This is a genomic window from Pseudomonas sp. OV226 (assembly GCF_003148705.1).
Classification (GTDB): Bacteria; Pseudomonadota; Gammaproteobacteria; order Pseudomonadales; family Pseudomonadaceae; genus Aquipseudomonas.
Genome location: NZ_QGGS01000016.1, coordinates 1 through 54,997, shown reverse-complemented (window position 1 = coordinate 54,997; position 54,997 = coordinate 1). Strand labels below are relative to the sequence as shown.

The 54,997-nt window shown below is 61.1% G+C and carries 59 protein-coding genes (1 of these 59 cut by a window edge); 34 read left to right on the top strand and 25 right to left on the bottom strand.

What is annotated here, in order from left to right; translation table 11 throughout:
- The 11 genes in view from C7534_RS22065 to C7534_RS22015 are tightly spaced (at most 52 nt apart) and all read right to left on the bottom strand, a layout consistent with a single transcriptional unit that may run on beyond the window.
- A protein-coding gene (locus tag C7534_RS22065; protein WP_109787031.1) for a nitrite reductase crosses the window boundary here: on the bottom strand, positions 1-799 show its 5' portion. Its footprint begins 707 nt before the window's first position; the window shows 799 of its 1,506 coding nt (coding positions 1-799); the start codon lies at positions 797-799; its stop codon lies off the left edge, out of view.
- Entirely contained in the window at positions 796-1,635 is an 840-nt protein-coding gene (gene cobA / locus C7534_RS22060) for a uroporphyrinogen-III C-methyltransferase (RefSeq protein WP_109787030.1), read from the bottom strand. The genes C7534_RS22065 and cobA overlap by 4 nt, the downstream gene beginning before the upstream one ends.
- 52 nt (positions 1,636-1,687) lie before the next feature.
- Positions 1,688-2,866 (bottom strand): heme d1 biosynthesis radical SAM protein NirJ, encoded by a 1,179-nt coding sequence (gene nirJ, locus C7534_RS22055; protein ID WP_109787029.1) that lies wholly within the window; start codon positions 2,864-2,866, stop codon positions 1,688-1,690.
- A gap of 26 nt (positions 2,867-2,892) precedes the next feature.
- Entirely contained in the window at positions 2,893-3,396 is a 504-nt protein-coding gene (gene ahbB, locus C7534_RS22050) for a siroheme decarboxylase subunit beta (protein ID WP_109787028.1), read from the bottom strand.
- The gene (locus tag C7534_RS22045) at positions 3,371-3,814 is read right to left on the bottom strand and encodes an Lrp/AsnC family transcriptional regulator (protein WP_109787027.1); all 444 of its coding nucleotides are present in this window, start codon (positions 3,812-3,814) and stop codon (positions 3,371-3,373) included. Before C7534_RS22045 ends, ahbB (C7534_RS22050) begins: the two co-directional genes overlap by 26 nt.
- Complete coding sequence (ahbB, locus tag C7534_RS22040) at positions 3,807-4,322, bottom strand: siroheme decarboxylase subunit beta (protein WP_109787026.1); 516 nt, start codon at positions 4,320-4,322, stop codon at positions 3,807-3,809. The genes C7534_RS22045 and ahbB (C7534_RS22040) overlap by 8 nt, the downstream gene beginning before the upstream one ends.
- On the bottom strand, positions 4,307-4,777 hold the full coding sequence (locus C7534_RS22035) for an Lrp/AsnC family transcriptional regulator (RefSeq protein WP_109787025.1): 471 nt from the start codon (positions 4,775-4,777) through the stop codon (positions 4,307-4,309). Before C7534_RS22035 ends, ahbB (C7534_RS22040) begins: the two co-directional genes overlap by 16 nt.
- A gap of 1 nt (position 4,778) precedes the next feature.
- Positions 4,779-5,957: a cytochrome D1 domain-containing protein gene (locus C7534_RS22030; RefSeq protein ID WP_109787024.1), complete on the bottom strand. Its 1,179-nt coding sequence runs from the start codon at positions 5,955-5,957 to the stop codon at positions 4,779-4,781.
- Positions 5,954-6,280, bottom strand: coding sequence for a c-type cytochrome (locus C7534_RS22025; protein ID WP_046028104.1), 327 nt, complete (start codon positions 6,278-6,280; stop codon positions 5,954-5,956). Before C7534_RS22025 ends, C7534_RS22030 begins: the two co-directional genes overlap by 4 nt.
- A gap of 16 nt (positions 6,281-6,296) precedes the next feature.
- Positions 6,297-6,611, bottom strand: a complete 315-nt coding sequence (locus tag C7534_RS22020; protein WP_046028102.1) for a c-type cytochrome — start codon at positions 6,609-6,611, stop codon at positions 6,297-6,299.
- A gap of 24 nt (positions 6,612-6,635) precedes the next feature.
- Positions 6,636-8,327, bottom strand: a complete 1,692-nt coding sequence (locus C7534_RS22015) for a nitrite reductase (RefSeq protein WP_109787023.1) — start codon at positions 8,325-8,327, stop codon at positions 6,636-6,638.
- A 199-nt stretch (positions 8,328-8,526) separates the two neighbouring features.
- On the opposite strand from C7534_RS22015, the gene C7534_RS22010 reads away from it, so the two are divergent.
- From C7534_RS22010 to C7534_RS21985, 6 genes are all read left to right on the top strand, one after another.
- On the top strand, positions 8,527-9,330 hold the full coding sequence (locus C7534_RS22010) for a CbbQ/NirQ/NorQ/GpvN family protein (RefSeq protein ID WP_046028099.1): 804 nt from the start codon (positions 8,527-8,529) through the stop codon (positions 9,328-9,330).
- Positions 9,314-9,901 (top strand): cytochrome c oxidase subunit 3 family protein, encoded by a 588-nt coding sequence (locus C7534_RS22005; protein ID WP_046028098.1) that lies wholly within the window; start codon positions 9,314-9,316, stop codon positions 9,899-9,901. Before C7534_RS22010 ends, C7534_RS22005 begins: the two co-directional genes overlap by 17 nt.
- A gap of 10 nt (positions 9,902-9,911) precedes the next feature.
- A complete protein-coding gene (locus C7534_RS22000) occupies positions 9,912-10,169 on the top strand; it encodes a cytochrome C oxidase subunit IV family protein (protein WP_109787022.1) in 258 nt (85 codons plus the stop codon).
- A gap of 258 nt (positions 10,170-10,427) precedes the next feature.
- Positions 10,428-10,868: a c-type cytochrome gene (locus C7534_RS21995; RefSeq protein ID WP_046028094.1), complete on the top strand. Its 441-nt coding sequence runs from the start codon at positions 10,428-10,430 to the stop codon at positions 10,866-10,868.
- Between the two features lie 3 nt (positions 10,869-10,871).
- Entirely contained in the window at positions 10,872-12,299 is a 1,428-nt protein-coding gene (locus C7534_RS21990) for a cbb3-type cytochrome c oxidase subunit I (RefSeq protein WP_046028092.1), read from the top strand.
- Between the two features lie 78 nt (positions 12,300-12,377).
- Entirely contained in the window at positions 12,378-14,219 is a 1,842-nt protein-coding gene (locus tag C7534_RS21985; RefSeq protein WP_109787021.1) for a nitric oxide reductase activation protein NorD, read from the top strand.
- 23 nt (positions 14,220-14,242) lie between these two features.
- Here the strand turns inward: C7534_RS21985 and C7534_RS21980 are convergent, their stop codons facing one another.
- Positions 14,243-14,434, bottom strand: coding sequence for a hypothetical protein (locus C7534_RS21980; RefSeq protein WP_046028089.1), 192 nt, complete (start codon positions 14,432-14,434; stop codon positions 14,243-14,245).
- Positions 14,435-14,439: 5 nt separating this feature from the next.
- Positions 14,440-15,123 (bottom strand): Crp/Fnr family transcriptional regulator, encoded by a 684-nt coding sequence (locus C7534_RS21975; protein ID WP_046028087.1) that lies wholly within the window; start codon positions 15,121-15,123, stop codon positions 14,440-14,442.
- Positions 15,124-15,590: 467 nt separating this feature from the next.
- Here C7534_RS21975 and C7534_RS21970 point away from each other — a divergent pair, with 467 nt between their 5' ends.
- Together C7534_RS21970 and C7534_RS21965 are read left to right on the top strand one after the other, a co-directional pair.
- Entirely contained in the window at positions 15,591-16,781 is a 1,191-nt protein-coding gene (locus C7534_RS21970) for an NnrS family protein (protein WP_109787020.1), read from the top strand.
- Between the two features lie 28 nt (positions 16,782-16,809).
- Positions 16,810-17,244 carry a hypothetical protein gene (locus tag C7534_RS21965; protein ID WP_109787019.1) on the top strand — a complete coding sequence of 145 codons (435 nt, stop codon included), beginning with the start codon at positions 16,810-16,812 and terminating at the stop codon, positions 17,242-17,244.
- 77 nt (positions 17,245-17,321) lie between these two features.
- Here the strand turns inward: C7534_RS21965 and ytfE are convergent, their stop codons facing one another.
- Positions 17,322-17,996, bottom strand: coding sequence for an iron-sulfur cluster repair protein YtfE (gene ytfE / locus C7534_RS21960; RefSeq protein ID WP_046028084.1), 675 nt, complete (start codon positions 17,994-17,996; stop codon positions 17,322-17,324).
- Positions 17,997-18,151: 155 nt separating this feature from the next.
- Here ytfE and norR point away from each other — a divergent pair, with 155 nt between their 5' ends.
- From norR to ubiT, 7 genes are all read left to right on the top strand, one after another.
- Positions 18,152-19,681: a nitric oxide reductase transcriptional regulator NorR gene (gene norR / locus C7534_RS21955; RefSeq protein WP_046028272.1), complete on the top strand. Its 1,530-nt coding sequence runs from the start codon at positions 18,152-18,154 to the stop codon at positions 19,679-19,681.
- 99 nt (positions 19,682-19,780) lie between these two features.
- Positions 19,781-20,428 carry a pyridoxamine 5'-phosphate oxidase gene (pdxH, locus tag C7534_RS21950; protein ID WP_109787018.1) on the top strand — a complete coding sequence of 216 codons (648 nt, stop codon included), beginning with the start codon at positions 19,781-19,783 and terminating at the stop codon, positions 20,426-20,428.
- Positions 20,429-20,555: 127 nt separating this feature from the next.
- Positions 20,556-21,110: a molybdenum cofactor biosynthesis protein B gene (moaB, locus tag C7534_RS21945; protein WP_046028081.1), complete on the top strand. Its 555-nt coding sequence runs from the start codon at positions 20,556-20,558 to the stop codon at positions 21,108-21,110.
- Positions 21,107-22,342, top strand: a complete 1,236-nt coding sequence (locus C7534_RS21940; RefSeq protein ID WP_109787017.1) for a molybdopterin molybdotransferase MoeA — start codon at positions 21,107-21,109, stop codon at positions 22,340-22,342. The genes moaB and C7534_RS21940 overlap by 4 nt, the downstream gene beginning before the upstream one ends.
- Positions 22,343-22,466: 124 nt before the next feature.
- Positions 22,467-23,462 carry a ubiquinone anaerobic biosynthesis protein UbiU gene (gene ubiU, locus C7534_RS21935; protein ID WP_077430427.1) on the top strand — a complete coding sequence of 332 codons (996 nt, stop codon included), beginning with the start codon at positions 22,467-22,469 and terminating at the stop codon, positions 23,460-23,462.
- Between the two features lie 10 nt (positions 23,463-23,472).
- Positions 23,473-24,363 carry a U32 family peptidase gene (locus C7534_RS21930; protein WP_046028078.1) on the top strand — a complete coding sequence of 297 codons (891 nt, stop codon included), beginning with the start codon at positions 23,473-23,475 and terminating at the stop codon, positions 24,361-24,363.
- The gene (ubiT, locus tag C7534_RS21925; RefSeq protein WP_109787016.1) at positions 24,357-24,827 is read left to right on the top strand and encodes a ubiquinone anaerobic biosynthesis accessory factor UbiT; all 471 of its coding nucleotides are present in this window, start codon (positions 24,357-24,359) and stop codon (positions 24,825-24,827) included. The genes C7534_RS21930 and ubiT overlap by 7 nt, the downstream gene beginning before the upstream one ends.
- Positions 24,828-24,894: 67 nt before the next feature.
- Here the strand turns inward: ubiT and C7534_RS21920 are convergent, their stop codons facing one another.
- The 4 genes from C7534_RS21920 to C7534_RS21905 all read right to left on the bottom strand — a co-directional run bounded on the left by C7534_RS21920 (position 24,895) and on the right by C7534_RS21905 (position 28,586).
- A complete protein-coding gene (locus C7534_RS21920) occupies positions 24,895-25,293 on the bottom strand; it encodes a putative zinc-binding protein (protein WP_046028075.1) in 399 nt (132 codons plus the stop codon).
- Between the two features lie 82 nt (positions 25,294-25,375).
- Positions 25,376-26,053 carry a Crp/Fnr family transcriptional regulator gene (locus C7534_RS21915; protein WP_046028074.1) on the bottom strand — a complete coding sequence of 226 codons (678 nt, stop codon included), beginning with the start codon at positions 26,051-26,053 and terminating at the stop codon, positions 25,376-25,378.
- An 86-nt stretch (positions 26,054-26,139) separates the two neighbouring features.
- Complete coding sequence (gene narL, locus C7534_RS21910) at positions 26,140-26,787, bottom strand: two-component system response regulator NarL (RefSeq protein WP_109787015.1); 648 nt, start codon at positions 26,785-26,787, stop codon at positions 26,140-26,142.
- Positions 26,784-28,586: a HAMP domain-containing protein gene (locus C7534_RS21905; RefSeq protein ID WP_109787014.1), complete on the bottom strand. Its 1,803-nt coding sequence runs from the start codon at positions 28,584-28,586 to the stop codon at positions 26,784-26,786. Before C7534_RS21905 ends, narL begins: the two co-directional genes overlap by 4 nt.
- Positions 28,587-28,899: 313 nt before the next feature.
- Here C7534_RS21905 and C7534_RS21900 point away from each other — a divergent pair, with 313 nt between their 5' ends.
- The 11 genes from C7534_RS21900 to C7534_RS21850 all read left to right on the top strand — a co-directional run bounded on the left by C7534_RS21900 (position 28,900) and on the right by C7534_RS21850 (position 43,451).
- Entirely contained in the window at positions 28,900-30,204 is a 1,305-nt protein-coding gene (locus tag C7534_RS21900; RefSeq protein WP_046028070.1) for an MFS transporter, read from the top strand.
- Positions 30,182-31,579 carry a NarK family nitrate/nitrite MFS transporter gene (locus tag C7534_RS21895; protein WP_046028069.1) on the top strand — a complete coding sequence of 466 codons (1,398 nt, stop codon included), beginning with the start codon at positions 30,182-30,184 and terminating at the stop codon, positions 31,577-31,579. The genes C7534_RS21900 and C7534_RS21895 overlap by 23 nt, the downstream gene beginning before the upstream one ends.
- Positions 31,580-31,648: 69 nt before the next feature.
- A complete protein-coding gene (locus C7534_RS21890) occupies positions 31,649-35,416 on the top strand; it encodes a nitrate reductase subunit alpha (protein WP_109787013.1) in 3,768 nt (1,255 codons plus the stop codon).
- 9 nt (positions 35,417-35,425) lie between these two features.
- On the top strand, positions 35,426-36,964 hold the full coding sequence (gene narH, locus C7534_RS21885; RefSeq protein WP_046028064.1) for a nitrate reductase subunit beta: 1,539 nt from the start codon (positions 35,426-35,428) through the stop codon (positions 36,962-36,964).
- A 2-nt stretch (positions 36,965-36,966) separates the two neighbouring features.
- A complete protein-coding gene (gene narJ / locus C7534_RS21880) occupies positions 36,967-37,722 on the top strand; it encodes a nitrate reductase molybdenum cofactor assembly chaperone (protein ID WP_109787012.1) in 756 nt (251 codons plus the stop codon).
- The gene (gene narI, locus C7534_RS21875) at positions 37,715-38,395 is read left to right on the top strand and encodes a respiratory nitrate reductase subunit gamma (protein WP_046028062.1); all 681 of its coding nucleotides are present in this window, start codon (positions 37,715-37,717) and stop codon (positions 38,393-38,395) included. Before narJ ends, narI begins: the two co-directional genes overlap by 8 nt.
- Before the next feature lie 10 nt (positions 38,396-38,405).
- Positions 38,406-39,368: a peptidylprolyl isomerase gene (locus tag C7534_RS21870; protein WP_046028061.1), complete on the top strand. Its 963-nt coding sequence runs from the start codon at positions 38,406-38,408 to the stop codon at positions 39,366-39,368.
- Between the two features lie 22 nt (positions 39,369-39,390).
- Positions 39,391-40,383 carry a GTP 3',8-cyclase MoaA gene (gene moaA, locus C7534_RS21865; protein ID WP_109787011.1) on the top strand — a complete coding sequence of 331 codons (993 nt, stop codon included), beginning with the start codon at positions 39,391-39,393 and terminating at the stop codon, positions 40,381-40,383.
- Positions 40,384-40,546: 163 nt separating this feature from the next.
- A complete protein-coding gene (locus tag C7534_RS21860; protein WP_109787010.1) occupies positions 40,547-42,559 on the top strand; it encodes a ribonucleoside triphosphate reductase in 2,013 nt (670 codons plus the stop codon).
- A 32-nt stretch (positions 42,560-42,591) separates the two neighbouring features.
- Positions 42,592-42,759, top strand: a complete 168-nt coding sequence (nrdD, locus tag C7534_RS21855) for an anaerobic ribonucleoside-triphosphate reductase (RefSeq protein ID WP_046028058.1) — start codon at positions 42,592-42,594, stop codon at positions 42,757-42,759.
- On the top strand, positions 42,756-43,451 hold the full coding sequence (locus C7534_RS21850; RefSeq protein WP_109787009.1) for an anaerobic ribonucleoside-triphosphate reductase activating protein: 696 nt from the start codon (positions 42,756-42,758) through the stop codon (positions 43,449-43,451). The genes nrdD and C7534_RS21850 overlap by 4 nt, the downstream gene beginning before the upstream one ends.
- 113 nt (positions 43,452-43,564) lie before the next feature.
- Here C7534_RS21850 and C7534_RS21845 read toward each other — a convergent pair whose 3' ends face one another.
- From C7534_RS21845 to C7534_RS21830, 4 genes are read right to left on the bottom strand one after another with little or no spacing between them, the layout of a single operon-like run.
- A complete protein-coding gene (locus C7534_RS21845) occupies positions 43,565-44,944 on the bottom strand; it encodes a 4Fe-4S binding protein (protein WP_109787008.1) in 1,380 nt (459 codons plus the stop codon).
- On the bottom strand, positions 44,932-45,786 hold the full coding sequence (locus C7534_RS21840; protein WP_077430420.1) for an FTR1 family iron permease: 855 nt from the start codon (positions 45,784-45,786) through the stop codon (positions 44,932-44,934). The genes C7534_RS21845 and C7534_RS21840 overlap by 13 nt, the downstream gene beginning before the upstream one ends.
- A 22-nt stretch (positions 45,787-45,808) precedes the next feature.
- Positions 45,809-46,186, bottom strand: a complete 378-nt coding sequence (locus C7534_RS21835; RefSeq protein WP_046028052.1) for a cupredoxin domain-containing protein — start codon at positions 46,184-46,186, stop codon at positions 45,809-45,811.
- Positions 46,187-46,717 carry an iron transporter gene (locus tag C7534_RS21830; protein ID WP_046028051.1) on the bottom strand — a complete coding sequence of 177 codons (531 nt, stop codon included), beginning with the start codon at positions 46,715-46,717 and terminating at the stop codon, positions 46,187-46,189.
- Positions 46,718-46,938: 221 nt separating this feature from the next.
- Between C7534_RS21830 and C7534_RS21825 the strand changes: the two genes are divergently transcribed.
- From C7534_RS21825 to C7534_RS21790, 8 genes are all read left to right on the top strand, one after another.
- Complete coding sequence (locus C7534_RS21825) at positions 46,939-47,172, top strand: DUF3079 domain-containing protein (RefSeq protein WP_109787007.1); 234 nt, start codon at positions 46,939-46,941, stop codon at positions 47,170-47,172.
- 142 nt (positions 47,173-47,314) lie between these two features.
- On the top strand, positions 47,315-48,295 hold the full coding sequence (locus C7534_RS21820) for a quinone oxidoreductase family protein (RefSeq protein WP_109787006.1): 981 nt from the start codon (positions 47,315-47,317) through the stop codon (positions 48,293-48,295).
- Positions 48,296-48,308: 13 nt separating this feature from the next.
- Positions 48,309-49,157, top strand: coding sequence for a TauD/TfdA dioxygenase family protein (locus C7534_RS21815; RefSeq protein WP_077430419.1), 849 nt, complete (start codon positions 48,309-48,311; stop codon positions 49,155-49,157).
- Positions 49,158-49,238: 81 nt separating this feature from the next.
- Entirely contained in the window at positions 49,239-50,291 is a 1,053-nt protein-coding gene (locus C7534_RS21810; RefSeq protein WP_046028046.1) for a 3-keto-5-aminohexanoate cleavage protein, read from the top strand.
- A gap of 91 nt (positions 50,292-50,382) precedes the next feature.
- Positions 50,383-51,717 carry an MFS transporter gene (locus C7534_RS21805; RefSeq protein ID WP_077430418.1) on the top strand — a complete coding sequence of 445 codons (1,335 nt, stop codon included), beginning with the start codon at positions 50,383-50,385 and terminating at the stop codon, positions 51,715-51,717.
- Positions 51,714-52,379, top strand: coding sequence for a DsbA family oxidoreductase (locus tag C7534_RS21800; RefSeq protein ID WP_046028044.1), 666 nt, complete (start codon positions 51,714-51,716; stop codon positions 52,377-52,379). The genes C7534_RS21805 and C7534_RS21800 overlap by 4 nt, the downstream gene beginning before the upstream one ends.
- Complete coding sequence (locus tag C7534_RS21795; protein ID WP_046028042.1) at positions 52,376-52,702, top strand: Rieske (2Fe-2S) protein; 327 nt, start codon at positions 52,376-52,378, stop codon at positions 52,700-52,702. Before C7534_RS21800 ends, C7534_RS21795 begins: the two co-directional genes overlap by 4 nt.
- Entirely contained in the window at positions 52,699-53,709 is a 1,011-nt protein-coding gene (locus tag C7534_RS21790; RefSeq protein ID WP_046028040.1) for a YeiH family protein, read from the top strand. The genes C7534_RS21795 and C7534_RS21790 overlap by 4 nt, the downstream gene beginning before the upstream one ends.
- Before the next feature lie 153 nt (positions 53,710-53,862).
- On the opposite strand, the gene C7534_RS21785 is transcribed toward C7534_RS21790, so the two are convergent.
- The 3 genes from C7534_RS21785 to C7534_RS21775 form a co-directional block, all read right to left on the bottom strand.
- A complete protein-coding gene (locus tag C7534_RS21785) occupies positions 53,863-54,117 on the bottom strand; it encodes a colicin E3-like toxin immunity protein (protein WP_109787005.1) in 255 nt (84 codons plus the stop codon).
- A 251-nt stretch (positions 54,118-54,368) separates the two neighbouring features.
- Positions 54,369-54,617 carry a pyocin S6 family toxin immunity protein gene (locus tag C7534_RS21780; RefSeq protein WP_109787004.1) on the bottom strand — a complete coding sequence of 83 codons (249 nt, stop codon included), beginning with the start codon at positions 54,615-54,617 and terminating at the stop codon, positions 54,369-54,371.
- A 15-nt stretch (positions 54,618-54,632) separates the two neighbouring features.
- The coding region (locus C7534_RS21775; RefSeq protein ID WP_177412263.1) for a colicin E3/pyocin S6 family cytotoxin at positions 54,633-54,997 on the bottom strand (365 nt) is incomplete at its 5' end.

Sequence of the window (54,997 nt, the reverse complement as noted above, 5' to 3'; positions counted from 1 at the left end):
TATAGACCGCGCTGACCCGTGATGGACTGCCGTCCTGGCCGATGGCCGGCAGGGTTTTGATCAGCGACAGATCGCGGGCATCGAGCACCACCAGGTTGCCCGGCAGATAATTGCCGACCAGCACCCATCGACCGTCCTTGCTCACCGCCAGGTTACGGGTGTTGAGCCCGACGCGGACCTCGGCAATCAGTTTCAGGTTATGCAGGTCGTACAGGCTGACCCAGCCGTCACGCGACGCGACGTAGACAAAACGCCCATCCGGCGAAAATTTCGGCCCGCCGTGCACGGCAAAGTGTGAAGCAAACCGCGCCAGTACTTCAAAGCGATCGCCGTCGAGGATATTGATGTGGTGATCGCCGGCTTCCACCACCACAAACAGGTTCAGTGGGTCGGCGTGATGTTGGGGCCTGTCGGGCAGTGTGCTGATGTCAGCGAGTACCGTGTGGCTGCCGCGAATGTCGTCGTTGCTCCAGGTGGGCGCGGTGGCGGGCGGTTGCTGAAGGTAGTTCGCCAGCGCATCGATCTGCGCCGGGTTGAGCACGTTGGCAAACCCGGCCATTTGGCTGGCGGGGCGACCGTCGCGGATCACGTTGCGGATTTCGTCGGGTTTGATCCGGCTCAGACTCTCCGTTAGCAACGCCGGCCCCGTCGCGCCGAAACGGTTGGCGCCATGACAGCCCAGGCAATGCTGTTGGTAGTGGTCGGCGGCCTGTTCCAATGTCCCCCCGACGGGCGGCAGCGCGGCGCCTGCGTAAGCTGCGCCTGCCCACAACAACGGGACAAACACCGCGCGCCTCATACCGTCACCCTGGCATGGCGTTTCAGCGCTTGAGCGGGGTAAAAACGCGCCGGATAGTCCCGTCGTTGGGTGGCGAACAAGTCGACGACCTGGCCAATGACGGTCAAAGTCGGAACACCCGGCGGGCAGTCCAGTGCCAGCGTCGGCAAGTGTTTCAGCACGCCTCGCGCGACATGCTGGTCGGGCCGCGTGCCATTGCTGATCAGCGCGGCGGGTGTGTCGGCTGCCATCCCGGCATTAATCAAGCGCTCGGCGATAATCCCGAGGTTCGATAACCCCATGTAAAACACCAAGGTCTGGCTGGTATCGGCCAGGTCGTGCCAGGGCAATATCAACTCGCCGTCGTGTTGCAGGTGGCCGGTGATGAACCGACAGGAGTTGACCAGGTTGCGGTGGGTCAGCGGGATGCCGGCGTAAGCGCTGCACCCGGACGCGGCGGTAATGCCCGGGACTACCTGGCAATCAATGTTGCGTTGCAACAGATACTCCAGCTCCTCGGCACCGCGACCAAAAATGAACGGGTCACCTCCCTTCAGCCGCGCCACGCGCAGCCCTTGATCGGCGAGGTCGGCGAGCAGTTCGTTGATCTGGTCCTGGGGCAGGCTGTGGCAACCGCTGGCCTTGCCGACGTAATGCCGGGCGCAGTCGAGGGGGATCAGCGTCAGCAGTTCGGGGCTGATCAGGCGGTCATAGACGACGGCGTCGGCCTGCATCAACAGGCTCCAGGCACGCAGGGTCAGCAGGCGGGGATCGCCGGGACCCGCGCCGACCAGGGCCACTTCGCCCGGTCTGAAGGTGGACTCAAGTGCAGCCGGTAAAACAATCGAGGGGTGCATGGGACGTCCTTGGTTCTTCATCAGGTTGGCCGGGGCTGGCCAGGCGGATGCTTCAGTGCATGACGCAAGGGATTGTCGGTAAGGGCGGCACACCGATTTCTTCGTCGCGGAGGTGGCAACCGGGGTCCTGGCCCCAGAGATCGCCTTCGGCCCAGGCGCGAGTGCGGGTGTTGCCGTTGCAGATGTCCAGCCAGCGGCATTGGCCGCAGCGGCCACCGACGGCGCGCGGATGCTCGCGCAGTTGCTGCAATAAGGCGTCCGGGCGGTCCAGCCAGAGGGTGCGAAATGGCGTGTGCCGCACGTTGCCTACCGAGTGCTGCCACCAATAAGTGTCCGGGTGGACGTCGCCGGTGTTGTCGATATTGGCGATGCCGCTGCCCGAAGCGTTGCCGCCCCAGGCGCGGAGCATGCGTTCCAGGCGCGAGGCGTGCTCGGGCAGGTGAAGGCTCACCCACTGCAGCAGCAGAATCGCGTCGGCGTCGTTGTTGCCACTGACAAAGTCGCTGTCGCGGCCCTGCGCGATATCGTCCCAGGCCTGTTCGAAGATCAACGTCATCGCCTCACGGCTCATCTGTTGCCGGGCGTCGAGCGTGCGACTGCGTTTGCCGCGACCGCTGTAGTTGAGGTGCGACAGGTAAAACTTCTGCACGTCGTACTCACGCATCAGCGTCAGCAGCTGAGGCAGTTGCCCATGGTTTTCCTGGGTGAGCGTGGTGCGCAAGCCAACACGAATACCCTGTTCGCGACAGAGCCGGATCGCGTGCATGGAACGGGCAAAACTGCCCTTGAGTTGGCGGAAGGCGTCATGGGTAGCTTGCAGGCCATCGATGCTGATACCGACATAGTCGAACTGCGCCGCGTGGATCTGCCCGATGTTGTGCTCAGTAATCAGCGTGCCGTTGGTGGACAACGCCACAAAGAACCCCTTGGCGCGGGCGTAGGCGCTGAGCACAAACAGGTCGTCGCGCAACAGGGGCTCACCGCCAGACAGAATCAGCACCTTCACGCCGGCGTCATGCAGGTCGTCGATCACCGTGAGTGCGGCCGGGGTATCCAGTTCATCGCGAAAGACACTGTCAGCGGACGTGGCGTAACAGTGTTTGCAGGTCAGGTTGCAACGCCTGAGCAGGTTCCAGATCACCACGGGTGGCCGTTGGCTGCCCGATGCGCCGGTTTTGGGGGCGGGCGCCTGGCCGGCCAGTGCGCGAAGGTATTGGCTGATCCTTAACATGCAACTCTCCTTGAGTCGGCGCGTGTTCAGTGCGAAGCGGGTGGCAGGCGCAGACCGGTTTTTTTCAGGATTCGGCTGCTCACCAACATCTCGTCGGCGGCGCAGGCATCACCCAGCAAGTAGCGCAGGTGCTCGCGGTAGCTGTCGATTTCCTCACTGCTGCGACCGTGCACCATGGCAAACAGGTTGTAGCGCCACGCGGTGCGGCGCGGGCGTCGATAACAATGGCTGACGAAGGGTTGCGCACCGATCAGCGCGCCGAGGCGGGGCATGTCTGCATCACGCACATCCCACACCGTCATGCCGTTGTGGCGGTAGCCCAGGCGATAGTGATTGGGGACGGCGGCGATGCGGCGGATGGCACCCTCTGCCTGTAATCGCTTGAGCAAGTCCAGGGTGGACTCGATGCTGAGGTCGAGCTGTTCGGCGAGCCAGGCCCAAGGGTCATCCAGCAGCGGCAAGCCGGCCTGGGTCAGCTCGATCAAGCGGTGAGCCAGGGTGTCTTCAGACCGGGAAATACAGACCGACATGGTAGGTCTCCTCTTTGGGCAGGTTGAGCAGCGACAGGCCGGTCAGGGTTTCGATGTGATGCAGGGTGTCGCTCAGTCGTTGTTGCGTGGCGCAACCGAGCACGAACCACATGTTCCAGGGGTGTTCGCGTCGATAGTTGTGCGCCACTTCAGGCAGGGCCTGTAGTTGTTCCGCGACGTCTTCGAAACGATCTTCCGGCACCGTCAGCGCCGCGAGGGTGAACGCGCCGCCCAAGCGCTCGATGTCGAACATCGGGCCGAAGCGCGTGAGCACGCCGTCTTCCAGCAAAAGGTGGAGGCGATCGAGCAATTCGTCGCTGCTGCTCTCCAGTTCCTCGGCCAGTACTTTCCAGGGTTGGCGCACCAGCGGCAGGCCCAGTTGCAAGCGATTGATCAGTCGACGGTCGAGGTCATCCACGGGGGGGAGCTCCTGTTGGCAGCGGGGCAAAGCGCCCGCCGCATTGTTTGAAGGCGTGGGTGCTGAACAGCAATTCGTGGGGCAGGTCGTCCAGCAAATGCTCCTTCAGCAGCGCCTGAATCTGCGCCTCGACCTGATCCCGTTGACGCCCGTGAACCATGCAGAACAGGTTGTAGTGCCATTGCGGCAAGCGTCGTGGTCGCTGATAGCAGAGCGTGATGCCGGGCGCCCGGCCCAGGCGCTGGCCGACTTCGTCGATCAACGCGTCCGGAACATCCAGCACCAGCATGGCGTTGGCGGTAAAACCCAGTGCGCGGTGGTTGAGCACCAGGCCGATGCGCCGGAACAGCCCTTGTTCGTGCCACTGATGCATTTGCGCGAGCACCTGGTTTTCGTCGGCGTTTATCCGTTCGGCGAGGGACTGATAGGGGCGCGGTACTCGCGGCAGGCCGCCTTCCAGGTGTCGACGCAGGGCCAGTGCCTGTTTAGCGTTCAATCCGGGTTGCATGGGCTTTCTCCCAGGGCAAAACCGAGGTCAATGCGGTAGGCAGTCAACATCGGCAGGTCCAGTGGTGTGAGACCGGTATCGTTCTCCAACGCTTCGAGCACTCGCTCAATGTGCTGGCGATCGGGACCGGTCAACACAAACCACAGGTTGTAGTGATGCTCGCGCGCGTAGTTGTGATTGACCTCGGGGTATTGGCTGACGCGTTCGGCGACCTGATGCAGGCGCTCGGGAGGCACGGCGAGGGCGGCGAGGGTGCTGGCCCCGGCGCGGCTGTGTTCAAACACCGGGCCAACGCGCGACAAGGCGCCGGCCAATTGCAGGCGATGCAGACAGGCCATCACTTGCGGCTCGCTGCAACCCAGGATCCGGGCCATCTCTTGATAGGGTTCCGCGCACAGCGGCATGCCGTGCTGGAAGCGGTCGATCAACTGGCGGCTGAGCAGGTCGAGGTTCATTTCAATAGCCCATTTTTTGCGCGCGGCTGCTGAAGAAGATGCCGCTTGGCGCGGCAGCGGGAAGGGTGCTCAGTTGCTTCAGGCTGTACGGGTCCCAGACTTGAACCTGATCGCCATCGCGTAATGACAGCCATAGCTGATCACCGCGCGCGGTGAACTCCATGTGCAGCACCGCTGGCCCCGGTCGCAAATCGGCGACCACGGCGTGGGTTTCGGTGTCGATGACCTGAACCCGGTCATTGTCCGGGTAGGCGAAATTGACCCACAGTTGCCGACCGTCCGGGCGCGAGGTGACGAACACCGGTTGGCCGGCAACGGGAATGACGGCGGTTTGCTCCCAGGTGCGCGAATCCATCACCAGCACCTGGTGCCGGCCAACCGCAGGCACGAACGCCTGGTTGTCGGCGACGGCCCAGCCCTCCAGGTGCGGCATCTTGTAGACCGGCAGTTTCGCCTGGCCGCGTCCATAATCGCCGAGCACTCGCCGCACTCCGCGTTCGGGGTGCCAAAGGTCGAGTTGGGCCATGCCGTCTTCGCCGAACAACCCGGCCATGTAGTAGCGACCGTCCGGGGTAATCAGCGCGTCGTAGGGTTGCTGGCCGATGGCGGTGAAGCGGCTGATCTTCGGCGACGTTCCCTGGCTGAAGTCGGCCGTCCAGATCTCGCCGGTATCGAACAGGCTGAACACAAAGCGCTGGCCGGGTGCGTCGACCAGGCCGACCACCCGCGAGCGCTTGCTGCCATCGGCCAATGGGGTGGCAGGGATGTCAGCCACCAGTTGCAAGGTGACGGCATCGAAGACCTTGACCCCGCCGGGCACATAGTTGGACACGGCGATCAATTTGCCGCCCTGGCTGATGGCGCCACCGATACTGTTGCCGCCTTGTATCAGTCGATGGTCGATGCGCCGGGTCAGCAAGTCGATCTTGCTCAGGCCGCCGTCGCGACCGAACACATAGGCATAACGCTGGTCGCGGGAGAACACCACCGAGGCGTGGGACAGGTCACCCAGACCATCGAGTCGGGCCAGTGCCGAGCGGGTATCGCTTTCAATGATTTGCACACTGCCGCTGGCGCGCTCCACGACCACGCCCAGATCACCGGTGCCGCGCAACGGCGGTTGAGTACACGCGGACAACAACAGCCCGGTCGCCGCTGACAGCAGGATTGAACGGATCATGGTGCGGGGTATCCCTTGAGAAGAAGGTCGACCAGCCAACGAATATCGTCCGGGCCAAGCAGCGGGGCCCAGCCGGGCATCGCGGTGCCGGGTCGGCCTTGGGAGACGGTGGCAATCAGGCTGTCCCGGGACTTGCCGGCCAGTGCGGTGCGAGTCAGTTCGGGACCCAGCCCGCCGGTCATGTGCAGCCCATGGCAGGCGCCACAGTCCTGGGCCAGCAGGTGTTCGAGTTGTGCCTGACGCTTGGCGTCAGGGGTGGCAACTGCCGTTGCGCAAATGAGGAGGAGGGCCGTCAGAACTGCAGCGTGTCCATACACCATCATGACGCCCTCCGATTGGCTATTTCAGACTCAGGACCCAGGTCGCGAGTGTCTTGGCTTCTTCATCGGTCACCGGGTTGGCCGGCATCGGCATCGGGCCCCAGTTACCTTGCGTACCGTTTTTGATGTGACTGGCCAGGGTGTCCACCGCCCCGGCCACCCCCGCGTTCTTGGCCGCCACATCCTTGAGTGCCGGGCCGACAATCTTGGCGTCGATGGAGTGGCAGGCAGCGCAAGGTTTGCTTTTGAACAGTTCCAGCGCGTCTTGGGCCATGGCCGGTTGCACGCTCAGTGCAGCGGTCAGGGCAAACAGTGAAAGCAGCGTATTTTTCATGGTGTTTCCTTGCATTGATAACGCTCAATAAATGTCGTGTTGGGTGTTGTAGACGTTGAATTTTCCGGTGGGTGTGATCAGTCGTTTGTCCTTGATGACCGATTTGAGCTTCAGGGTTTTGTCGTCGATCACCACCAGCGCCGATTCGTCTGCCTGGCCGCTCCACACGGAGAACCAGACTTCATCGCCCGCCTTGTTGTATTCCGGCTGCACGACGCGCATCGCCCCTTGCTTGATTCCCGCGTACTCGGCAATGGGCAACACGGTGTAGCCGGCGTCGAGCTTGTCGATGTTGAACACCGCCACTGACTGACTGAGTTTCGCGTCGGGGTTGAGGGTGGTGTCGACATACAAATGACGGGAATTGGGGTGGGTTTTGATGAACAGAGAACCGCCGCCCTGGCCCTTGATCGAGGTGACCTGTTTCCAGGCGTATTGCGGGTGATTGACCGGGTCGGTGCCGATCAGCGAAATCCCCTCGTCGCCCAGGTGGCTGGTGGCCCAGACCGGTCCGTAGGTGGGGTGGTCAAAGTTGGCGCCGCGACCCGGGTGAGGGGTTTTGCCGACGTCCACCAGCGCGGTCAATTTGCGCTCTTTGGAGTCGATCACGGCGACTTTGTTGGAGTTGTTGGCGGCGGTCATGAAGTAACGGTGGGAGCTGTCCCAGCCACCGTCGTGCAGGAACGGAGCGGCATCGATATAAGTGATGGAGAGGTTTTTGATGTCCTGGTAATTGACCAGCATGACCTTGCCGGTTTCCTTGACGTTGACGATGAACTCCGGCCATTCGTGGGAAGCGATGATGGCCGCGACGCGGGGCTCGGGGTGATATTCCTGTTTGTCGACGGTCATGCCACGGGTCGAAACGATCTGTTTGGGCTCCAGGGTTTCGCCATCCATGAGGGTGAACTGTGGCGGCCAGTAGGAGCCGGCGATGGTGTATTTGTCTTCGTAGCCCTTGAACTTGGAGGTCTCCACCGAGCGCGCTTCGATCCCCACTTTGACTTCAGCAACCTTGGTGGGCTCCACCGGCCACAGGTCGATCATGTCGATCCGTGCGTCTCGGCCAATCACCAGCAAGTACCGGCCCGAGGCGGAAATACGCGAGATGTGCACCGCATAACCGGTCTCGATCAGCTTGACGATTTTCTTGCTGTCACCGTCGATCAGGGCGATCTTGCCGTCGTCGCGCAACGTCACCGAAAACAGGTTCGGCAGGTTGAGTTTGCTCAGCTGTTTCTTCGGCCGATCCTCGGGTTTGACCAGCACTTTCCAGGTTTTCAGCGTCTCGGCCATGCCCCATTCCGGCGGCGTTGGCGGTGTGTGCTGGATAAACCTGGCCATGGTCGTGATCTGATCCTTGGTCAACGCATTGGACGTCCCCCAGTTCGGCATCCCTGCGGGCGAGCCGTAGGTGATCAACGCTTCCAGATACGGTTGCCCGCGAGACTGGGTGATGTCCGGCGTCAGCGGTTTGCCGGTGGCACCTTTGCGCAACACACCGTGGCAACCGGCGCAGCGCTGGAAGTAAATTTCCTTGGACGCGTCGAAGTCGGCCTGGCTCATGTCGGGAGCGCCGGCCGTTTTGACCATGGACGGATTGGCCGCCGTGGCGGCGGGTGCCTCGGCACTGGTCGCGTGAGTCCCCGCGGCGGCCAGTGCCGAATACAGTGCGGCGACAGTCAGAGCAAACGTTTTTCTATTGCTGATCAGCATTCCATTTCTCCTCAGGCAAGACCTTTGCGATGCGCTGAAACCGCAGCGCAGGACGCAGGTTCTAAGTGCGCTGCAAGGCTATGCCCGAGCAGGCCAATGCTTGCTTGACGGCGATCAAGTTTGCCGGTCATCTCGCTTGCCAGGTTGTCGCAGGGACCCTTAGCGTGTTCCATGAATCCGCTGTTGAATCAGGTGCCCCATGGACCATATCCCGTCTCGCGAAAACAAGGTCGAACCCTTCTACCAACCGCTCAATAATGAGGAGGCGCTGTTCGAACAAGCCTGGCGACACGGCATGCCGGTGCTGATCAAAGGCCCCACGGGCTGTGGCAAGACCCGTTTCGTTCAGCACATGGCCCATCGATTGAACCTGCCGCTGCACACCGTGGCGTGCCATGACGACCTGAGTGCCGCCGACTTGATCGGCCGTCATCTGATTGGTGCGCAGGGCACCTGGTGGCAGGACGGACCGCTGACCCGCGCAGTGCGCGAAGGCGGCATCTGTTACCTCGACGAAGTGGTCGAGGCGCGCCAGGACACGGTGGTGGTCCTGCACCCGTTGGCCGATGATCGTCGGGAGTTGTTTCTGGAACGCACCGGCGAAGTGTTGCAGGCGCCACCGTCATTCATGTTGGTGGTGTCGTACAACCCCGGTTACCAGAACCTGCTCAAAGGCATGAAGCCGAGCACCCGTCAGCGCTTTGTGGCGATGCGTTTCGGCTATCCGCCCGTGGCTGAGGAAGAGCGCATTGTCGCCCGGGAAGCGCAGGTGGACAGTGCGCTGGCGGCGCAAGTGGTCAGGCTGGGGCAGGCCCTGCGCCGGCTCGATCAGCATGATCTGGAGGAGGTGGCCTCGACGCGGCTGCTGATTTTTACCGCGCGAATGATCCGCTCCGGGATGAGCCCGCGTGAGGCCTGCATGGCGTGCCTGGCCGAACCGTTGAGCGATGATCCGATGACGGTGGCCGCGTTGATGGGCGTGGTTGATGTCCACTTCGGCTGAGTCCGCAAACGCTTCGCCTGGCCACTTGCCGGGCGATCTGGCGATGTGGTTTTTTATCCTCGCCGAGCTCTCGGTGTTCGCCATTCTGATACTGGTGTTCGCCGTCACCCAAGCCATCAAGCCGCAGATGTTTGGCGAAAGCCGACTGTTGCTCAACACCTCAACCGGTCTGGCGATGACCCTGAGCCTGCTCACTGCCGGGCTGTTCGCCGCCCTGGCACAGGAGCAGGTCCGGCACTCGCGGTCACGCCGTGGCGCGATCTATCTGCTGGCCGCGTTGCTTGCCGCCAGTGTCTATGTGGTGTTGAAAGTCACCGAGTACCGGCACTTGCTGGCCTCGGGGCTGGGCCTTGAGCACAACACGTTTTTTACCCTCTACTGGATTCTCACCGGTTTTCATTTTCTCCATGTCCTGCTCGGCATGTTGATCCTTGGATGGCTGGCCGAGCGGTGCCGTCGTGGCCGCTATGACGCCAGCAACCGCAGCGGATTCGAATCCGGCGTGTTGTATTGGCACATGGTCGACCTGATCTGGGTCGTGCTGTTTCCGCTGGTCTACGTGCTGGGTTGATGAGGTGCCAATGTCTGCTTCCAGGTGGTTGTTTGTCTGCTGGGCCGCACTGACCGCGTTAAGCCTGTGCACGGTGTTGCTGGCGCAGTCCGCGGCGGCGTGGTGGCTGTCCCTTGCGATTTTGCTGGTGGCTGTCGCCAAGGCGTGGCTGATTACGAATGGCTTCATGGAGATGCGCCACGCGCCGCGATTGTGGCGGCGATTGATGATGAGCTGGGCGTTCGTGCTGGCGTTGTTGGTGGGATTGACCTTGCTGGCCATCGTGTAACTCATGTAGCAGCTCGCGCAGCCTGCGTTCGGCTGCGCAGCCGTCGTAAATCCTGCCCCCCGCCTTTAACCTGAATCACTGCAGTGTCACCTCTCACGACTGCTTCGCAGCCGAACGCAGGCTGCGCCAGCTGCTACAGGGTCAAGTACTTCCACGCGTAATACCTGAGCAAAACCATCGGAGTTTCTTGATCGCCATCAAGCAGATTTCGACCCCTCGCTTCCTAAAATGGACGGGCCAAGCAAAGAGGAAGCGACCATGTCAGAGACCTTCACCAAAGGCATGGCCAGGAATATCTACTTCGGGGGAAGCGTTTTCTTCTTCCTGATATTCCTGGCCTTGACCTACCACACGGAACAAACCTTTCCAGCGCGCAGCAATGAAGCGCAACTCACTGAATCAGTGATCCGCGGCAAGACAGTCTGGGAGCAAAACAACTGCATCGGCTGCCACACGCTGCTGGGCGAGGGCGCCTACTTTGCGCCTGAGCTGGGCAATGTGTTCCAGCGACGCGGCGGGGAGGAGGGCTTCAAACCCTTCCTGCATGCCTGGATGAAAATGCAGCCGCTGAATGTGCCGGGCCGGCGAGCGATGCCGCAGTTCAAGTTGAGTGAGCAGGAGGTGGATGACATCGCCGAGTTCCTCAAATGGAGCTCGAAAATCAACACCAATGGCTGGCCGCCAAACAAGGAGGGCTAAGCGATGAGCATTGCTAATCCACATCTGAAATTCGCCTCGCAAGCCGTGGCCAAACCGTACTTCGTGTTTGCCCTGATGCTGTTTCTCGGTCAGGTGCTGTTCGGTTTGATCATGGGCCTGCAATACGTGGTAGGGGACTTTCTGTTCCCGATCATTCCCTTCAACGTGGCGCGGATGGTGCACACCAACCTGCTGATCGTCTGGCTGCTGTTCGGTTTCATGGGCGCGGCGTACTACCTGATACCGGAGGAGGCCGACCGCGAGCTGCACAGTCCGAAGCTGGCGATCATTCTGTTCTGGGTCTTCGCGGCGGCGGGTGTGCTGACGATTCTCGGCTACCTGCTGGTGCCCTATGCCGGCCTGGCCCGGCTGACCCACAACGAACTGCTGCCCACCATGGGCCGGGAGTTCCTGGAGCAACCGACCATCACCAAGATGGGCATTGTGGTGGTGTGCCTGGGGTTCCTCTACAACATCGGCATGACCCTGCTCAAAGGTCGCAAGACCACCGTCAGCATGGTCATGATGACGGGGTTGATCGGGCTCGCGGTGTTCTTCCTGTTCTCCTTCTACAACCCCGGTAACCTGGCCCGCGACAAGTTCTACTGGTGGTGGGTGGTGCATCTTTGGGTGGAAGGTGTGTGGGAATTGATCATGGGATCGATGCTCGCGTTTGTCCTGATCAAGATCACCGGGGTCGACCGCGAAGTCGTGGAGAAATGGCTCTATGTGATCATCGCCATGGCGCTGATTACCGGGATCATCGGCACCGGTCACCACTTCTTCTGGATTGGTGCGCCCGAGGTCTGGCTGTGGGTCGGTTCAATCTTCTCTGCCATGGAACCGCTGCCGTTCCTGGCCATGGTGGTCTTCGCCTTCAGCATGGTGAAGAACCGTCGCCGGCAACACCCGAATCGCGCGGCCACACTGTGGGCCAAGGGCACCACGGTCACGGCGTTCTTCGGTGCGGGCGTCTGGGGTTTTCTGCACACCCTGGCACCGGTCAACTTCTACACCCATGGTTCGCAACTGACGGCAGCGCACGGTCACCTGGCCTTCTACGGTGCTTACGCCATGATCGTGATGACCTTGATCAGCTACGCCATGCCGCGCTTGCGCGGGTTGGGTGAAGCGGGCGACGAGCGTTCGCAGACACTTGAAATCTGGGGTTTCTGGTTGATGACCCTGTCGATGGTGATGATCACGCTGTTCCTCACCGCAGCGGGTGTCGTACAGGTCTACCTGCAACGCTGGCAGGCCGACGGGATTGCCTTGCCATTCATGGCCACGGTCGAACATCTGCAAGTGCTGTTCTGGGCACGTCTGGGTGCCGGTCTGGGGTTCTTCGCCGGGTTGCTCTGCTACTTGCTCAGCTTCAAGCAACGGGGCCGTGCCGCTTTGCGCGCTCCAGCAGCGGTCGTGCCTTCATGAGCCGGGGCAATCGCTAGAAAAGGTCGGCCCGGCTGATACAGCGGGCCGTTTTTTTTGTGTTCAAGAAGGGCAGCAATCATGGCCTTTACCGTCGAACTGGAAGAGTGGGCCGGCAGTGTCTGGCACCGTTTCATCACCCGGCACGCCAGCCCGGATTTCCCTGAGGCGCGCGTCGAACTGGACACCCGGCAACGCCCGTTGGCGCTGTTGTTTCGCGCCATGGGCGGCGCCAGTGGCATGGGGGTCGAAGCCGCCAGCGACCGCGACTTGCTGCTGCGGCGCAACTTGCTGCAACAGATCGCCGGCACCTGCAAGCAAGTGCCGTTGGCGTGGTGCGATGAGACTCACCTTCGCCTGCCGTCGAGCCTCGCTGTCTTCCCGGATGCCGCACTGAACGAGGAACTCTATCGTTGGCTCACGTTGCTGGCGGCGCAGGCCGGCCGCATGCGGCATTGGGGGCGGGACAATCAACGCTGGACGCGATTGCTGTTGCAGCGCTACCCGGCGTTGCGCGCCCGGTATAAGCGACTGGTCGATGCGCACCTGCAATTGCGCCCCGATCCGGCGTCCTTGAACCGCAGCGAAGCGGCGCTGGAACGGGCGTTATGCCAGGCGCTACGCGAGCCGGGCAGTGTCGAGCATTTTCCTCGCAGCGAACGGGCCGCGTGGCCGCTGCCCCTGTGGTTGTACCCGCCACAGCATCTCGCCAGTCCACAGACTGCCGAGTTGGGCGATGAATCCGAAGAGTTTCTGGCGACCCCTCCCGGTGAGCAGAAAAGCGGACGCAAGCGCGCCACACGAATCGATGAAAACACCCGTGATGGCGGGCTGTTGATCGTCCGTCTGGAGAACCTGTTCAGCTGGACCGAACACGTTGACCTGGATCGCTGGTCGGACGACAGCGAAGACCCGGATGCGGCCCGAGTGGCGGACGATCTGGACGAATTGACCCTGTCGCGCACACGCCTGCGCAAGGGCGGTGGTCTCAAGCTGCACCTGGATTTGCCGCCGGCCGATGTCGACGATATTCCCCTGGGCGAGGGGATCCGGTTGCCGGAGTGGGACTACCGGAAAAAACGCCTGCAGGACGACTTCGTCAGCCTGCAAATGATGATCCCCCGCGACTGCGAAGCTCAGCCGCTGCCGCCACGGCTCAAGGCCTCGGCGCATCGTTTGCGGCGTCAGTTCGAGCATTTGCGCAACGATCGCCAATGGTTGCGCCAGCAACCCCAGGGCTCGGAACTGGACATGCAGGCCTGGCTGGATTTTCACGTTGAGCGCGCCCATGGCCAGTGCGCCGAACGGGGGCTGTTCATGGAACACCGTCAAACCCGTCGCGACCTGGCGTGTCTGTTACTGGCCGATGTGTCGATGTCGACCGACGCTCATTTGAACGATGAACATCGCGTCATCGACGTGATCCGCGACAGCCTGCTGTTGTTCGGCGAAACCTTGTCGGCGTTGGGTGATGACTTTGCCCTGTACGGGTTTTCCTCGCTGCGTCGTCAGCAGGTGCGCATGCAGGAACTCAAGTCCTTCACACAACGCTATGACGACACCAGCCGGGGGCGCATTCAAGGGCTGAAACCGGGTTACTACACACGCATGGGCGCGGCGATTCGCCAGGCCACGCAGTTGCTCGGCAGCAGCAAGCGGCGCAGCAAACTGTTACTGCTGCTGACAGATGGCAAGCCCAATGATCTGGATTTGTATGAGGGGCGCTACGGTGTCGAAGACACCCGCGAGGCGGTGATGGAGGCGCGGCGCCAAGGGTTGACGCCGTTCTGTATCACGATTGACCGCGAGGCCGGGGATTACCTGCCGTACATGTTTGGTGCCAATGGCTACACCCTGATCCGCCAGCCCGAACAGCTGCCGCTGCGGTTACCGCAGTTGTATCGCCAACTGACTCAGGGTTGAAAGGGGGCCGGCACAGCGCAGCATCAAACGATGCTGCGCGGCAGCCAGAAAAACATCGTCACGCAAAAGAGTGTCAGGGCGATGCAGAACCACAGGAATCGACGCTGACGCCGCTCCCCGGCACGCTCGGCCAGTGCAGGCAGAGGCATGCCACATTGGCGGCAATCACTCTGGTGGGGTGGGTTGCCATGTTGGCAATACAGGCAGGCGGGCATGGCGTTTACTCGAACTGTTCCAGGCGCAGGCGATCAAGAATGGCGATATGGCGGCCGTCCTGAGCAATGATGTTTTCATCAATCAAGCGGCGGATAATCCGCGAAAACGTTTCTGGCTGGATCGAGAGATGACCGGCAATCAGTTGCTTGGCCATCGGCAGCTCGAATTGACTGTCAACGGTTTGCTGGCGCACCAGTTGTGTCAGCAGATAACGCACGACCCGGTGGGTGGCATTCTTCAGTGACAGGGTTTCGATTTCATTGACCCGTTGATGCAGGCGCACGCAGAGCTTGCCGAGCAGCGCAAACGTCAGCCGGCTGTTGCTCTGAAGCAGGCGCATGTAGGTGCTGTTGGATAACCGGTAGAGCTGGGTGGGGCAAACCGCTTCGGCCGAGGCCACATAATTCGGCGTGTCCATCAGCATCATCGCCTCGGCGAAGGTCTGCCGATCGCCGAGGACCTCAAACACTTTTTCCTGCCCGTCAGGTGTCAGGCGGTAGATCTTCACCGCCCCTGCAATCACGAAATAGAACGAGTCGGCCGGCTCGCCCTGACGAAACAACGGTTCGCCTTTGTCGATGCTCAGCAATTGGCTGGTACTCATCAATTCATCCAGCTGTTCTTCATTCAACGGCTCGAACAAATGATGACTGCGCAAAATCTGGTGGTGGACGCGATGAAGCACCATAAAAATTCATCCTGAAGGTTGTGCAGGGGTTGGCGAAAAAATCAGACGAGACCCAAAGACACGCCACTGGCGACGGCCACGACGGAGGTCAACACCACGAACCAGGCCAGTGGCTGGAGGATCTTTTTCATGAGGGCTCCCGGGGATCGAGGTTTCTTGGACTTGCTGGGGCTAGAGCAAGACGCGGGCCATCTCTGCGGGCCCTGATTTAGAGGGGTTTTTATGAGCTGGGGTATAAATGACCCTGAGCGTTAGGGTTATAAAAACCATTTAAGGGTTATTTTTACCCTATTGCTGATCCTTTTGTGGCGAGGGCGCTTGCTCCGCCCCCGCAGGAGCGGCGTTCGCCCTTGAACGGTACGCCCCTTGCACACTTGATCTGCGACAAAGGCAATTGATTAGTGATACCCGATGATGGCCCCCAGGATTGACCTCGCGGGCCAGCAACAAGGTAGAGGAGTGGCTTTATGCAAGTGCTTGACCGCCGTAAAGCGATGGCAATCGCGCCGCTGTTACGTCTGGCCTTTCGGCCATTTTTCCTCGCCGGTTGCGGCTTGGCAGTGCTGGTCATACCGCTCTGGCTGGCAGCCTTTAGCGGTTCGATTGCTGATTGGCAGCCGGCCGGTGGGTGGTTGGGCTGGCATCGCCATGAGTTGCTGTTCGGGTTTGGGCTGGCGATTATCGCGGGCTTTTTGCTGACTGCCGTGCAGACCTGGACCAGTCGCCCCGGTATCAGCGGCAAACCGCTGGCGGCTCTGGCGTTGTTGTGGTTGCTGGCGCGCGTGGCCTGGTTGGCCAATGCGCCGTGGCCATTACTGGCCGTGCTGGAAATGGCGTTTCCGTTAGCAGTGGCGGCACTCATGGGGTTCACCCTGTGGAAGGTGCGGCAGAAGCGCAATTACCCGATTGTCGTGGTCCTGTTGTTGCTGGCTGTGGCTGACGGATTGTCCCTGCTCGGACTGCTCGAAGGCCATGAAGGCTGGCAGCGCCAAGGCGTGCTGACCGGGATCTGGCTGGTGGCGGCGATGATGGGTTTGATTGGCGGGCGCGTCATTCCGTTCTTCACTCAGCGCGGGTTGGGTCGGGTCGAAGGCGTTGTTGCCTGGCCGTGGCTTGATTGGCTGCTGCTGATCGGTTCGCCCCTCGTGGCGTTGTTGTATGCCGCAGGGCCGGCGCTCAACCCCAATGTCTGGTTCGGCCTGTTGTTCGCGGTGCTGGGGGCGGGGCATCTGGTGCGCCTGGTTCGCTGGCATGACCGGGCACTGTGGCGCGTGCCCTTGTTGTGGTCGTTGCACCTGGCGTATGGCTGGTTGGCGGTGGCGTGCCTGGGAATGGCGCTGTGGCATTTCGGCGCGCCGTTGAGCCCGAGCCTGGCGGTGCATTGCCTGACGATAGGGGCGATGGGCGGCCTGGTGTTGGCGATGATTGCGCGAGTGAGTCTGGGGCATACCGGTCGTGCACTGGAACCGCCGTCGGGCATGACCCTGGCGTTCATTTTGCTCAACCTGGCGTGCCTGAGTCGGGTGGTGTTGATTGTGTTTCTGCCCCTGACCGCGTTGTGGCTGGCGGGGCTGTGCTGGACGCTGGCGTTCGCACTGTACGCCTGGCGCTATGGGCCGATGTTGCTGCGAGCCCGGGTGGATGGTCATCCGGGATAATCAGGCAAACGCAGGGAGGTAATCGGTGATGTATCCCTTTCTATTGGTGATCCACCTGTTGGCGGCCATCGCCTTCATCGGCACGCTGTTTTTCGAAGTGGTCATCTGGCACCGCGCGCGCCAGCAGTTGGCGGACACCGCACAAGTAACGGCGGATCAAGCCATTGCCGTGTGTTCGCGCAAAGTCCTGCATGGCGTGGTGGTGCTGTTGTATGGCGCCGGCATCAGCCTGGCGTGGCGTTACCGAGAAGTGTTGAGCCACCCGCTGGACAGCCGCTTTGGCACGTTGCTGAGCCTGAAGATTCTGCTGGCCCTGAGCATCATTGGTCATTACTTGTTGCTGGCGTACTGGCTCAAAAGCGCGCGGCTGACCACGCTCCGCGCCAGCTGGATTCGTCGCAGCATTCTCGCGCACATGGTGGTGATCGTGATCCTGGCCAAGGCGATGTTTTATTGGGGTTGATTGCACGCAGTCGTTCACAGACAAACCCCGCGTCAACCGATGGGTTGGCGCGGGGTTGGGTGTGACGGGTCAATCGATCAGTGGTGTGGGTTCAGGGCGTTAATGAACAACACGTTGTTTTCCAGATGGATGTGCTGCATCAGGTCGTCCTTGAATTCCAGCAGCCCGCGATAGAGTGCGCGCCAGGTGTTGCAGGCATCGGCGGGCGGGGTGATGTGGTGGGTCAGGGTGAGCATCTGCTCAAGGGCCTGGCCATGTTGATCATGTTCGAAGCGCAGTACCTGAATCGGTGGCGCGGCTTGAGCGCCGATGCCTTGTTGCAGCATCGGGAAGAGTACTTGTTCTTCCTTGAGCATGTGGCCTTCGAGTTCCTGCTGCATGTCGGCCAGCAGATCAGCCAGGCCGTTGGGGCAACTGGTGCGGGCGCCGTGCACCTGTTCTACACGGCGGGCCAGGCGGATCAGTTCCGGCAGTTGCTCGCGGTGGCGGGCGTGGTAGCGGGTCAGGAGGTGAGCGATCAACACATGCGAAGGCTCGTTGCGCCAATCGTGCTGGGTTTCGCCGGCGTCTTGCAGGTCCTGCAGGGCGTCAGCAATCAGCAGTGGATCGAGGCCCTTGCCAAGGGTCGCCTCGCGCAGGCTTTTATGCCCGCCGCAGCAGAAGTCCAGATTGAAGGTATGAAAAATCCGGGTGGCACCGGGAATGTCGCAGGCCAGTTGGCCGAGGCTTTGTTCCAGTAGGGTCTGGCTCATCAGGGTTCCTTTATTTGAGTTTCAACGGTTCCCCAGGCTCGTTGCATCCGGCATGCCATATTTAACTGATTGATAACCATGGATTAATTTTTAACTGTGGTGAAAAGTACCCTGACGCTTTAGGGTGAATCCAACCATAGAGGGTAATGACTACCATGTTGCGTGAAAGCCTGGCAGCCGACTTGATCGTCGAGTTGCCCAATGCGGTACGGTTGCAACGACTGGTCCAGACACTGCGTGAATACTTCAACAGCGGTGCCGTGGGGTTGCTGCGTCTGGACGATGACAGCCTCAGGCCGGTGGCGACCGTGGGGCTGGTTCACGAAGCGTTGGGGCGTCGTTTTGTCATCGCTCAGCACCCTCGACTGGCGGCGATCATGGCGTCGCGCGAGCCGGTCTGGTTCGAGCCTGACAGCCGCCTGCCGGACCCCTACGACGGCTTGCTCGACAACCACGTCGGCGAACCACTGCCGGTGCACGACTGCATGGGGGTGAGCCTCTATGTCGAAGGTCGAATCTGGGGGGCGATCACCCTGGATGCATTGCACGCTGGCACCTTCGACAGCCATGCGCACGAGGAACTCAAGCGTTGTACCTTGCAGATCGAAGCGGCCGTGCGGGTGACTCGCCTGGAGCAGGAGATCCGCAGTCTGCGTTTGTCGCGCAGCGATCTCCAGGACCTGCGAGTGCCCGTCGAGGAAGGCGAGATTCTTGGGCAGAGCGAAGCCTTGCACCAATTGCTCAACGAACTGGATGTCCTGGGCGACTCCGATTTGCCGGTGCTGTTGCTGGGCGAGACCGGCGTTGGCAAAGAACTGTTCGCCCGGCGCTTGCATCGACTGTCACGGCGTAGCCACAAGCCGCTGATTCAGGTCAATTGCGCGGCATTGCCCGAGTCGCTGGCAGAGAGCGAATTGTTCGGTCATGTCAAAGGCGCTTTCTCCGGCGCCACCAGTGACCGTGCCGGGCGCTTCGATGCCGCCAACGGGGGCACGCTGTTTCTCGATGAGGTCGGTGAGTTGCCTTTGAGCGTGCAAGCGAAACTGCTGCGCACCCTGCAGAACGGTGAGATCCAGCGCCTGGGCGCGGACAAGCCATTGCACGTCGATGTGCGAATCATCGCCGCCACCAACCGGCACCTGCCCGACAGCATCCGCGATGGCTTGTTTCGCGCGGACCTGTATCACCGGCTCTCGGTGTACCCGGTGCCGATTCCGGCCCTGCGCGAACGCGGTAACGACGTGCTGATGCTGGCCGGGCATTTCCTTGAACTCAATCGGGCGCGGCTTGGCTTGCGCGGCTTGCGATTGTCGCCATCGGCCGAGCGGGCGTTGCTGGCTTATACCTGGCCGGGCAATGTGCGAGAGCTGGAACATGTCATCAGTCGAGCCGCGTTGAAGCAACTCAGTCGCGGCACCAGTCGCACACTGATCATGACGCTGGAGCCCGAAATCCTGGACCTCGACAGTGCGACCGGTGCCCTCGGGGCGGCTGTCGAGCCTGGCCCGGATGTGACGTCGGACCTGCCTTTTCAGCCGCTGGGCGAGGCGGTCGACGATTACCAGCGACAAAAAATACGCCAGGCCCTGAGCCTGTCCGGGGAAAACTGGGCCAGTGCCGCGCGACTGCTGGAAGTCGACCCCAGCAACCTGCACAAACTGGCACGGCGTCTGGGGCTCAAGTAGGCAAGGGCGACGTGGCTTCGACGCTGAGTGTTGATGGTGGTCAAGGTGGGCGTGTGCAGTGCCTCGCACACTGGACAAAACCCTCAGGAGATCACGGTCATGCCTCTTTCCCTGGCACAAATGCGCCGGCAATACACCCACCATGGTCTGCAAGACGACGCGACGATGGACGACCCGCTGGTGATGTTTCGGCAATGGCTGCAACAGGCCCGCGACACCGAGTGTGCTCCTGTCGAAGCCAATAGCATGATGCTGTCGACGGTCGACAGTGATGGGCGCCCGCACTGCCGGGTCTTGCTGCTCAAGGGCTTGAGCGATGAAGGGTTCACTTTTTTCGGCCATTACCACAGCGACAAGGGGCAGCAACTGGCGGCCAACCCCTTTGCCGCCATGACATTTTTCTGGCCGGGACTGGAGCGGCAGGTGCGTATCGAAGGCCGGGTGTCCAGGCTTGACCCCTCACTGTCGGATGCGTACTTCGATTCCCGTTCCATCGGCAGTCGCCTGGGGGCCTGGGCCTCGCCGCAAAGCCGTCCGCTGGCCGATCGGGCAGCGCTTGAAAGCTTGCTGGCGGACACCATCAAACGTTTTGTCGGCCAGACCGTGCCGAGGCCCGAGCATTGGGGCGGCTACTGTTTGCACCCTGATCGCATGGAGTTCTGGCAGGGGCGCGCCGATCGTTTGCACGACCGTCTGGATTACCGCCTGGTCGACGGTCTGTGGCAGCGCAATCGCCTGGCGCCCTGATGTGCATTGAACAGGACGTGTGGCAACGCACGTCTTGATCCTGACGAGGTACCTCCTTGGAGGAATAGGCTCGTTGGCCATTCCGGTTCAGGCTTGGTCATACCCTCATCTACGGGAAGGCTTGAACATGGCCCATCTGACGCAACGCACGTTTCAACCCTTGAACATTGCCGTGCTGACCATCAGCGACACACGAACTTTTGCCACCGACACCTCCGGGCAGACCCTGGCCGATTTGCTGCAAGCGGCCGGTCATGTGCTGATCGACCGAGGCCTGGTGCCGGACGATATCTATCAGATCCGCGCCAAGGTCTCGCACTGGATCGCCGACCCCGAGGTGCAAGTGGTGTTGATGACCGGAGGCACCGGTTTCACCGCTCGGGACAACACGCCGCAAGCGGTGCTGCCGCTGCTGGACAAGCATGTGGAAGGTTTCGGCGAGCTGTTCCGTCAGGTGTCCCTGGCGGAAATCGGCATGTCCAGTCTGCAGTCGCGCGCCCTGGCCGGGATGAGCAACGGGGTGTTGGTGTGCTGTGTTCCCGGCTCGCCGGGCGCCTGCCGCACCGCCTGGAACCAGATCCTGCTGGAGCAACTGGACAGCCGCACCGGCCCGTGCAATTTCGCCCCTCACCTCAAGCCTCAGGCGCAGCAGGTACTTGAGGCCTGTGAGGTGCGCTCATGACGGGGCGGGTCTGCGACAGCGGCCAGTTGATGCCGGTGGACGAGGCCATCAGTCATCTGCTCGACCAGGCACCACCGCCACCCTCGGTGCAGACGATCCCCCTGGAACACGCCTTGGGGCGAGTGCTGGCAGTCGACATTCACTCTGCGCTGAACCTGCCCGCCTGGGACAACAGCGCCATGGACGGTTTTGCCTTCAGGGCCGCCGACCTGCCTGCGGCGGGGGGCTGGCTACCGTTGACTGGACGCATCGCCGCCGGACAACAGGCGTTCTCGCCCTTGGCGGCGAAAACAGCGGTGCGGATTTTCACCGGGGCGCCGCTGCCGCCGGGTGCTGACACCGTGGTGCCGCAGGAGAGTTGTCAGGTCGAGGGCGACAAGGTCTGGTTGCCGCCGGCAACGGTGGGCGATCACGTGCGCAAGGAAGGCGAGGAAGTCCGCCAGGGGCATCTGTTGCTCATGGCCGGCAAGCGCTTGCGCGCCCAGGAATTGGGGCTACTGGCCGGTGCCGGGATTGCCCGGGTCGAGGTGTATCGGCCGTTGCGCGTGTGCCTGTTGAGCAGCGGTGACGAGTTGCGCGAACCGGGTGAATCACTGGCGCCCGGGCAGATTTACAACAGCAATCGGTATTGCCTGTCCGCCCTGTTGCGCGGCTGGGGCGTCGAAGTGCATGACTACGGGGTCATGGCCGATGAGTTGGCGGCCAGTCGGCATGCCTTGAGCCTGGCGTCGTCGGAGTGCGATCTGCTGCTGACCTCGGGCGGCGTGTCGGTCGGCGAGGAGGACCATCTCAAGCGGGCCATCGATGAATTGGGCAGCGTGGATTTCTGGCGGCTGGCGATTCAACCGGGCAAACCGCTGGCGTTCGGCGAGGTGGCCGGCAAGCCGTGGATTGGCATGCCGGGCAATCCTTCGGCCGCGTTGATCACCGCGTTGGTGGTGGTGCGTCCGTTCCTGCTCAGGGCTCAGGGCGTGAGTCAGGTGATGCCGCGCCCGATGGCGCTGCCGGCCGGTTTCGACTGGCTGCAAAGCAACAAGCGTCGACAATATTTGCGGGCCAAACTGGTTCCCGATGCCGACGGGCAATTGCGCGTGGAACTACATCCGCAGCAGAGCTCGGCCATGTTGACGGCGGCCTGCTGGGCCGATGGCCTGGCCATCGTGGAGCGCGAGCATCGGGTGCACAAGCACGACAACGTGGCGTTCCTGTCTTTCGCCGACCTGATGCATTGAGGGCAATTGATTGCCGTCAAGGCCGTCGCCGCCGGTCTCGCTAGACTGGCGGCGCACTCGACACTGCGGGCCTGTCCGAAAGACAGGGCGCGGGTCCGGACGTGTTCCTAGATGAGGATTCCCCATGCAACTGGTCTGCCCGGCAGGCAACCTGCCTGCGCTCAAAGCGGCGGTGCGCCAAGGCGCCGACGCCGTCTATGTCGGTTTTCGTGATGACACCAATGCCCGCCATTTCGCCGGATTGAACATGGATGACAAGCAGTTCGATGCGGCGGTCGAACACATCCGCCAGCATCAACGCAAACTCTATGTCGCGGTCAATACTTACCCGCAGCCCAAGGGCTGGGAGCGCTGGCAGCGCGCGGTGGATCGCGCCGCCGATTTTGGCGTGGATGCGCTGATCGCTGCTGACCCCGGGGTTCTGGCGTATGCCTGCGAGCGCCACCCGCAACTGACCTTGCACCTGTCGGTCCAGGGTTCCGCGACCCATGCCGCGGCGCTGGCGTTTTATGCGCAGCGCTACAACATTCGTCGTGCGGTGCTGCCACGGGTGCTGTCGTTGGCCCAGGTGCGCCAGGTCGCGGCCAACAGTCCGGTGCCCATCGAAGTCTTCGGCTTCGGCAGTTTGTGCATCATGGCCGAGGGGCGCTGCCACCTGTCCTCCTACATTACCGGTGAGTCTCCCAATTTGTGCGGCGTCTGTTCGCCGGCCAAGGCCGTACGCTGGAGCGAAGATGCCGAAGGCCTGAGCGCACGGCTCAATGACGTGCTGATCGACCGCTACACCCCTGACGAATCCGCCGGTTATCCGACCTTGTGCAAGGGACGTTTTCTGGTCAACGGCAAGCGCTTCCATGCGCTGGAGGAACCCACCAGTCTCGACACCCTGGACCTGCTTCCGGAGCTCGCGGCCATCGGGGTTGAAGCGGTCAAGATCGAAGGCCGCCAGCGTAGCCCGGCGTATGTCGAGCAAGTCACCCGGGTCTGGCGCGCGGCCCTCGACACCCATCGCGCGTCACCCAAGAGCTTCAAGGTCAAAGACCAATGGCGCCAGGTGCTGGCCGGTTTGTCCGAAGGCAGCCAGACCACACTGGGTGCCTACCATCGATCATGGCAATAAGGGGCTGAACATGAAGCTGAGCCTGGGACCGGTCCTGTATTACTGGGACAAGGAACAATTGGGGCAATTTTACGCCGAGATGTCGAGCCTGCCCCTGGATGTGATTTACCTGGGAGAAACCGTGTGCTCGAAGCGTCGGGCATTCTCCCTGGATCAATGGCTGGGCCTGGGTCGCGAGTTGCAGGCGTGTAGCCAGGCGCAACTGGTGCTGTCCAGCCTGACCCTGATCGAAGCCGCGTCAGAACTCTCCAGCCTGCGTCGCCTGTGCGACAACGGCGAGTTGCTGGTGGAAGCCAATGACATGGGCGCGGTGCAACTGCTGGCCGAACGCAAGTTGCCGTTTGTGGGCGGGCCGGCGCTGAATCTGTACAACGGTCATGCCCTGACGCAACTGCAAGACAGCGGCATGGTCCGTTGGGTGCCGCCGGTGGAGTGTTCGGCAGCGCTGATTCGCGCAGTGCTTGAACAGGTGCGCGAGCTGGGCCGTGAAGTGCCGCAAGTGGAAGTCTTTGCCTATGGGCATTTACCCCTGGCCTATTCCGCTCGCTGCTTTACCGCCCGGGCAGAAAACCGGCCCAAGGATGACTGCCAGTTCTGTTGCATCAACTACCCCGATGGGTTGGCGCTGAGCAGTCAGGCCGGGCAGGCGTTGTTCACCCTCAACGGTATTCAGACGATGTCGGCCGAGGTGACTAATCTGCTGGCCGATTACCCGGGGCTGGTGGCCAGCGGCGCGGACATCGTGCGCTTGAGCCCTCGGGCCCAGGGCATGGTCGAGGTGATTGAGGCCTGGCAACGGGTGCGTCAGGGCGAGGCGCCACCGCTGTTTGTCGATGGCTGCAATGGCTATTGGCATGGCCAGGCCGGGATGTTGCGTGTTGAGGAGGCTGGCCTGTGCTGAAGCGAAAAAAATGGCTGTTGTACGGTGCCGATCGAGTGCTTCCACTGGTTCGTCGGGTGCCCTTTGTGGTGCAGCGCCTGGCGTTGCAACAGGCGCTCAACCGCTGCCTCGCCGAGCCGTTGCGTGACGGTGAGTTCGACCTGTTGCGCGGTCGCTGGCTGTGCTTGCGCATCCCGGACCTCGGGCTTTGCTGGTACTTGAGTCGATCGCGTGACGGGCTACAGATTGCCGAGCGGGCCGAGGCCGATGTGACCATCAGTGGCAACTGGCGTGAGTTTCTGTTGCTGGCCAGTCGGCAGGAGGACCCGGACACCCTGTTTTTCCGTCGACGCCTGGTCATCGAGGGGGATACCGAATTGGGATTGACCCTGAAGAACCTGATCGACAGCCTCGACCCGGACGTATTGCCTGCCTGGCTGTGGCGCAATCTGGAGCGGGCGGGGAAGGGGTTGGCGGCAGGCTGACCGACACCCATCAACGGAGCGAGCCTGCTCGCTCCGACACGGGTTTTGTTTTGCCCGGCAGGCCTTTTCAGTGGGTTTCGGTTTGCCGGTTTTCAAGCGGCCGGGCATCACTGGCTATCAACTGTTTGATCCCTTCAAACAACTCATCACACTGCGCTTCGGTGCAGTCCTCGGCATAGCGTTTGCGCAGCCCGTAGTGGCTGAGAATCAGGTGCACGTCGGCGTGCAGGCCATGTTGCTTCAAACAGTTTTCGACGCACTGCAAGGGGCAGCCGTCCAGTGCCAGGATCCGGCGTCCCGAGCGTGCCTTGTTGACCAGCGCGCTGACATGCCCACCGACCCCGGCAATGCAGGACATTTCGGCGAGCCCCTGGCGATCCAGGCGCACCGCCAGGGTGTTGGCCAGTTGGGCAACGTTGGAGCAGCCTGAGCAGGAGTAAACCAGAGGCAGGGTGGGTGAGGGCATGAAGGTTCTCCGCAGGTGGACCCGGTCAGTGTGCAAGGTTGTACGCCTTGCGCCTTGATGAGGGTCAAGTCCACCGGTTCAGTTACGGGTGATAAGTCGCCAGTTCGTCTTCCGCGAGGATGCGGATGTTGCGGCGCTCCATGGCGATCAGGCCGCTCTCCACCAGTCGATGCAAAATGCGCGAGAAGGTTTCCGGCTGGATGCCCAGCTTCGAGGCCACCAGGCGTTTGGAGACTTGCAGCACGATCTGGCCGTTGACCGGGTCGCGCTCCTGGAACAGAAAATTGATCACCCGCCGGCTGGCGTTGGTCAGGGTCAGGGTGTCGATGTCCTTGAGGCGCTGATGCAAGTGAATGCTCATGCTCGCCAGGATCGCCAGGCAGACTTTCGGCTGATCTTCCAGGGCGTTGCGATAATGGCTGCCCTCGATGCTGACCAGCACGCAGTCCTTCAGGGCGGTGGCGCTCACCGGGTAAAAACGGATCTGGCTGAACAGCAGGGCCTCGGCAAAGGTTTGCCCGGGCTGGATGATCTCCACCAGGTTTTCCTGGCCTTCTCCGGTGATCCGGTACAGCTTGATCTGGCCGCTGATCAGCAGGAAAAAGCGCTTGGCCGGATCCCCTTGGTGCAGGAGCGTGCTGTGACAACTCAGGCGTTTGAGCGTGGCCAGGCCACAGACTTCTTCAAACACCTTGTCCGGCAATTGCTTGAACAGGTGATGACGACGCAACATTAAAACGGTGGAAGGGTGAGTCAGCATGGCGTACCTCCGCTACCGGTCATGGTAAAGCGTGCTGGCCCCATGGCCTATGCCTCCACCGGACTACCTCCAAAGGGGAATGGTGCTCAGCCTGTGTTGCGCAGATGCTCCATCGCCCACACGGCAGCCTCGACGCGCGAGCGCAGCCCCAGTTTGTGCAGCAGGTTCTTCACATGAACCTTGACCGTGCCTTCGGTGATGCCCAGCTTGTGGCCGATCACTTTATTGCTCAAGCCGCTGGCGATGGTCTTGAGTACCTGACGCTCGCGTTCGGTCAGCTCGACCTCGGCCTGGCGCGGTGGTGAGCGGAGCGCCTGGGCCATGACCCGGGTCAGGCCGGGGCTGACGACCAGCGCGCCGTCCAGGGCATCGCGGATGTACTGAATCAGCAGCTCGGGCTCCATGTCCTTGAGCAGGTAGCCATCGGCGTCCAGGCGCAATGCATCGCGAATATCGTCTTCGGCATCGGAGACCGTAAACAGCAGCACCTTGGCGGTGCAGTGCATGGCCCGCAAGCGTCGCAGGGTTTCAATGCCATTCATTTGCGGCATGTTGTTATCGAGCAGCAACAGGTCAGGTTGCAGCGGCTCGATCATGGCCAGGGCTTCCTCGCCGTGGCCGGCTTCGCCGACAATCAGGAAATCATCTTCAAGTTCGAGCATCTGGCGGATGCCGCGACGCATCATGGGGTGGTCGTCGACCAACAGGATCCGGTATTGCGGGGACGGGTTCATGTGACGCTACCTTTTGTGGGTTGTCCGAGAAACTCCGGTCGGAATTCCATCTGGACGAGGGTGCCCTGAGGCTCCCTGGAAACGATCTGCAACTGCCCGTGCAAGCTGCGGGCACGTTCATTCATGATGGTCAGGCCGTGGTGCTCGCGCTGATCGCAACTGTCGCTGAAGCCCCGGCCATCGTCCTCGATCGACAGCCGCACGATCTCGCCGTCCTGGCGCAGTTGCAGCCAGGCGTTTTGCGCGTGGGCATGGCGCAGGCAATTGGAGAGTGCCTCGCGTGTGATCTGGAGGATGTGGATCTGCTCACTGGCGGACATTTCGAACGCCAAGCTGTCGACCTGCAGGTGTACCTGGAACTCGCCCCGGCGGGAAAACTCCTCGGCGGTTTCCTTGAGTTCCGGAATCAGGCCGGCGTCGTGAATCTGCAAGCGGAAGGTGGTCAGCAATTCGCGTAACTGGCGGTAGGCATTGTTCAGCCCTTCGCGCAGTTCCGCGGTGACGTTTTCCAAGGTTGCCACGGGCTCGCCGCGACGCATCAGGGTCTGCATGCGGCTGACTTGCAGCTTCATGTACGACAGGGCCTGGGCCAGAGAATCGTGCAACTCGCGGGCAATGATGGTGCGCTCTTCGAGCAACAACAGGCGATGGTCCTGCTCGCGTTGACGCTTGAGCGAGAGCGAGGTGCCGATCAGGTTGGCCAGGGCCTGGATCAGTTGGGTTTCCCAGGCTTGCGGGGCGTGCCCATCGATGAAGTGGGCCTTGAGTTCGCCCAGTTCGCTGCCCTGATTGCTGATGCTCAACGTGATCGGGTGGGGTTGAAGATGCTTCTGGCACGTGGCGCAATTGCTGCTGGCGCAGACCTCCCGGTTGCTGGCGCCATGCAGGGCGAGCAATTGCTGGGCCGGGGCCTGCAATTGGCCTTGCAGGCACAGCGACAGGCGCAACCCGGGCAGGCGCGTCTGGAAGCGCCGGATCAATTCGTCCAGGCCCTCGGCGTTGGCCAGGCGTGTGGCCAGGCTGCGACTGCTTTGATACAGCAATTCCAGGGCGGCGTTGGCCTGTTGCAGGTTCAGGGTCTTTTGCAGGACCTGTGTTTCCAGGGTGCGATGAGACTCCTCGATGGTTTCGGCCATGGCATTGAAGCTCATGGCCAACTGTCCCAGCTCGTCTTGAGACTGATGATTGACCCGGGCCTTGAAGTCGCCCCGGCGAAAGCGTTGGGTGGCCTCGACCAATTCCCCCAGCGGGGTCACCACGCTGTATTGCAGTTCGTACAGGCCAATCAGCAGGATGATCATGGTGGTGAACAGGGCCGCCCCCTGTATCACCTGCTGCCAGGTTTGCTTTTGCTCGCTTTGGCGCTGCAACAGGCTGACGAACCGGTTCAGTTGTTCAACGAAGGGCTGGGCGCCGGCCTGAAATGTCGTCGCATCGCCGCGGATCAACGCCGGATGCAAGTCTTCGTTCCAGGTTTGCTGGAGCTGCTGGTAGCTGCGTTGCAAGTCGGGATTGGCGCCGTCGTCCAGCACGGTCTTGAGGGACTGGCTGGTGAGGCGCTGTTGCAAGCTCTGGGCAACGCGGGCGAGTTCTTCGGTGTCGGCCCCCGACGCCAGCTTCCAGCTCAGGTGATAGGTCTCCATGCGCACCGAGCCTGCGGTGTTGATCGCCGCCGCGTCGCCCTGGCTGAACCAGGCGATCAGACCGGCGCTCAGCGAGCTGGCGAGGGCGAGCACGGCAATCAGGATGACCGCGAGCCCTGCGCGCGCGGGCAGGGAACTGCGCAACCAGCGGATCATTCGCGCAGGCCTTGGGTAAACACGTGAAAACCGGCCATGCAGAACTCCAGGGAACAACAGTTGACGGTTTTGCCGCCGAACCCGGCGCACTACCTCTAAAGAGTTGTCGACCGATCGGTGCCAGCAACGCCGTTGAAGTGAAACGGCAAGATGCTGATAAACAAAGGGTTTACAGGTTTTTGCGCACTACCTCCTTGGAGGTAGGCTGCGCAAGCATAGGCTTGTGGGCCTCGGGGCTTCGTTGATCCGGATCAAGTTTTTGCGGGGTTGGCCTCTCTAGTCTGCCGTCATGGCTAATTGACTGGAGAGCGAGATGACTCAACCGCGTGTACGACAAGGCCTGGTGCTGGGCATGAGCACGCTGGCTTTCACCGTGTGCTTCATGGTGTGGATGATGTTTGCCGTGCTCGGCGTGCCCATCAAGGAGTTGCTCCAGCTCAACGAAACCCAGTTCGGCCTGTTGGCCGCCACCCCGGTGCTGACCGGCTCGCTGGCACGCTTGCCACTGGGCCTTTTGACCGACCGCTTCGGCGGGCGCATCGTGTTTTTCCTGCTGATGCTGTCCTGCGTGTTGCCGCTGTACCTGATCAGCCATGCCACGGCGTACTGGCAGTTCCTGGTCCTGGGCCTGTTCGTCGGCCTGGCCGGGGGCTCGTTTTCCGTCGGTATTGCCTACGTCGCCAAGTGGTTCGACCAGGACAACCAAGGCTTTGCCATGGGCATCTTCGGCGCGGGGAATGCCGGGGCCGCCGTCACCAAGTTTCTCGCCCCGGCACTGATTGCCGCCGGTAGCTGGCAACTGGTGCCGAAAGTCTTCAGCGCAATTCTGTTTATCACTGCGCTGCTGTTCTGGTTCCTCAGTTCAGACAACAAGCAGCATCGCAGTGCCTCGGGCGCGAGTCTTCGCCAGCAGCTTGGCGCACTGAAAGACCCGGCGGTGTGGCGCTATTGCCAGTACTACTCGATCGTCTTCGGTGGCTATGTCGCCCTGGCGCTGTGGATGACGCGCTACTACGTGCAGGAATACGGTTTCAGCCTGCAAAGCGCTGCGCTGTTGGCCGCCTGCTTCTCCTTGCCGGGCGGCGTGCTGCGCGCCGTCGGTGGCTGGATGTCCGATCGTTGGGGCGCGCAAAGCGTGACCTGGTGGGTGTTGTGGGTGAGCTGGATCTGCCTGTTCCTGCTGTCCTATCCGCAGACCCAACTGCAAGTGCAAACCGTCAACGGCCCGCTGGATTTCCACATCGGCCTCAATCCCGCGCTGTTCACCGTGCTGCTGTTCGTCATGGGCATCGCCTTCGCGTTCGGCAAGGCCTCGGTCTTCAAATACATCGCCAACGACTACCCGAAAAACATGGGCGCGGTGTCCGGCATCGTCGGCCTGGCCGGTGGTTTGGGCGGCTTTGTCCTGCCCATTCTGTTCGGCGCGCTGATGGACCTGACCGGCGTGCGCTCCTCCTGCTTCATGTTGTTGTACGGCGTGGTCTGGGTGTCCCTGGCCTGGATGTACTTCAGCGAAATACGCCGCCGCCCGCTGCTCGGCAAGCCGCTCGTGGCAAACGCGACTCAGATTTCCAGCATTGCTCAAGGAGACAACCATGTCCGTACTGCAAAAGCCTGACAAGGGGCCGGTCATTCATGACTGGCGCCCGGAAGATCCCGAGTTCTGGGGCCGTAGCGGTAAACAGACGGCGACGCGCAACCTGTGGATTTCCATTCCCGCACTGCTGCTGGCGTTTGCCGTGTGGATGGTCTGGAGCACGGTGATCGTGCGCCTGAACGCCATCGGTTTCAGTTTCACCACTGACCAGTTGTTCTGGCTGGCCGCGTTGCCGGGGTTGTCCGGTGCGACCCTGCGGATTTTCTACTCGTTCATGGTGCCGATTTTCGGCGGCCGCCGCTGGACCGCCCTGAGCACGGCTTCGCTGGTGCTGCCGGCGTTGTGGATGGGGTTTGCCGTGCAGGACCCGAGCACGTCTTACAGCGTGTTTGTGTGGATTGCATTGCTGTGCGGTTTCGGCGGCGGCAACTTCGCGTCGAGCATGTCCAACATCAGCTTTTTCTACCCTAAATCCCAGCAGGGCACGGCCCTGGGCCTGAACGCCGGCCTGGGCAACCTGGGGGTTTCGGTCATGCAGTTCAGTGTGCCGCTGGTGATCACCTTCGGGGTGTTCGGCGTCCTCGGCGGCCAGCCGCAAACACTCGAAGACGGCAGTCAGCTGTGGCTGCAGAACGCGGGCTTCATCTGGGTGCCCTTCATCATTGCGGTGACCTTGCTGGCCTGGTTCTGCATGAACGATTTGTCCAGCGCACGGGCCTCGTTCAGCGAGCAGGCAGTGATTTTCAAGCGCAAGCACAACTGGCTGATGTGCTGGTTGTACCTGGCCACTTTCGGTTCGTTCATTGGTTTCTCCGCAGCCTTTCCGTTGCTGATCAAGACCGCGTTTCCCGAAGTCGTTGCGCTGAAATTTGCCTTCCTCGGCCCGTTGGTAGGCGCACTGGTGCGGCCATTGGGCGGTTGGCTGGCGGACAAGCTCGGCGGTGCGCGGGTCACCCTGTGGAACTTCGTGCTGATGATTGTGATGGTCTTCGGCGTCCTGCACTTCCTGCCGCAGAACGGCACCGGCGGCAACTTCTACGGCTACCTCGGCATGTTCATGCTGCTGTTCATCACCACTGGCGTGGGCAACGGCTCCACGTTCCGCATGATCCCGGTGATCTTCCGCACCCTGCATGAAAAAGCGGCTGCCGGGAAGGCGCCGGAGGTCCGTGAACAGGCCCTGAAAAATGCTGGCAAAGAGTCGGCCGCCGTCCTGGGCTTCAGCTCGGCCATGGGCGCCTTCGGGGCGTTCTTCATTCCCAAATCCTTCGGCACATCCATGGCCCAGACCGGCGGCCCGGAGATGGCCTTCTACATGTTCGTCGGCTTTTACCTGAGTTGCATTGTGGTGACCTGGTGGTGGTACGCCCGAAAAGGTGCTGCGACGCCCTGCTGACAGAAACCGAATCCAAACCTTGCACGGGCGGGGCATAGAACCCCGCAGCAAGCCTGAGAGGAAAGCACCATGAGTCATTTGTTGGATCAACTGCGGTTTTTCAATCGCAAGCAAAGCGAGTTTTCCGAGGGGCACGGGGAGACCCGCAAGGAGTCCCGCGACTGGGAGAATGTCTACCGCTCGCGCTGGCAGTACGACAAGATCGTGCGCTCCACCCACGGGGTGAACTGCACCGGTTCGTGCTCGTGGAAGATTTACGTGAAGAACGGCCTGATCACTTGGGAAACCCAGCAGACCGATTACCCGCGTACCCGCAACGACCTGCCCAATCATGAGCCACGCGGCTGTCCGCGCGGGGCCAGTTACAGCTGGTACATCTACAGCGCCAACCGGCTCAAGTACCCGAAAATCCGCAAGCCACTGCTCAAGTTGTGGCGCGAGGCGCGTCTGAAGCTGGCGCCGGTCGAAGCCTGGGCCAGCATTGTCGAGAACAAGGCCAAGGCCGACTCCTACAAGAGCAAGCGCGGCATGGGCGGCTTCATCCGTTCCAGCTGGGAGGAAGTCAACGAGATCATTGCCGCGGCCAACGTCTACACCATCAAGCAATACGGTCCTGACCGTGTGGTGGGCTTCTCGCCGATTCCGGCCATGTCGATGGTCAGCTACGCCGCAGGCGCCCGTTACCTGTCGCTGATCGGTGGCGCCTGCCTGAGTTTCTACGACTGGTACTGCGACTTGCCACCGGCCTCGCCGATGGTCTGGGGCGAGCAGACCGACGTGCCGGAATCGGCCGACTGGTACAACTCCAACTACATCATTGCCTGGGGTTCCAACGTTCCGCAGACCCGTACCCCCGACGCGCATTTCTTCACCGAAGTTCGCTACAAGGGCACCAAGACCGTGGCCATCACCCCCGACTACTCGGAAGTGGCCAAGCTCACCGACTTGTGGCTTAACCCCAAGCAGGGCACCGACGCGGCGCTGGCTCAAGCGTTCAACCATGTGATCTTCAAAGAATTCCACCTGGACAAGCCGAGCGCCTATTTCACCGACTACGCCAAACGCTTCACCGACCTGCCGGTGCTGGTGCTGCTCAAATCGATGCTCGGTGTTGCGCCGGGTGCCGGGTATCAACCGGATCGCTTCTTGCGGGCCTCGGACCTGACCGACAACCTCGGCCAGGAAAACAACCCGGAATGGAAAACCATCGCCCTCGACGCCAGCGGCGAACTGGTCTCGCCGCTAGGCTCGATCGGTTATCGCTGGGGCGAGCAGGGCAAGTGGAACATCCAGGCCCGTGAAGGCGGCGAGGGCCGTGAAGTCGATCTGACCCTGAGCCTGATCGGTGGTGAGGTCACGGAAGTGGCGTTCCCGTACTTCGCCGGTGAATCCCAGGAATACTTCCAGCACGTCGCCGGCGATGCCGTGCAGTACCGTCGTGTGCCGGTGCGCAGCCTGACCCTGGCGGATGGCAGCCAGGCCAAAGTGGCCACCGTGTTCGACCTGTCGGCCGCCAACCTGGCCATCGATCGCGGCCTGGGCGGCGCCAACGTGGCCAAGGACTACAACGACGCCAATGTGCCCGGCACCCCGGCCTGGCAAGAGCAGATCACTGGCGTGAGCCGTGAGAAGGCGATCCAGATTGCCCGTGAGTTTGCCGACAACGCCGACAAGACCCGTGGTCGCTCGATGATCATCGTCGGTGCGGCGATGAACCACTGGTACCACATGGACATGAACTACCGCGGGCTGATCAACATGCTCATGCTCTGCGGTTGCGTCGGCCAGACCGGTGGTGGCTGGGCGCACTACGTGGGCCAGGAAAAACTCCGTCCGCAATGCGGCTGGCTGCCCCTGGCGTTCGGCCTGGACTGGAGCCGTCCGCCACGCCAGATGAACGGCACCAGCTTCTTCTACGCCCACAGTTCCCAGTGGCGCCACGAGAAGATGAGCATGCACGACGTGCTCTCGCCGCTGGCAGACAAGAGCCAGTTCCCCGAGCATGCGCTGGACTACAACATCCGCGCCGAACGTGCTGGCTGGTTGCCGAGCGCGCCACAATTGAACACCAACCCGCTGCACATTTGCCGTGACGCTGCTGCGGCCGGCATGGCGCCCAAAGACTACGTGGTCAAGTCGTTGCACGAAGGTTCGCTGCGTTTTTCCTGCGAACAGCCCGACAGCCCGGTCAACTTCCCGCGCAACATGTTCATCTGGCGCTCCAACCTGTTGGGGTCGTCGGGCAAGGGCCATGAGTACATGCTCAAGTACTTGCTGGGCACCAAGAACGGGGTGATGAACGAGGACATCGGCAAGGTCGGCGACTGCAAACCGACCGAAGCCGAGTGGGTAGACGAGGGCGCCATCGGCAAGCTCGACCTGGTCACCACTCTGGACTTCCGCATGTCTTCGACCTGCGTCTATTCCGACATCGTGTTGCCGACGGCCACATGGTACGAAAAAGACGACATGAACACCTCGGACATGCACCCCTTCATTCACCCGTTGTCGGCAGCCATTGACCCGGCCTGGGAATCGCGTTCCGACTGGGAAATCTACAAGGGCATCGCCAAGTCGTTCTCCGAAATGGCGGTCGGTCACCTGGGTGTCGAGCAGGACCTGGTCACCGTGCCGTTGATGCATGACAGCGTCGGCGAACTGGCCCAGCCTTTCGGCGGTACGGACTGGAAAAGTGAGGGCGTGGCGCCGCAACCCGGCAAAAACGCACCGAACCTGCAAGTGGTGGAGCGCGACTACCCGAACATCTACAAGCAGTTCACCTCCTTGGGGCCAATGCTTGAGAAGCATGGCAACGGCGGCAAGGGCATCAACTGGAACACCGAGGAAGAAGTGAAATTCCTGGGCGAACTCAATTACCGCGAGCGCGAGCCCGGGATCAGCCAAGGGCGGCCGAAAATTGAAACGGCCATCGATGCGGCCGAGGTGATTCTGTCCCTGGCCCCTGAAACCAATGGCCATGTTGCCGTCAAGGCGTGGGCCGCACTGTCGGAATTCACCGGCATCGACCACAGCCACCTGGCACTGCCCAAGGCGCACGAGGCGATTCGCTTCCGCGATATTCAGGCGCAGCCACGCAAGATCATTTCCAGCCCGACCTGGTCAGGCCTGGAAGACGATCACGTCAGCTATAACGCCGGCTACACCAACGTTCATGAAGCGATTCCATGGCGCACCATCACCGGCCGCCAGCAGTTCTACCAGGATCACCCGTGGATGCAGGCGTTCGGCGAGCAACTGATGAGTTACCGCCCACCCGTCAACACGCGGACCATCGAAGGGGTGAAGGGCAAGCGCAGCAATGGCGAAACCGAAATCGTCCTGAACTGGATCACGCCGCACCAGAAATGGGGCATCCACAGCACCTACAGCGACAACCTGCTGATGCTCACGCTGAGCCGTGGCGGACCGATTGTCTGGCTCTCGGAAATCGACGCAAAACGTGCCGGTATCGAGGACAACGACTGGATCGAATGCTTCAACGTCAACGGTGCCCTGACGGCCCGGGCGGTGGTCAGTCAGCGGGTCAAGGAAGGCATGGTGATGATGTACCACGCCCAGGAACGGATCGTGAACGTGCCGGGTTCGGAAACCACCAAGACCCGTGGCGGCCATCACAACTCGGTCACCCGGGTGGTGCTCAAGCCGACCCACATGATCGGCGGCTATGCCCAGCAAGCCTACGGTTTCAACTATTACGGCACGGTCGGTTGCAACCGCGACGAGTTCGTCGTGGTGCGCAAGATGGCCAAAGTCGACTGGCTCGATGGTTCGACCGGCGATGATCTGCCGCGTCCCCTGCCGACCGAGATGGATTGAGGAGTTGTCATGAAAATTCGTTCACAAATCGGCATGGTGCTGAACCTCGACAAATGCATCGGATGCCACACGTGCTCGATCACCTGCAAGAACGTCTGGACCAGCCGTGAAGGCATGGAATACGCCTGGTTCAACAACGTTGAAAGCAAACCCGGCATCGGCTACCCGAAAGAATGGGAAAACCAGGACAAGTGGAAGGGCGGCTGGGTTCGCAATGCCAACGGCACGATCAACCCGCGCATCGGCGGCAAATTCCGCGTGTTGGCGAATATTTTTGCCAACCCGGACCTGCCGAGTCTCGACGACTATTACGAACCCTTCGACTTCGATTATCAGCACTTGCACACCGCGCCGCTGGGTGAGCACCAGCCCACCGCACGCCCGCGTTCGCTGGTTTCCGGCAAGCGCATGGAGAAAATCGAGTGGGGCCCGAACTGGGAGGAGATCCTCGGCACCGAGTTTGCCAAGCGGCGCAAGGACAAGAACTTCGACAAGATCCAGGCGGACATTTACGGCGAATACGAAAACACCTTCATGATGTATTTGCCGCGCCTGTGCGAGCACTGCCTGAACCCGGCGTGCGCGGCGTCCTGCCCGAGCGGGGCGATCTACAAGCGTGAGGAAGACGGGATTGTCCTGATCGACCAGGAGAAGTGCCGCGGCTGGCGGATGTGCATCAGTGGCTGCCCGTACAAGAAGATCTATTTCAACTGGAAAAGCGGCAAGTCCGAGAAGTGCATTTTCTGCTACCCGCGTATTGAAGCCGGGATGCCGACGGTCTGCGCGGAAACCTGTGTCGGGCGCATCCGTTACCTCGGTGTGCTGTTGTATGACGCCGACCGCATCAGCGAAGTGGCCAGCACCGCCAATGAGCAGGACCTCTACGAGAAGCAGCTGGAGATCTTCCTCGACCCTAACGACCCGGCCGTGATTCGCCAGGCGCTGGCCGACGGTGTGCCGCAGTCGGTGATCGACTCGGCGCAGCGTTCGCCGGTCTACAAAATGGCCGTGGACTGGAAGCTCGCGCTGCCATTGCACCCTGAATACCGCACCCTGCCGATGGTCTGGTATGTACCGCCACTGTCGCCGATCCAGAACGCGGCGGCCGCCGGCACCGTGGGCATGAACGGCGTCATCCCGGATGTCGACAGCCTGCGCATTCCCCTGCGTTACCTGGCCAACATGCTGACTGCCGGTGATGTCAAACCGGTCAAGCGTGCGCTCAAACGCATGCTGGCGATGCGTGCCTACAAGCGCTCCGAACAGGTGGACGGGGTTCAGGACCTGCAAGTGCTCAAGGATGTCGGGCTGAGCGTGAATCAGGTCGAGGAGATGTACCGCTACCTGGCGATCGCCAACTATGAAGACCGTTTTGTGGTGCCTAGCGCACACCGGGAAGACGCCATGAGCGACGCGTTCGCCGAGCGTTCCGGCTGCGGCTTCAGTTTCGGCAGCGGTTGCAGCGGCAGTTCCGACACCAACATGTTCGGGGCGAAGAAGGCCAACCGCCGCGACATCCTGAAAACCGTGCAGTTGTGGGAGGAATGAGCATGCGCATTCTCAAGGTTATTTCGTTGCTGCTCGATTACCCGACCCAAAGCCTGGTTTTCGGTCGCGATGAACTCGAGCAGGCCATCCACCAGTCACGGGAAATCAGCCCTCGGCAACGGGGGGCGTTGTTCGAATTGATGGAGCTGATTTGCGGCAACGACCTCATGGACGGACAGGAGCACTACGGTGCCTTGTTCGGTCGCGGTCGCTCGCTGTCACTGCTGCTGTTCGAGCATGTCCACGGTGAGTCCCGCGACCGTGGCCAGGCGATGGTCGACATGATGGCGCAGTACGAAGCCGCCGGTTTTGCCATCGGCGTCAAAGAGCTGCCGGACTATATCCCGCTGTACCTGGAGTTCCTGTCCACCCGTGACGACCTCGAAGCCCGCGAAGGGTTGGCCGATGTTTCGCACCTGTTGGCGTTGCTGGCGGCCCGTCTGGAGGAGCGCGAAAGCGCGTACGCCAGTTGCTTCCGGGCACTGCTGCAAATTGCCGGCGCCGAACCGCAGGAGGCGGTCGCGCAATTGCGTGCGCAGGTCGCCGCCGAATCCAGGGATGACTCGCTGGAGGCGCTGGACAAGGTGTGGGAAGAGGAGGCGGTGGACTTCCTCCAGGCCGAACAGCAAGACCGTTGTGGCTCGCAGCCAAGTGCGCCGGGCAAGGCCCGGGAAGAAAGCGCGGTACCGCTGCACTGGGTCGATTTTCAGCATGAAGGCGTGGCCAGCGTGCCCGCCGCGGAGGTACGCAATGTCTAAGTGGAACCTGTTGTTGTTCGGGGTTTATCCCTATGTCGCGCTGGCGATCTGTCTGCTGGGCAGTTGGGCACGCTTCGATCTCTCGCAGTACACCTGGAAGGCTGGTTCCAGCCAGATGCTGAACAATCGCGGGATGCGCGTGGCGAGCAATTTTTTCCACATCGGTGTGCTGTTTGTGCTGGCCGGACACTTCGTCGGCCTGCTGACCCCGGCGTCGGTCTATCACCATGTGATCAGCACCGAGCACAAGCAATTGTTGGCGATGGTCTCCGGCGGCTTTTTCGGCCTGTTGTGCCTGGTCGGTTTGCTGATGCTGGTGAAACGGCGCCTGAGCGACCCGCGCGTGCGCGCCACGTCCAGCACCTCGGACATCCTGGTGTTGCTGGTGCTGCTGGCGCAGTTGGTGCTCGGCTTGCTGACCATCGTGGCGTCCACTGAACACATGGACGGCTCGGTGATGGTGATGCTCGCGGACTGGGCACAGAACACCGTGCTCTTGCGGCCGGTGGAAGCCGCGACGGCGATGGCACCGGTTGGCCTGGTCTACAAGCTGCACGTGCTGCTCGGCCTGACCCTGTTCGTGCTGTTCCCGTTCACCCGTCTGGTACACATCATCAGTGCGCCGGTCTGGTACCTGGGACGTCGCTATCAAATCGTTCGGCAGAAAATCTGAGGAGGCAATCATGTCAGGTGGATGTGGATGTGGCGGCGGTAACGGTGGCAGCGGCGGTTGTGGTTCTTCACGCCCCGCGGAACCGGTGATGCCCGAAATCGAGGAGGGTGGGGCGGTGATGTTTGAACCACCACACCCAGAACCCGCGCAGGCTGACGAAGCCCCTGCGCAACTGATCGCCAGCAGTGAGCAGGAATGGCCGATCATCAGCGTCAACGAGGTGTCGATTACCCCGGAGGCCATGGCCCGGGAGCTGCAATATCATCCGGCGCCCAGCCGTGAAGAGGCGGTGTACCACGCCGCCCGGGCACTGGTGATCCGCGAATTGCTGCAGCAGCGCATCGCCGAGCTCGACTTGTCACTGGAGTTGGGTGCTGGCGAAAACGAAGAGGAGGCCGCCACGCGTTTGTTGCTTGAGCGCGAGGTGCAGGTGCCCGAGTGTGACGAGGCCACCTGTCAGCGTTACTACGACAGCAACCGTGCCCGCTTTCACAGTGCGCCGTTGCTGGCGGTGCGGCACATCCTGCTCGAATGCGCGCCGGACGATGCCGAGGCGCGCAGCCTGGCGCACGTTCAGGCTGAACTCCTGCTGCAACGCCTGGCGGATTTGCCGGGCAGTTTCGCCGAGCTGGCGCAGAAATACTCGGCCTGCCCGTCGAAAGCCCAGGGCGGGTCGCTGGGGCAGATCAGCAAAGGCCAGACGGTGCCGGAACTGGAGCGGCAGTTGTTCACCCTGGCCCCGGGTTTGGCCAGCAAGCCATTGGAAAGCCGGTTTGGCTGGCACGTCGTCAGCGTCGATCAGCGGATCGAAGGCAAGGCCTTGCCCTATGAAGTGGTCTCGACGGCGATCCGCACCCAGTTGCAACAGGGTGTCTGGCAAAAGGCGCTGGTGCAGTACCTGCAAACCCTGATCGGTGCGGCAGATATTCGCGGTATTCACTTACAGGGCGCCGACTCGCCGCTGGTGCAGTGAGTGTGTGATCAAGGGGAATGTGATGGGCACGCTGATGCAGGATGGGTTTGGACGGCAGATCGACTATTTGCGGATGTCGGTGACGGACCGTTGTGATTTTCGCTGTGTGTATTGCATGGCTAAAAACATGACGTTTCTGCCGCGCCAGCAGGTGCTCACCCTGGAGGAGTTGCAGCGCCTGGCGACGCTGTTCGTCGGCCTGGGTGTGCGCAAGATCCGCCTGACAGGGGGCGAACCGTTGATTCGCCCCGGCATCGTCGACCTCTGCCGCCACATTGCCGCCTTGCCGGGTTTGCGCGAGCTGGTGATGACCAGCAATGGTTCACAACTGCAACGTCTGGCCCGGCCGCTGGTAGAGGCCGGCGTCAAGCGGATGAACATCAGCCTCGATAGCCTGGACCCGCAAAAGTTTCTCGCGATCACCCGCAACGGCGATCTCGATCAGGTCCTTGCTGGCATTGAGGCGGCCTGTGGTGCGGGGTTCGAGCGGGTCAAGCTCAACTGCGTGGTGATGAAAGGACGCAACTTCGATGAAGTGCTGCCACTGGTGCAATACGCCATTGATCAGCACATCGATATCAGTTTCATCGAGGAAATGCCGTTGGGCGATGTCGGCCGTGCCCGGGGCGAGTCGTTCTGTTCCAGCGACGAGGTCCGGGCGCTGATCGCCAGCCGTCATCCGTTGCTCGACAGCACGGAAAACAGCGGTGGCCCGGCGCGGTATGTGCGCCTGGCACAGCATCCCGACACCCGGATCGGTTTTATCTCGCCCAACAGCCACAACTTCTGTGGCACCTGCAACCGGGTGCGAATGACCGTTGAAGGGCGGCTGCTGCTGTGCCTTGGACAGGACGATGCGCTGGACTTGCGCGGCTTGTTGCGCCGCTATCCGCTGGACGATCAGCCCTTGATCAACGCGGTGCAACAGGCCTTGCGCCACAAGCCGCTGCGTCACGATTTCAACCCCGAAGGGACGGTGCAGTTGGTGCGATTCATGAACATGAGCGGAGGGTGAAACGAACCGCCAGGCAACGGTTTTAATCAATCGCCTTCGGGCGATTTTTTTTGCCGGTGATTCTTGATGTCGGTCAATTGCAGGAACGTCCATTGTCCGTAGCCTGCACTGCATATTGTGTTTTCAAGCCAATTAAAACCTATATGTAGTGTCTGGAGTTCCAATGCATAGCACGCTGATCAGTGTAGGACGCAACCGGCTGCACAAACGCGATGGCAGTCTGGTTGCCTTCGATGCGGACAAGATCCGCCAGGCGTTGATTGCCGCGGGCAAGGCCACGGGCGAATACACCGAGGTCGAAGCCGAGGGGCTGCTCAAGGCGGTACTGGCCCAGCTGGAAGGACAGGCTCGACTGCATGTCGAGCAGATCCAGGATCGGGTTGAACGGGTGTTGATGGACGCCGGTTTTTTCTTCGCCATGCGCGCCTACATCGTCTATCGCGAGCAGCACGGCCGTCTGCGCCGCGACCGCAAGACGATGGTCGAGGTGGCGACTTCGATGAACGAGTACCTGGACCGTGAGGATTGGCGGGTGCAAGCCAACGCCAACCAGGGGTATTCACTGGGTGGGCTGGTGCTCAATGTGTCGGGCAAGGTCACCGCCAATTACTGGCTGGACGAGGTGTACAACGAGGCCATCGGCCAGGCCCACCGCGAGGCGGATCTGCATGTGCACGACCTCGATATGCTGGCCGGTTACTGCGCGGGCTGGTCGCTGCGCACGCTGTTGCACGAAGGCCTTAATGGCGTGCCCGGGCGGGTCGAAGCCGGTCCGCCGAAGCACTTGAGCAGTGCCTTGGGGCAGATGGTGAATTTCCTGGGCACCCTGCAAAACGAATGGGCCGGCGCCCAGGCGTTCAGTTCGTTCGACACCTACCTGGCACCCTACGTGCGCAAGGACGGGTTGAGCTTTCAACAAGTGCGCCAGGCGATTCAGGAGTTCATCTACAACCTGAACGTGCCCTCGCGCTGGGGCACCCAGACGCCCTTTACCAACCTGACGTTTGACTGGGTGTGCCCGGAAGATTTGCGCGAGCAGATCCCGGTGATCGGCGGTGAAGAAATGCCCTTTGCCTACGGTGACCTGCAGGTGGAAATGGACTTGCTCAACCGCGCCTACATCGAGGTGATGCAGGCGGGTGACGCCAAGGGAAGGGTGTTCACCTTTCCGATCCCGACCTACAACATCACCCATGATTTTCCCTGGGACAGCGAAAACGCTGACCGACTGTTCGAGATGACCGCCCGTTACGGGCTGCCGTATTTCCAGAACTTCCTCAATTCGGACATGCAGCCCAATCAAGTGCGATCGATGTGTTGTCGTTTGCAACTGGATGTCCGCGAGTTGCTCAAGCGCGGCGGTGGCCTGTTCGGCTCGGCCGAGCAAACCGGATCGCTGGGCGTGGTGACCATCAATTGCGCACGCCTGGGTTACCTGTTCAAAGGCAACGCCAGCGCTTTGCTGCAGCGGCTGGACAGGTTGATGGAGCTGGCGATGGAGAGCCTGGAGGTCAAGCGCAAGGTGATCCAGCACCATATGGACGCCGGTTTGTACCCTTACACCAAGCGCTACCTGGGAACCCTGCGCAATCACTTTTCCACCATCGGCCTTAATGGCCTGCATGAAATGCTGCGCAACTTCAGCGGTGATGAGCAGGGTATGCACACCGAACAGGGGCGCACGTTTGCCTTGCAGCTGCTGGACCATGTGCGCGCGACCCTGGTGCGTTTCCAGGAAGAAACCGGCCATCTCTACAACCTCGAAGCGACCCCGGCCGAAGGCACCACTTACCGTTTTGCCAAGGAAGACCTCAAGCGTTACCCCGACATTCTCCAGGCCGGCAGCCGCGAGGCGCCGTATTACACCAACTCCTCGCAACTGCCGGCGGGCTTTACCTACGACCCCTTCGAAGCCCTGGAATTGCAGGATGAACTGCAATGCAAATACACCGGCGGCACGGTGTTGCACTTGTACATGGCCGAGCGGATTTCCTCGGCCAAGGCCTGTAAGCAATTGGTGCGCAAAGCACTCGGGCGCTTCCGCCTGCCGTACCTGACGGTGACCCCGACGTTCTCCATTTGCCCGGTCCACGGCTACCTCGATGGCGAACACGAGTTCTGCCCCAAATGCGACGAAGCCTTGTTGCGCAAGCAACACCTGAGCACGACCCATTGATTTCGTTTCACTCAACCGCAAGGAGCTACACCATGAATGCACTGCACACATTGCCCCAAGCCCAACGTCAACGTTGTGAAGTCTGGACCCGTGTGATGGGCTATCACCGCCCGGTCTCGGCGTTCAATCCGGGTAAACAGTCCGAGCACCGCGAGCGAGTCCACTTCACCGAATGCGCGGCCTCGGCCGATCGCCAATGAGTCGAACGCTCAGGGTCGGGGGCCTGGTGCCCCTGACCACGCTCGACTATCCGGGCATGCTGGCCTGCGTATTGTTCTGCCAGGGTTGTGCCTGGCGTTGTCGTTACTGCCATAACCCGCAATTGATCCCGCCTCGCGGCAGCGAAGAGGTGGATTGGAGCCGGGTGTTGGCGTTCCTGCAGCGCCGCGAGGACCTGCTCGATGCCGTGGTGTTCAGCGGTGGCGAACCCACGTTGCAGGATGGATTGCTGGCGGCCATGGATACCGTGCGCGCGATGGGGTTTCGTATCGGCCTGCACAGTGCCGGGATCAAGCCGGACGCGTTTGCCAGGGCTGTGGCCGGTGCTGATTGGGTCGGTTTTGACGTCAAGGCGCTGGCCGAGGATTGCCTGGCGGTCACCGGTGTCCGGGGCAGTGGCGTGGCCAACTGGAAAAGCCTGGAGCATCTGCTGGCCAGTGGCGTCGACTATGAGTGTCGCACCACGGTGCATTGGCACTTGCTCTCTCCCACCCGGCTGTTGACCCTCGCCCGACGTTTGAGCGAGCGCGGGGTCAAGCGTTTTGCCGTGCAATTGGTCCGGACCGAACGAATGCTCGATCCGCGCCTGTCGAGTGTTTCATTGCAGTTTGATCAGGTTGAATTGTGGGCGGCCCTGCGTGAGCTGTTTCCGGAGTTCGTGTTGCGCGGTTAGTGATCGTTCCCACGCTCTGCGTGGGAATGCAGCCCGTGACGCTCCGCGTCACTGGACGCAGAGCGTCCCTTGAGGCATTCCCACGCAGAGCGTGGGAACGATCTGGAGGGGCCTCAGTTCCAGCCCCAGAATTGCAACCACCAGCCAAACCCCACCCATGCGTTTGCCAGCAGCAGGCAAACACCTGCGCCGCCGCGTCGAGGCAGGGTAATGCCCTGGCGGGCCATGCGTTTCCAGCCCAGGAACAGACTCCAACCGATGGCGCCCAGCAGTAAACAGGCCCTGGCCGGTTGTACCCATTCCAGCAGCAAGCCTTCATAGCGCAACAACTTCACGGTGGTTGCCGACAACCCGAGAAACAGTCCGGCCGCGCCCAAGGGGGTGAGTGTCAGGCTCAAGGGCAAGTACAGCGCCGGGTCACCGGCCAGACGGGCCGCCGCCCGTAGCAGGATCAGCAAACCACCCCCCAACACCAATGCGCTGGCCGTCAGGTACAGAACGATGCTGAAACCGTCGAGCCAGCTGAAACTGTCATTGAGTGTGGGGTAGTGGGTCAACAGCCACCAGGGTGCGTTGTCCTGCAAGGGCCAGAGCAGGTCGTGCCCGATCAGCCATTGCGCGAGGGACTGCTTGAGGGCGATGAACCAGGGGCTGACGGTCCATTGAAACGCCCCCATCGCCAGCCCGATCACGCCGAACAGCAACAAACGCGCATCCCACGGCGACAGGGTGCGTGCCGTCGCGTGGAGGATTTCATGATGGCTGGAACGGGCGATCAATTGCACTGCGTCACGTTGCCCGCTGCAACGTCCGCAGGCATGACAGTCGCTGGCGCCCTGCAGGCGGCGGATGTCCAGCAAGGGCGCGCAATTGGGTGGGGGAAGGCGAGGGCCGGCGTTGTCTTTCCAGCGCTGTTCATCGACTTGAAAGTGCACCGGGGCCAGGCGCGCAAGCAGGGAAAAGACGCCGCTGACCGGGCACAGGTAACGACACCAGACTCGTTTGCCCCTGGCAAACAGCAGGCCGACACCGACGGCGGCGACCGTTGAACCACCCAAAATCAGCAGGGCGGCCTGGGCGTAGTCATACACGCTGATCAGTTGCCCGTAGAGGGTGGTCAGGCAGAACGCCAGGGTTGGCCAGCCGCCCCAGCGCACCCAGCGCGGCACGCCCAAGCCTTTGCCGTACTGGCTGGCCCACTCGCTCAATGAACCTTCCGGGCACAACACACCGCACCAAACCCGGCCGAACAGCACCATCGACAGCAGCACGAACGGCCACCAGAGACCCCAGAACAAAAACTGTGCGAGCAGGGTCAGGTTGTTGATGATCCGGGCGTGGCTGTCCGGTGTCGGCAATAGCGCCGGCAGCACCAGCAGTACCGCATAGAACACAACAACCAGCCACTGCACCGCGCGAATCACCTTGGCGTGGCGCCGCATGCCATCGCCCAGGCGCTGCAACCAGCGATTGTGCCGACTCAGCCCGGGCATGGGACGGCCTTCGCGGTGCGTTGATGCAACCAGCTGCCGACCGCCAGCCAATAACCGCTCAACACCAGCACCGTCAGGCCGCTGGGGGCTGCGCGGTAACCGGTCAGGCTGGCCAGGAAACTGCCCAGGCCACGGCTATCATTGAGCACTGAACGACTGTCCCACAGTGCTTCGCCGATCAGCCCATAGGCCCAGTCCGGCAAATCCATGGCCTGCAACTGGCCGCCGATTCGCTCGGTGCCGCTGACCAGTAACGCTGCACCGAGCAGCAGCAAAACGACTTCGCTGACCGCAAAGAACCGTCGCCACGAAATGAGTCGACGCGTGCTGTGCAGCAACCCGATGGTGAGCCCCGACAGCGCCAGCCCGGCGCCTGCGCCGACGGCAAACAGACCCAGCGCCGGACCTTGCAGGCGGGCACCGGCACCGTACAAAAAAACCACGGTTTCGCTGCCTTCGCGGCTGACGGCGAGCATGGCCAGGAGCATCAGACCCACGCCACCCTGACGGGCCAGTTGGCTGTCGGCCCGATGGTGCAGGTCTGCCTTGAGCGTGCGTGCGTTGCGATGCATCCAGCCGACCATTTGCACCATCAGCGCACTGGCCACCAGCGCCAGCGAAGCCTGGAACCACTCGTTGGCAGAACCGCTCATGGCGTCACCGGCAAACAGAATCAGCAACGCCAGCAGGCCCGAGAGCATCAACCCCAGGGTGACGCCCGCCCACACGTAGCGGGTCAGGCGACGGGCTTGTATTTGCTGGCTGGCCCAGGCCTGGAGGATGCCGATCACCAGTAGCGCTTCGACACTTTCACGCCAGACGATGAACATTGATTGATTCATGGACACTCCGTGGCTGAGCCAACTATTTCGCGAGAATGGCGCCTTCGGGCAACTGCGGATTGAAGTCGTCGAAGAACGGGTAACTGCCGGGCTTGAGGGGGTGAATGACAACGAACGTCGTCACCCCCGGTGACAGCACCTTCTCGACCCGCAGTGGCGTGCTTTCGAACTCCGCCGGACCTTCGCCGATGTTCTTCAGGATGATCTTGAAACGTTGTCCGGCCGGCACTTCCAGCAGGGCGGGGATGAAGTGCCCGTCACGCAGGCTCAACTCGATGCTGGGTAGTTGGGCCTGAGCCATGAGCGGCATGACCGAGCAGGCCAGAATCAACCCGGCCAGGCGTCGATGAACCGGGCCCGGGCGCCTCGGTTCAGGCTTCTGGTGTGTGTGGCGGCTCATTCAATAACCACCTTTTTTTCCGATCCCGGCATAGATGAATTCGTAGTGCAGCGCACACTGTTCGAACCAGGGTTCGACGCCGGTTTCCTTGTCGGTATGACGACCCAGGGAGCCATGTCCGCCGGGAGGCAGAAGGGTAAAGGTCAGCCGGTATTTGCCAGGGCCTTGCAACTTCACATTGTCACCATAGTGCGGGCCGTCGTTGGCGACCATGGCGTGAAAATCGCCAGTGATCGGTGGCTCGCTGCCCTGTTTTTGCAGACTGAAAGCCACGTTCAGGTAGGGCACGAAACTGCCTTCCTGAAAGCCCTGGCGATTGTCGGCCGTGGCGCGGATATCGGCTTCCAGGTGGATGTCGGAATCAGCGGTCGCGCGCATCATGCCGGCAGGCGCCATTTCGATCGGTTGCAAGTACACCGCGCCGACTTCCAGCCCCGGGCACAGCTGGGGTTCGCCAATCGGGTATTCCTTGGCGTGGGCTTGGGGGGCGAGCAACAGCAGGGAAAAGGACAGCGCGAGGGAGGTACGCATGAGAGTTTCCAGAAGGGCTGAGAAGTGAGAGCCCGAGTCTAAAAAACCTGAGTGAGAATAATAATGATTATGGTCAATTTTCGTAGCAATAGTCCGGGCGATGCCAGCGCACGCACGAGTAAAAAGGGCAGGGTGACTGAGCGTAATTGACCTGCATCAAGGGCGGTTGAGGCCGGGCGCGGTAGGTTACATACCTACCCTTCGATCATGCGGGTACCGCCATGGCCAAGCCCTTTCCCATCAGCCCAAAACATCCCGAACGTATTTGCTGGGGGTGCGACCGTTATTGTGCGGCGACCGCTCTGGCCTGCGGCAATGGTGCTGACCGCACGATGCATCCGGCCGAGATGATCGGTGACGATTGGTACCTGCATGGCGATTGGGGCATTGAGCTGCCCATTGTCACCGACAAGGCGGTGGACCCAGAGCCCATCGCGCCTGAAAACCCGCAATAGTCGAAACCCCCACCGACCCCTCTGTCATGAAATGAAAAGCCATTGTCGTCTGATGAGAAGCGGTTCATCAGGCGTCATCCTACAGTCCAATCAGCGCAATTCGACGCACAAGCCAACATTGCAGATTGGAGAATAAGAAATCATGGCCAAAGCCGTTCGCTTTTACGAAACCGGTGGTCCCGAAGTCCTTCGTTATGAAGAGGTCGAAGTCGGCGATCCTGGTCCAGGCCAGGTTCGTCTCCGTCATGTAGCCGTTGGCCTGAACTATGCCGACACCTACTTCCGCAACGGTACCTACCCGATTCCTATGCCCAACGGCATGGGGGTTGAAGCTTCCGGTGTGGTCCAGGCCGTCGGGGAAGGCGTGACCAATGTTCAAGTGGGGGATCGTGTCACGTACACCGGTTTTCTCAACACCTTGGGGGCTTACAGCACCGAGCGCCTGATCGCGGCTGCACCGCTGATCAAGTTGCCGGAAACCATCAGCTTCGAAACAGCCGCCGCCATGACCATGCGCGGCCTGACGTCGTCGTACCTGATGCGCCGCATCTACGACTTCAAACCCGGTGACAGCATTTTGCTGCACGCCGCCGCTGGCGGTGTCGGCCTGATCGTTTCGCAGTGGGCCAAGCTGCTCGGCCTGAATGTCATTGGTACTGTGTCCACCGACGTCAAAGGCGAAATCGCCAAGGCCCACGGTTGCGACCATGTGATCAATTACAGCCATGAAGATGTCGCCGCACGCGTTCGTGAATTGACCGACGGCGTGGGCGTCAACGTGGTGTTCGACAGCGTTGGCAAGAACACCTTCGAGGGCTCGCTGGACTCGCTCAAGCGTCGTGGCCTGATGGTGTGTGTCGGTACTGCATCAGGTCCGATTCCGCCGTTCAATCCAGCGCTGCTGGCGATGAAAGGCTCGCTGTACATGACGCGCCCGGCCCTGGCCGACTACATCGCCGACCCGGCGGAAAAAGCCGAGCTGGCCGGCGAATTGTTCGACCACGTTGGCAGCGGTCGGATCAAGATCGAGATCAACCAGCACTACGCCTTGCAAGATGCCGTCCAGGCCCATCGCGACCTGGAGTCACGCAAGACCACCGGCTCTTCGATTTTCGTCATTTAAGGAGTTGCCAGCCATGAAAGTCGAACAATTGAGCTGCAACATCGGCGCCGAACTGATCGGCGTCAACCTCGCTGACGCGGTGCACGACGACGGTCTTTTTGCCGAGATTCGTGCCCAGTTGCTGAAGCATCGGGTGGTGTTCCTGCGCGATCAGGACATCAGCCGTGCCGAACACGTGGCCTTCGCCCGTCGTTTCGGCGAGCTGGAAGATCACCCGGTGGCCGGCAGCGACCCGGATCATCCGGGGCTGGTGCGCATCTACAAAAATCCGGACCAGCCAATGGACCGCTACGAAAACGCCTGGCACACCGACGCCACTTGGCGCGAGGCACCGCCGCTGGGTTGCGTGCTGCGCTGCGTGGAGTGCCCGCCGGTTGGCGGCGACACCATGTGGGCCAACATGGTCGTGGCCTATGAGAACTTGCCGGAAGACGTGAAGCTGAAGATCGCCGACCTGCGTGCCCGGCACAGCATCGAGGCGAGCTTTGGTGCGGCCATGCCGATCGAAAAGCGTCTGGCGCTCAAGGCGATGTACCCGGATGCCGAGCACCCGGTGGTGCGCACTCACCCGGAAACCGGGGAGAAGGTGCTGTTCGTCAACGCCTTCACCACTCACTTCAGCAACTACCACACCCCTGAGAGGGTGCGCTTTGGCCAGGACGCCAACCCTGGCGCCGGCGAGCTGCTGCGCTACCTGATCAGCCAGGCGTACATCCCTGAGTATCAAGTGCGCTGGCGCTGGAAGCCGAACAGCATCGCCATCTGGGACAACCGCAGTACCCAGCATTACGCCGTCATGGATTACCCGCCGTGCCATCGCAAGATGGAACGCGCCGGGATTATCGGTGACAAGACGTTCTGATCGAAGACCCACATTCATATTTGTAGATACGCCTGCCAGGCATGACCGGCAGGCGGACAATCATAAAAACTGGAGTTACTCATGCAATTTCTCGACGATTCGCTGCACCCGGAAAACATGGAAAAAGTGGTCATCACCGTGGCCCCGTACGGCCCTGAGTGGATGCCGGAAGACTTCCCGGAAGACATCCCGCTGACCATGGACGAACAAGTCCAGAAAGCGGTCGAGTGCTATGAAGCCGGTGCCACGGTTCTGCACCTGCACGTGCGTGAACTGGACGGCAAGGGCTCCAAGCGTCTGTCCAAGTTCAACGAATTGATTGCCGGCGTACGCGAAGCGGTGCCGGACATGATCATCCAGGTCGGCGGTTCGATTTCGTTCGCCCCTGAAAGCGATGGCGAAGCCGCCAAATGGCTGTCTGACGATACCCGTCACATGCTGGCCGAGCTGACGCCAAAACCGGATCAGGTCACGGTGGCGATCAACACCACCCAGATGAACATCATGGAATTGCTGTACCCGGAATACCTGGAAGGTACTTCCCTGGCCAACCCTGCCTATCAGGCTGCCTACAGCGAAATGACCGTGCCGGCCGGCCCAGCCTGGGTTATCGAGCACCTTAAGCGTCTGATGGACAATGACATCCAGCCGCACTTCCAGCTGACCGGCATGCACGCTCTGGAAACTCTGCAGCGTCTGGTGCGCAAGGGCCTTTACAAAGGTCCATTGAACCTGACCTGGATCGGCATCGGCGGCGGTTTCGACGGTCCTAATCCGTTCAACTTCTTCAACTTCATCCACCGCGTACCGGACGGCTGCACCCTGACGTCCGAGTCGCTGCTCAAGAACGTGCTGCCGTTCAATACCATGGCGATGGCCATGGGCATGCATCCGCGCGTTGGCAACGAAGACACTATCATTGATCACAAGGGCGAGCGTTTTGGTTCGGTCGCACAGATCAAGCAAACCGTGCGCATCGCTCATGAGCTGGGTCGCGAAATCGCTACCGGCAAAGAAGCCCGTGAGATTTATCGCATCGGCGTGAAGTACGACACTATCGAAGAAACCCTGTTGGCCAACGGCATGGCCCCCAACCGCAAGGCTGGGCAAAAAGGTGTGCCGCAACGCGGCTGACCGACAGCGGGAGCGGGGGGCCTTGGCCTCCCGCTCGCTGCAGTGAAATACGCTCGATAACAAAAATAATAGAAAGTTTCGAGGAGGCTGCATGGCCTTTCACCCAATCGCCGATGGCGATGACGACACCAGTGGTGTCGGCGTTGCGCGCAAATATGCCTGGATCGTCTTCGCACTGACGTTCGGCTTGTTGATTTCCGATTACATGTCACGCCAAGTGCTGAACGCAGTATTCCCGATGCTCAAGGGCGAGTGGGCCTTGACTGACGGCCAGCTCGGCTTGCTCAGCGGCATTGTTGCCTTGATGGTCGGCCTGCTGACCTTTCCTTTGTCGTTGATGGCTGACCGCTTCGGACGCGTTAAAAGTCTGGCGCTGATGGCGCTGTTGTGGAGTATCGCCACGCTGGGTTGCGCGTTGGCGCAGGACTACCAGCAAATGTTTATCGCCCGCTTCATGGTGGGTGTAGGTGAGGCCGCCTATGGCAGCGTCGGTATTGCCGTGGTGATTTCGGTGTTTCCGAAACACATGCGCGCAACGCTGGCCAGTGCCTTTATGGCGGGCGGTATGTTCGGTTCGGTGTTGGGCATGGCTTTGGGCGGCGCTATTGCGGCCAAGCTGGGCTGGCGCTGGTCGTTTGCCGGCATGGCCTTGTTTGGTCTGCTGCTGGCGGTGCTTTACCCGATCATCGTCAAGGAAGCGCGCATCGCCCCCCAGCGTGCCGTACAAGCCGGCAAAAAAGTCAGCGCGGTGGTCAAGCGTCCTCTGCGCACGTTGTGTTCCAGCCCTTCGGTGATTGCGGCTTACATCGGCAGTGGCTTGCAGCTGTTCGTCGGCGGCACCGTGATCGTATGGATGCCCAGCTACCTCAACCGTTACTACGACATGCCGACCGACAAGGCTGGCGGCATGGCGGCAATTATTGTCCTGTGCAGCGGCGCCGGGATGATCCTGTGCGGCATGCTCAGCGATCGCATGTGCCGCCAGTCGGCGGAGCGCAAGGTCGCGCTGGCCATCGCCTATTGCCTGGGCAGTTGCCTGCTGTTGTCCGCGGCATTCGCCTTGCCGCCGGGGCCTGCGCAATTGCTGTTGATTTGCCTGGGCATGTTGATTGCTGCCGGTACGACCGGGCCTGCCGGTGCAATGGTTGCCAACCTGACCCATTACTCGGTCCACGGTACAGCGTTTGCCACGCTCACCCTGGCCAACAACTTGCTCGGCCTGGCGCCGGGGCCGTTCATCACCGGCAAGGTGTCCGACATGATCGGCTTGCAGGGGGCGTTCCAGTTGGTGCCGCTGGTGAGCATCGCGGCAGCGGCCGTGTTCTTTTTTGCCAAGTGCCATTACCAAAAAGACATTGCCCGGTTGGCGGGTGAGCAGGTCAACGATTCAGTGAGTAACAAAGCGGTGTTAGAGGTGAAGGTGTGAGTGGTCGTTTACGTATAGATGTGTTTTTCGATTTCATCTGCCCATGGTGTTTGATCGGAAAGCGCCAACTGGAACGCGCACAGGAGTTGCTGCGCTTGCAGCACCCCGACGTGCTGATTACCACCGTGTGGCATGGGGTGCAGTTGCTGCCTCATCTGCCGGTACAGGGTGAGCCGTTCGCACAGTTCTACCTCAACCGTCTGGGCAGTGCCGAAGCCGTAGCGATGCGTCAGGCCCAGGTGAAACAGGCCGCGAACTCGGTAGGGGTGGCGATCGATTTGGGTCGCATTGCCACGATGCCCAACACGGCAGATGCCCATCGTCTGCTGGCGCATGCCAACACACGGGGGAGCAGGGCCCAGCGCGATCTGTTGCTTGAACGTCTGTTCGCCGCGTACTTCCAGAACGGCGAAGACCTGGGTTGCCGCGAGACCTTGATCGCTATCGCCCAGTCGTGTGGTTACGACGCTGACGCGGTAAAGAATTACCTGCAAGACGAATCCGGTCCCTTTGTCGGTAATGAAGTGGGGGGCTCCAGCGGTGTGCCGAGCTTTCAGTTCGACCGCCGGATAACCATGGTCGGCGCGCAGCCGCCCGAGGCGCTGCTTGGCGCCATGATCGACGCCTTGCACGAAAGCCAGCGCGAGCGGTCACCGTCATGACCATTCGTGTCCCCGTACCTGCGGGAAAACTGCCGCAGGCGGGTGGTCGTGCGCTGTTCGAATTCGATAGCAAAAGCCTGGCGTTATTCAACGTCGAGGGCGAGTTGTTTGCCATCGATGACAGTTGCCCGCATCAGGGCGCCTCGCTGTGTGGCGGGCGTCTCGATGGCCGGGTGATCCAATGCTGTGCCCATGGCCTGCGCTTCGATCTGCGCAGTGGCTACCTGCTTAATTCCACCGCGCTCAAGGTCAACAACTACCCGGTCGAAGTCATCGACGGCCAGGCTTTTATCGTCATCGTTTCTGAGGAGTCCGCGCCATGAGCGCCATCGCTCTCACCCGTATCCATAGCCGAACACGCGAACTGGCCCCGGGGTTTATCGTTAGTCTGATCGTGGCGGCAGCCGCTTCGTTTTTGTCCGAGCACTACGGTGCACCGGTGATGCTGTTTGCCTTGCTGCTGGGCATGGCGCTGAATTTCCTCGCCGGTGAAGGCGTGTGCAAAGCGGGTATCGAATTTACGGCGCGCACCGTGTTGCGCATCGGCGTGGCCCTGCTGGGTATGCGCATTACCCTTGAGCAGATTGCCGGGCTGGGCTGGAAGCCTGTAGCGCTGGTGGTGACTCTGGTGGTGGTGACCATTGGCGTTTCGGTGATCGCGGCCAAGCTGCTGGGGTTCCAGCGTTTGTTCGGCATGCTCACCGGTGGCGCGACGGCGATTTGCGGCGCTTCGGCTGCGCTGGCGCTGGCGGCGGCTTTGCCCAATCATCCGCAGAAGGAACGCGCCACACTGTTTACCGTCATTGGTGTGTCGGCCCTGTCGACCATGGCAATGATTGTTTATCCAATGATTGCCAACTGGTTTTCATTGTCACCGCAAATGGCGGGTATTTTCCTCGGCGCCACCATCCACGATGTGGCCCAGGTGGTCGGTGCCGGTTACAGCATGTCGACCGAAACGGGCGATACGGCCACGGTGGTCAAGCTGATGCGGGTTGCGATGCTCCTGCCGGTGATCGTCTGTGCGGCCATGGTAACGCGCATGCAGGGCGTCGAAACCGGAGGCAAGCGACCGCCTCTGCTGCCGTGGTTCGCCGTCGGTTTTCTGCTGCTGGCTTGCATCAACAGCACAGGCTGGGTGGTCCCAGCCGTGCAAGGCACGGTCAATGAACTGTCGCGCTGGTGCCTGGTGGTGTCCATCAGTGCCCTGGGCATGAAGACTCAGCTCAAGGAACTGGCCGCCGTCGGCATCAAGCCCATCCTCCTGATGATAGGGGAGACGGTGTTCCTCGTTGTCCTGGTGCTGCTGTTGCTGCGCTGGGGGTTCTGAGCCCGGTCTGAATCCGTTTTATGGCAGGGCCGCATTGCGTTTGACTCCTCAGCGCTTTGCGGTTCTCGGTCGGTGTCACAAACATCGGCTTTTGGCGGCGACTGTACAGCAGTCGCCGTTTTTTTCGTTGAACGGACCAGCGTACTTGTTCGACTACCAATTTTCTCGGTAGTCAAAAGAGATTTGGTAGTCAGAATCGGTGATTTCAATGGTGTGGCGAAAGTAAGGTTGGATAATGGCGACCCATTGTCTATCAACATTAAAACCTCCGTTGTTAATGTTGTTCTCCAGGGGGATTCCGAGAGCATCAAGTACTGATTCATCATCGCCCAGATCATCAGAGAACTCTTCGCCCTCAAAACTTTCCGTTTGCTTGTCAAACCATTCCAGCCTTAGTTTTAATCCCATCGTCGTCTCACAAGTATTTTTTAGGAATATTTCGTTCAGATTTCTGATCGTTCCCACGCTCCTGCGTGGGAATGCATCCAGTGACGCTCCGCGTCACCGTTGCGTAGAACTTAGGCTTGGAGTCGTGGACGGAAAGCGAAGCGTCCACGGCGGCATTCCACACGGAGAGTGGGACCGATCAAGAACCCCGACAGGTGACTGGTCGGGGTTTTTAGTGCCTGGTGTGGTCAAATATCCCAAATTCGATATTGTTAGTCGTTGCTACAGAGTCCCATGTAATACATCAGGTCTTTTCTTAAGGGGTCACCCACCAAGCCCATAATCACACTGGCTTGATCGGGAGAGAGTGTGTACTCACCCATAGGTACATCCCACAAGGTTGACCAGCCCATGACGTTCAACACGGCATCCTCTAAGGCTTGCGGCACATCCTTTTCATATTGCAATGAATTGTCGGGATTCGACTCGGGGAAAAATCCGCTGATTGCGATAAATGTCATTTTTGTCCCTCGTCATTACTTCGTTGATGTCCGTCTTTCAGGTTTTGCTTTTCCGGTCTGTTTGCCAGTTTTTGCATCAAATTCCCCTAAGTGATCCCCTGCCCAGTTGTACACTTCGACGGCGCCATGTTGGTAATCCCACTCATAAATGCGCTTCTTACTTTCCCAGCGTTTTCGATTTCCTTTAGTCCGAACCGGATTCGCGTCGGGGAATGCCGGTAGAGTTTTTGGTGGAGGATGATAGCTGTGGTCACCACTGATAGGCCTTGCCACCACCACGTATAACGGCTTCACCCCCGACCCCACCGGAAACACAAGAATGAAGTCCTTGTACTCAGGCGGATACACCGGGTTGACGATAATGCTGTCCGCCGCCGGCG

What these genes read in the sequence shown, in the direction of transcription:
- cobA (WP_109787030.1), bottom strand. Translation starts at nt 1,635, where the DNA reads ATGCACCCCTCGATTGTTTTACCGGCTGCACTTGAGTCCACCTTCAGA.
- nirJ (WP_109787029.1), bottom strand. Translation starts at nt 2,866, where the DNA reads ATGTTAAGGATCAGCCAATACCTTCGCGCACTGGCCGGCCAGGCGCCC.
- ahbB (WP_109787028.1), bottom strand. Translation starts at nt 3,396, where the DNA reads ATGTCGGTCTGTATTTCCCGGTCTGAAGACACCCTGGCTCACCGCTTG.
- ahbB (WP_109787026.1), bottom strand. Translation starts at nt 4,322, where the DNA reads ATGCAACCCGGATTGAACGCTAAACAGGCACTGGCCCTGCGTCGACAC.
- C7534_RS22035 (WP_109787025.1), bottom strand. Translation starts at nt 4,777, where the DNA reads ATGAACCTCGACCTGCTCAGCCGCCAGTTGATCGACCGCTTCCAGCAC.
- C7534_RS22030 (WP_109787024.1), bottom strand. Translation starts at nt 5,957, where the DNA reads ATGATCCGTTCAATCCTGCTGTCAGCGGCGACCGGGCTGTTGTTGTCC.
- C7534_RS22025 (WP_046028104.1), bottom strand. Translation starts at nt 6,280, where the DNA reads ATGATGGTGTATGGACACGCTGCAGTTCTGACGGCCCTCCTCCTCATT.
- C7534_RS22020 (WP_046028102.1), bottom strand. Translation starts at nt 6,611, where the DNA reads ATGAAAAATACGCTGCTTTCACTGTTTGCCCTGACCGCTGCACTGAGC.
- C7534_RS22015 (WP_109787023.1), bottom strand. Translation starts at nt 8,327, where the DNA reads ATGCTGATCAGCAATAGAAAAACGTTTGCTCTGACTGTCGCCGCACTG.
- C7534_RS22010 (WP_046028099.1), top strand. Translation starts at nt 8,527, where the DNA reads ATGGACCATATCCCGTCTCGCGAAAACAAGGTCGAACCCTTCTACCAA.
- C7534_RS22005 (WP_046028098.1), top strand. Translation starts at nt 9,314, where the DNA reads ATGTCCACTTCGGCTGAGTCCGCAAACGCTTCGCCTGGCCACTTGCCG.
- C7534_RS22000 (WP_109787022.1), top strand. Translation starts at nt 9,912, where the DNA reads ATGTCTGCTTCCAGGTGGTTGTTTGTCTGCTGGGCCGCACTGACCGCG.
- C7534_RS21995 (WP_046028094.1), top strand. Translation starts at nt 10,428, where the DNA reads ATGTCAGAGACCTTCACCAAAGGCATGGCCAGGAATATCTACTTCGGG.
- C7534_RS21990 (WP_046028092.1), top strand. Translation starts at nt 10,872, where the DNA reads ATGAGCATTGCTAATCCACATCTGAAATTCGCCTCGCAAGCCGTGGCC.
- C7534_RS21985 (WP_109787021.1), top strand. Translation starts at nt 12,378, where the DNA reads ATGGCCTTTACCGTCGAACTGGAAGAGTGGGCCGGCAGTGTCTGGCAC.
- C7534_RS21980 (WP_046028089.1), bottom strand. Translation starts at nt 14,434, where the DNA reads ATGCCCGCCTGCCTGTATTGCCAACATGGCAACCCACCCCACCAGAGT.
- C7534_RS21975 (WP_046028087.1), bottom strand. Translation starts at nt 15,123, where the DNA reads ATGGTGCTTCATCGCGTCCACCACCAGATTTTGCGCAGTCATCATTTG.
- C7534_RS21970 (WP_109787020.1), top strand. Translation starts at nt 15,591, where the DNA reads ATGCAAGTGCTTGACCGCCGTAAAGCGATGGCAATCGCGCCGCTGTTA.
- C7534_RS21965 (WP_109787019.1), top strand. Translation starts at nt 16,810, where the DNA reads ATGTATCCCTTTCTATTGGTGATCCACCTGTTGGCGGCCATCGCCTTC.
- ytfE (WP_046028084.1), bottom strand. Translation starts at nt 17,996, where the DNA reads ATGAGCCAGACCCTACTGGAACAAAGCCTCGGCCAACTGGCCTGCGAC.
- norR (WP_046028272.1), top strand. Translation starts at nt 18,152, where the DNA reads ATGTTGCGTGAAAGCCTGGCAGCCGACTTGATCGTCGAGTTGCCCAAT.
- pdxH (WP_109787018.1), top strand. Translation starts at nt 19,781, where the DNA reads ATGCCTCTTTCCCTGGCACAAATGCGCCGGCAATACACCCACCATGGT.
- moaB (WP_046028081.1), top strand. Translation starts at nt 20,556, where the DNA reads ATGGCCCATCTGACGCAACGCACGTTTCAACCCTTGAACATTGCCGTG.
- C7534_RS21940 (WP_109787017.1), top strand. Translation starts at nt 21,107, where the DNA reads ATGACGGGGCGGGTCTGCGACAGCGGCCAGTTGATGCCGGTGGACGAG.
- ubiU (WP_077430427.1), top strand. Translation starts at nt 22,467, where the DNA reads ATGCAACTGGTCTGCCCGGCAGGCAACCTGCCTGCGCTCAAAGCGGCG.
- C7534_RS21930 (WP_046028078.1), top strand. Translation starts at nt 23,473, where the DNA reads ATGAAGCTGAGCCTGGGACCGGTCCTGTATTACTGGGACAAGGAACAA.
- C7534_RS21920 (WP_046028075.1), bottom strand. Translation starts at nt 25,293, where the DNA reads ATGCCCTCACCCACCCTGCCTCTGGTTTACTCCTGCTCAGGCTGCTCC.
- C7534_RS21915 (WP_046028074.1), bottom strand. Translation starts at nt 26,053, where the DNA reads ATGCTGACTCACCCTTCCACCGTTTTAATGTTGCGTCGTCATCACCTG.
- narL (WP_109787015.1), bottom strand. Translation starts at nt 26,787, where the DNA reads ATGAACCCGTCCCCGCAATACCGGATCCTGTTGGTCGACGACCACCCC.
- C7534_RS21905 (WP_109787014.1), bottom strand. Translation starts at nt 28,586, where the DNA reads ATGATCCGCTGGTTGCGCAGTTCCCTGCCCGCGCGCGCAGGGCTCGCG.
- C7534_RS21900 (WP_046028070.1), top strand. Translation starts at nt 28,900, where the DNA reads ATGACTCAACCGCGTGTACGACAAGGCCTGGTGCTGGGCATGAGCACG.
- C7534_RS21895 (WP_046028069.1), top strand. Translation starts at nt 30,182, where the DNA reads ATGTCCGTACTGCAAAAGCCTGACAAGGGGCCGGTCATTCATGACTGG.
- C7534_RS21890 (WP_109787013.1), top strand. Translation starts at nt 31,649, where the DNA reads ATGAGTCATTTGTTGGATCAACTGCGGTTTTTCAATCGCAAGCAAAGC.
- narH (WP_046028064.1), top strand. Translation starts at nt 35,426, where the DNA reads ATGAAAATTCGTTCACAAATCGGCATGGTGCTGAACCTCGACAAATGC.
- narJ (WP_109787012.1), top strand. Translation starts at nt 36,967, where the DNA reads ATGCGCATTCTCAAGGTTATTTCGTTGCTGCTCGATTACCCGACCCAA.
- narI (WP_046028062.1), top strand. Translation starts at nt 37,715, where the DNA reads ATGTCTAAGTGGAACCTGTTGTTGTTCGGGGTTTATCCCTATGTCGCG.
- C7534_RS21870 (WP_046028061.1), top strand. Translation starts at nt 38,406, where the DNA reads ATGTCAGGTGGATGTGGATGTGGCGGCGGTAACGGTGGCAGCGGCGGT.
- moaA (WP_109787011.1), top strand. Translation starts at nt 39,391, where the DNA reads ATGGGCACGCTGATGCAGGATGGGTTTGGACGGCAGATCGACTATTTG.
- C7534_RS21860 (WP_109787010.1), top strand. Translation starts at nt 40,547, where the DNA reads ATGCATAGCACGCTGATCAGTGTAGGACGCAACCGGCTGCACAAACGC.
- nrdD (WP_046028058.1), top strand. Translation starts at nt 42,592, where the DNA reads ATGAATGCACTGCACACATTGCCCCAAGCCCAACGTCAACGTTGTGAA.
- C7534_RS21850 (WP_109787009.1), top strand. Translation starts at nt 42,756, where the DNA reads ATGAGTCGAACGCTCAGGGTCGGGGGCCTGGTGCCCCTGACCACGCTC.
- C7534_RS21845 (WP_109787008.1), bottom strand. Translation starts at nt 44,944, where the DNA reads ATGCCCGGGCTGAGTCGGCACAATCGCTGGTTGCAGCGCCTGGGCGAT.
- C7534_RS21840 (WP_077430420.1), bottom strand. Translation starts at nt 45,786, where the DNA reads ATGAATCAATCAATGTTCATCGTCTGGCGTGAAAGTGTCGAAGCGCTA.
- C7534_RS21835 (WP_046028052.1), bottom strand. Translation starts at nt 46,186, where the DNA reads ATGAGCCGCCACACACACCAGAAGCCTGAACCGAGGCGCCCGGGCCCG.
- C7534_RS21830 (WP_046028051.1), bottom strand. Translation starts at nt 46,717, where the DNA reads ATGCGTACCTCCCTCGCGCTGTCCTTTTCCCTGCTGTTGCTCGCCCCC.
- C7534_RS21825 (WP_109787007.1), top strand. Translation starts at nt 46,939, where the DNA reads ATGGCCAAGCCCTTTCCCATCAGCCCAAAACATCCCGAACGTATTTGC.
- C7534_RS21820 (WP_109787006.1), top strand. Translation starts at nt 47,315, where the DNA reads ATGGCCAAAGCCGTTCGCTTTTACGAAACCGGTGGTCCCGAAGTCCTT.
- C7534_RS21815 (WP_077430419.1), top strand. Translation starts at nt 48,309, where the DNA reads ATGAAAGTCGAACAATTGAGCTGCAACATCGGCGCCGAACTGATCGGC.
- C7534_RS21810 (WP_046028046.1), top strand. Translation starts at nt 49,239, where the DNA reads ATGCAATTTCTCGACGATTCGCTGCACCCGGAAAACATGGAAAAAGTG.
- C7534_RS21805 (WP_077430418.1), top strand. Translation starts at nt 50,383, where the DNA reads ATGGCCTTTCACCCAATCGCCGATGGCGATGACGACACCAGTGGTGTC.
- C7534_RS21795 (WP_046028042.1), top strand. Translation starts at nt 52,376, where the DNA reads ATGACCATTCGTGTCCCCGTACCTGCGGGAAAACTGCCGCAGGCGGGT.
- C7534_RS21790 (WP_046028040.1), top strand. Translation starts at nt 52,699, where the DNA reads ATGAGCGCCATCGCTCTCACCCGTATCCATAGCCGAACACGCGAACTG.
- C7534_RS21785 (WP_109787005.1), bottom strand. Translation starts at nt 54,117, where the DNA reads ATGGGATTAAAACTAAGGCTGGAATGGTTTGACAAGCAAACGGAAAGT.
- C7534_RS21780 (WP_109787004.1), bottom strand. Translation starts at nt 54,617, where the DNA reads ATGACATTTATCGCAATCAGCGGATTTTTCCCCGAGTCGAATCCCGAC.